A 53,823-nucleotide genomic window follows, 5' to 3' on the forward strand; every position below is an offset into this window, starting at 1 on the left:
CGACAACTTCAAGCTCGACGGCTGGCGCGTGGGCGCCGGTGTGGAGCAGGCAATCAGCCGCAACGCCTATGCCAAGGTCGAATATCGCTATTCGAACTACGAAAAGGCGAAGTTCCAGTTCGGTCCGGATGGCCCGACCACGCACCGCTTCGATGTCGACACCGACCGCCACCAGGTCGTTGCCGCGGTCGGCATGCGCTTCTAAGCGCGGCACAGGCCAATCAGGGACGGGCCGGGGCGTTGCTCCGGCCCGTTTCGTTTGGGGTGGCGTTTATTCCTTCCGGAACAGACAACTTTCGTCATTCCCGCGAAAGCGGGAATCCAGTTCCACCGTTGCAGATGGATTCCCGCTTTCGCGGGAACGACGAAGGGAATATTTATCTGAAGGGGCCATTTCGCGGGATCAGATAGTCGCTCGTGGGGCAAGATGGATGCTGAACCAAGTTCAGCATGACGAGGGGTTTCTCGGGCTGATCTTGGCGCACGGCCTTCGACAGGCTCAGACTGAACGGAGGTGAGGGGGCTTGCCGTCTACCTCAGCCCGGCGCAGCCCATCGTTGCCGCGTCCATCGCGGTGGCGGCGCCGGACAGGTCGTAGCGGTTGGAAAAGGCGTTGCCGCGCGTGTCGCGGGCGCTGATGACCATTCCGCCCGCCGCGCGCATCGCGGCGACGATCGCGGCATCCATGCGCCGGTCGGCGGCCCAGGCGTCGCTGCCGCCGCCGGTCAACTCGAAGCGCTTGCCGCCGATTAGCAGACTGATTCTGGCTTGCGGGGCGACGGCGCGGGACAGGCGGAAGTGAAGCTGGTTGCGCACCTGCCGCCGGGGCCAGGTGCCGACGCTGGCGTAAGGCTGGTAATCGCGGCGCAGGCTACCCGGCACGGCCATGGCAATGGCGTAGCAGCGCGGCTGAGCCGGGTCGCGGAACGCGCCCCAGCTATCGAACATGCCCAGGCTGTCCTTCGCGGCCAGCGGCGCGGCCATGGCCAACAGCGCCCCGGCGCAGGCAGCACCGCACCACCGGACAGGGCGGGGCGGGGCAGAGCGGCGCGGGACAGGGCGGGATGGTGAGCGCATGGCCGCTCTCATGGCAGAATTGCATGGCCCGGAAAAGGCGCACGGCCTCCGGGGCAGAAGGGCGGCGGATCAATCGAGCGAGGAAATCCGCTCGGCAAAGACCCATCGGCCCGCCATGCGGCGGAACGTGTCGGTGTAGAGGCCGTTCATCAGGATGCGCGGATCGTCGCCGGTGCTGATATAGATCCAGTAGGACCAGGCGCGGGCGCTGTCCCGGTCCACTTCGACCAGCGTGGTGGTGATCGTGTGCCGGGTGCCGGAACCGGGCCCGGCGGAACCGGCGGCGCGGCGTGAGCGCACCCCGTCCATGATCGCTTCGGGCCCCACGGCGGGGTCGCCCATCGGCATGACCCAGCGGGCATCGGGCGCCAGCAACGGGGCGTAGTCTTCCACCGCGCCCCGGTCGACCGTGTGGGCCATACGGGCGATCAGATTGCGGATGGCCAGTTCGTCGGCCACGGGATCGGCGCCGGACATCGTCATTCTCCCACCAGATCGCACCAGGCGATCACATCGTTGTCGGTGGCGAGGAACAGGCTGTCCTGCACCGTTTCGGGTTGCTGTGCGGCGATCCGCATCGCTTCGTCCAGCGGGCCGTAGAACAGCGTTTGCGCCGCGCCGCCTTCGGCCGCGCTGTCGAGATGATACAGCCGCACGGTGGCGTTGCCATAAGTGGTGCGCATCAGGTTTCGCCCTCTTCCGGGGTGACGCGCAATTTGCCGTCCAGTTCGCGCGCCGCCCGTTTTTCTTCCTGTTCGCGGTACTGCCGTTCGATCCGGCTCAGCCGGTTGCGGGCCCGGCTGGCGTCGGCTTCGCGTTCCTTGTCCGCGCGCTTCTTCGCTTTGCGGGCCATGCGCAGATTGATGATCTCGGCCATGTCGCGTCTGCCCCCTTGCGCCCCCGATCAGCCGTGCCCGGCATAGGCAATGGCGATCACTTCCCATTCCTTTTCGCCGCCCGGCAGGCGGACCTGGCGCAGATCGCCCACCGCCGCGCCGCGCAGCGCCCGCGCCATCGGGGAACTCCACCCGATGCGGCCCGCGCCGGCATCTTGCTCGTCATCGCCGACCAGCGTGATCGTGCGGTGATCGTCATCCTCGTCGGCGATGGTCACCGTGGCGCCGAACCACGCGCGCGACATGTCCGGCTGTTCGGCGGGATCGATCACCCGGGCGGCTTTCATCCGCCGCGACAGATGGGCCAGTTCCCGATCGATCTCGCGCATCCGCTTGCGGCCATAGAGATAGTCGCCGTTTTCGCTGCGGTCGCCGTTGCCGGCGGCCCAACTGACGATCTCGACGATTTCGGGCCGTTCCGTCCCCAGCAGGTGATCGTACCGCGCTTTCATCGCGGCAAGCCCCGCCGGGGTGATGGGATTGCTGGCGGGCTTCATCGCACGATCAACCCGGGGTGTTCCTGCCGAGGAACCAACTCACCGATTTGGGCCCGCCGTAACCGGCCTTGTCGGGGTTCATCCGCTGATAGACCACCGCGTTTTCGATCACCCGCTGGACATAGTTGCGGGTTTCGAAAATCGGAATCTGCTCGATCCATTCGATCCAGTTGCGGCTGCCGTTGCGTGGATCGCCATTGCGGGCGATCCATTTGTTCACATTGCCCGGCCCGGCATTGTAAGCGGCCACGGCCAGCGGATAGCTGCCGCCGTAGTAATTGAGCATCCGCGCGAAATAGCCGTCGCCCAGCCGGATATTGTACGACGGATCGCTGATGAGCGACGCGCTCATATATTGCATGCCCAGCTTGCCCGCCTGTTCCTGCGCGGTGCCGGGCATCAGCTGCATCAGTCCGCGCGCGCCGGCATGGCTGATCGCGTTCTGGGCGAACTGGCTTTCCTGCCGGGTGATCGCGTGGACCATCGTCCAGTTGGTGCCGGGAGGGGCGGTGAGCGTGGGGAACGCCGCGGCGTGGAACCCGTCGAACCCGTGTTCCGCCGCCTTTTCGCCGTTGATCACGGCGAGGTCGCGGCGGCCGAGGTTCTGCGCCAGTTCGTGCACCAGCACATGTTCGTTTTCGTTGCGCGCCTGATCGGCGATTTCGCGGAAGAAGCGGATCGAGACGGCCCACGGCGCGCTGCGCGCCACTTCGCGCACGGCGGCGGTCAGCGGGCGGGCATAGAACTGGGCCCGTTCTTCCCGCGAGGGGGTGGCCGAAGTGGTGCGGCGCAATTCGGGAATGCCCCGGCCAAGCCGTTCGAGCGCGAGCATGCCATAGTATTGGTCGGGATAGTTCGCGGCCATTTCGAAATAGCGTTGCGCCCCCGAACGGTCGCCCCCGCGATCGGAGGCGAGCCCGGCCCAGTAGAAGCCCTTGGAACGGGTCTGCGGCGTGCGCGCCGCCGCGCCATAGCGGTAGAACAGCGGCACGGCGGAACGGGGATCGCCCAGTTCCCACAGCGACTTGGTGCCGCCCAGCCACATCAGCGAGGTGTAATCGTCCCGCAGTTTGAAATCGAGCGCGCTGATATCCGTGCCGGGGGGAAGGCATCGTCGACCGAGGCGGCGATGCGCTGCGCATTGCGCGAACTGCCCGCGCGCGCGGCGGCGAGCAGTTCCTCGATCCAGTCGGTCTGCGAAAGCGGCAGGTTGGACAGTCGCGGGCGATTGGCGAGCAGATTGGAGGCTTCTGCCCCGCGTCCGGTACGGCGCAACTGGCGCGAGGAATTGAACAGATAGCCCGGATTGCTGCGCGCTTCGCCGGGGATAGCGATGCCCAGCGAAGCCGGATCGCTGCCTTGCGCGTTGGACATGCGCGCCATGTAGAGCTGGCGGTTGCCGGGCGAGACATAGGCGAACTGGCGCGTCGCGGCGGTGGAATCGCGGTTCCACAACAAGGCGTCCATGCGCGCGTCATGATCGGCCGGCGTGAACTGGCGGCCGTACATCGACAGCAGCGATGCCTCTGCCGTCGCGCTCATCGATCCGCCGCGCCAGGCCTGGCGCGCCCATTCCACCGCCTGCGGGCGGCCCATGGAGGCCAGCGCCAGCGCGTATTGCGCCCGGGCCGGATTGCTCTGCGGCGGGAAGCGGTCGAAGAAGGCGACCACGCGCTGCGACGGGATCGCGGCCTGTTCCAGCCTGGTTTCGGCATAGCCGCGCAGCCGCGTTTCGAACGGGAAACCGGGGTAGGACAGCAGGAAACTGGCGTAATCGTCGAAGGTGAACTGGCTGGACGCCGTCAACCTTTGCCATTGGCTGATGGCCGAGGCGATCTGCCCCGGCTGGCTGGCGACAAGCGATGCACGGGCTTGATCCCAGGCTTCCGCATCGCGTGCCTGGGCGGGCACGGAAGCGGTCAGAACCGGCATCAGCATGAGGGAAGCGAGCTTTTGAATGCGGACCATGCTGGACATTCTGGCTATAGGCTCCTTATCAGGCGCTGAACAACGTATCCCCAAGGGCGCTTCCGGCAAGGGAGATTCGCCCATCATATTGGGGCAATTGCAGGGGCGAAGTCCATGTTTTCCGGTTCCATTCCGGCTTTGGTTACACCTTTTCGCGACGGTGCGTTCGATGAGGCGGCTTTTCGCCGCCTGGTCGACTGGCAGATCGCAAGCGGATCGACCGCGCTGGTCCCCTGCGGGACCACGGGCGAAGCATCGACGCTGAGCAACGAGGAACACCACCGGGTCATCGAAGTGTGCGTCGATCAGGTGGCGGGCCGCGTGCCGGTGATCGCGGGCTGTGGCTCCAACGACACCCGCACCGCGCTGATGCACATGGAATTTTCGCGCAAGTGCGGGGCCAGCGCGGCGCTGGTCGTGGCGCCTTATTACAACCGCCCCAACCAGCAGGGGCTGATCGCCCATTTCTCCTATCTGGCGGAAAACGGCGATCTGCCGATCGTGGTGTACAACGTGCCCGGCCGCACGGTGACGGATATCGCCCCGGAAACCGTGATCGAACTGGCCAACCGCTATCCGGACACCATCATCGGGATCAAGGATGCCAGCGGCGACCTGTCGCGCGTGACCGATCACCGCATGGGTATCTCCGGGCAGTTCTGCCAGCTTTCGGGTGACGATGAACTGTGGCTGCCGCACAGCGCGGCGGGCGGCGTGGGCTGCATTTCGGTGTCGGCCAATGTCGCGCCGCGCCTCTGCGCCGATTTTCAGGCGGCGATCGCGGCCAACGATCTGGCCCGCGCGCGGGAACTGAACGACAAGCTCTACCCGCTGCATTACGCGATGTTCGAGGATGCCTCGCCCGGCCCGGTGAAGTATGCGCTGACCCGCGTGCACGACTGGATGAGCGAGGACATGCGCCTGCCGATGACCCCGTGCAGCGCCGCCGCGCGCGAAGCGGTGGACGCCGCGCTGGCGCACGCCGGGCTGGTATAAGGGCTGCCTCCCCGCGACTTCCCGCGTCATTCCCCTTCCGGAGGGGGAATGACGAGGCGGGGAGAGCGATCGATCGCGCGCCGGGCTTTGCAATCGCCGCGCGAGGCCCTACATGCCGCCGACCATGGCACGCCCCAAACCCTCGACATTCGACAAAAAGAAAACCGTCGCCGAAAATCGCCGCGCGCGGTTCGATTATCATATCGAGGAAACTTTCGAGGCCGGCATCGCCCTGACCGGCACCGAAGTGAAATCGCTGCGTTTCGGCGAAGGGTCGATCAGCGAAGCCTATGCCGAGATCAAAGGCAACGAATGCTGGCTGATCAATTCCAACGTGCCCGAATTCAGCCACGGCAACCGCTTCAACCATGAGCCGAAGCGGCCGCGCAAGCTGCTGCTGCACGAACGGGAAATCGCCCGCCTGCACGGCGCGGTGGAGCGCAAGGGCATGACCCTTGTGCCGCTGTCGGTCTATTTCAATTCGCGCGGGCGGGCCAAAGTCGAACTGGCGCTGGCCAAGGGCAAGCAGACGCACGACAAGCGCGCCAGCATCAAGGAACGCGACTGGAAACGCGATCAGGCGCGCATCATGCGCGAGCGCGGTTGATCGCGCTTTTCCGCGCCGATCGCCGCCGGTGTTCCGGGTGGCTACCCGTTTCCGCCGCACGCCGGGCGGGGTTTGGCGCACCTCTGCTTGGCAGTTGCCTTGCTTCCGGCAAAGAGGCATCCATTCACCGCGTGTTCGGCGGGGGCAAGGTACGGCTGGAACGTACCGCCACCTCTGCCGGAAGCGATTGTCCCTGCCCATGAATATGAGTACCGTGAGAACCCGATTCGTCAACTGGACCCGCCGTAACATGCCCACGCGGGAGCAAATGGAGCGCAATCGATGGATTCGCCCGTTTGCGCACCGCGTCCTGCGGTCGGAATTGTGGCGGTTCACCCGGCGCTCCGTTCCGCGCGGGGTGGCGCTGGGCATGGTCGTGGGGATCATCGTGCCGTTCGCACAGATCCTGTTTGCCTCGCTGCTCAGCCTCACGGTGCGGGCCAATGTGCCGGTGGCGGCGCTGACCACGTTCATCACCAATCCGTTCACCACCCCCCTGCTGTGGGTGCTAGCCTACAAGGTCGGCAGTTGGGTCCTGCATGTCGACGCGATGACGATGGTCGCACCCGTGAGCACGGCGATCGAGCACACTGATCTGCAGAACGCCTTGCAATGGCTGACCGGGGCCACGCTGGTGACAGCGTTCGGCCTCGTGCTGATCGCGATCGTCTCGTCCGTGCTCAGCTATTTCGTCACCAGCTTCGCGTGGCGGGCGTGGATCGCGCGCAAGCGCAAGGCGCGGGTGATGCGGGCACGGAACAGGACGCTGGCGGAATGATGGCGGAAGCGATTGCCGAGCGGCGGCTGGATGCGATGCTGGTGGGCGCGGCGCTGCTGGCCAGCGTCGCTCTTATCTGGTTTGTGACAGGCAGCGGCACCGCTGCGCTCGCCTACGGCGGTGGGCTGCTGGTCCTCGGGGGGCTGGCCTATATGTTCAGCCGCCCCCGCGCCGCGCCCGCGCCGGTGGATTTCGCCCTGCCGGATTGGTCGGTCACCATGACCGCGATAGAGCGGGGCGATTGCGGCGTGGCGATCACTGACAAGGCCAATCGCCTCGTCTGCGCCAACCGCACCTATATCGACTGGTTCGGTGTCGATAACGCGCCGCCGGGGTTGGCGCTGGAGACCCCCTCGCTCGAACAGATTACCCGCGCCGCACGCGCCGCCTGGCGCGACGGCACGGCTCATGCCGATCAACTGGCCGGGACAGGGGCGCTGGTCCACCGTAGCTGGCGCGCCGAAGTGGTGCGGGCCGGACGGGGGGAGGATTTCCTCGTCTGGCGTTTCACCGTGTTGACGGAGGCCGATCCGTTGGCCGATCTGGGCGAGCGGCTGGCCGGGGCTTTCGGCGCCACGCTGTCTCGTGCCGGGGTGGAAGCGGTGCTGGCGGGCCCGGAAGGGGCGATTCGCGCCACCACGCCTGGCTTCGCGCTGCGCGCCGCCGGGGATGAACGCGCCACCATGGCCGGGCAGGATTTCGTCGCCTTGCTGCGCACGGACGAGCGTGACCGGATCTATTTCGCCCGCGAAGGCCGCAAGGGTACGCCGCAGACGCTGGTCCATGTGCCGCTGGGCGATCCGGCCCGGGATAGCCAGGCGACCGCGCTGACCATGATGCTGTTGCTTGATGCCGGGGTCGGCATGGGCGGGGGCGTCGTGGCCGAAGGATCGAGCAACGTGCCCCAGCTGGAAGCGTTGCTCTCCCAATTGCCGCTCGGTCTGGCGATGACGGATCGCGACGGGCGCTTCCTGTTCGCCAACGCCGCATTCCTCCGTGCGGCCGGGGTCGAAGGGCGGGTGCTGCCGCCCTATCCTTCCGATCTGGTGGTCAAGGACGACAAGGGGCCGCTGGTCGATGCCGTGCGCCGCTATGCGCAAGGGCCCGCCAGCTCGGGCGACATGGCGGTGCGGCTCCAGCGCAGTTCGGACGAGCCGGTTTCCATCGGCCTTGCCGGGGTGCGCGGCATGGGCGAAGCGGCGGTGCTGCTCAGCCTCACCGACACGACGGAGGAAGCGCGCCTCAAGCGGCAGGTGGCCCAGGCGACCAAGATGCAGGCGGTTGGCCAGCTCGCGGGCGGGGTGGCGCACGATTTCAACAACGTGTTGACCGCGATTATCGGCTATTGCGATCTCATGCTGCTGCGGCACACGCCGGGCGACAGCGATTATGACGATATCCAGCAGATCCGCGCCAATTCCAACCGCGCCGCATCGCTGACCCGGCAATTGCTGGCGTTCTCGCGCCAGCAGACCCTGCGCCCCGAAGTGCTGCAATTGCCCGATGTGGTCGCCGAAGTCTCGCAACTGCTGAAGCGGCTGCTGGGCGAAAAGATCGTCTTCAATGTTCATCACGATCGCGAACTGGGGCCGGTGCGCGCCGATCCGCAGCAACTGGAACAGGTCATCGTCAATCTCGCGGTCAACGCGCGCGATGCGATGCAGGCCCGCGCGCAGCGCACCGGTGGCGACGGTTCGGGCACGCTGACGATGATCACTCGCCGGATCGCGGCGGGGGATGTGCGGCGGATGAAAGGCAATGTGATCCCGATCGGCGATTACACCGCGCTGATCGTGGAAGACACCGGCGGCGGGATTCCGCACGAACATCTCGGCAAGATTTTCGAACCGTTCTTCACCACCAAGGAGAAGGGCAAGGGCACCGGGCTGGGCCTCTCGACCGTCTATGGCATCGTCAAGCAGTCGGGCGGCTTCCTGTTTGCGGAGAACGTGCCGGGTCCGGCGGGCGGCACGGCGGGCGCGCGCTTCACCATCTACCTTCCGGTGCACCACCGGGCTGACGGTATCCGCCAGCCCGCGCCCAAAGTGGAGGAAGAAACCGCCAGATGGTCGGGCGGCGGGCGCATCCTGCTGGTGGAAGACGAGGATATGGTGCGCGCCGTGGCCGAACGTGCGCTGACCCGGCAGGGCTACGAAGTGATCGCGGCCGCCGATGGCGAGGAAGGGCTGGAACACGTCCGCAAGGGCGAAGCGTTCGATCTCGTCGTTTCCGACGTGGTCATGCCGACGATGGATGGCCCGGCGATGGCGCGCGCGATCCGCGATCTGGTGCCGGCGATGCCGGTGCTGTTCATGTCCGGCTATGCCGAAGCGCAACTGCGCGAGGAAATCGACGTGGCCAACATGCACTTCATTCCCAAGCCCTTCTCGGTGCAGGAAATCGGCGACAAAGTGGCCGAAGTGCTGGGCGCGCAGGGGTAGAGGGCCCACTCGCAAAAAATTTTGTTCCACTCTTGTTCTTTTGGAACAAATGCGATACATCGCTGTCCACGGCAGATGTGCAAAGCTGTGTGATAACCCGTCGCGCCGCTTGCCCTGCGCAGCGAAGGAGGCCATCTCGTGTCGGCAAGTCTGAAGCTCGTTGAAAAGGAAAATAACGTGGATCGTCAGAAGGCCCTCGAAGCTGCGCTGGCGCAGATCGACCGTGCGTTCGGCAAGGGTTCGGCCATGAAGCTGGGCAGCCGGGAAGCGCTGCAGATCGAAGCGATCTCCACCGGTTCGCTCGGGCTCGATATTGCGCTCGGCATCGGCGGATTGCCGCGCGGGCGCGTCGTGGAAATTTACGGCCCGGAAAGCTCGGGCAAGACCACGCTGGCGCTGCACGCGATTGCCGAAGCGCAGAAGGGCGGGGGCACGGCGGCGTTCGTCGATGCCGAACACGCGCTGGACCCGGTCTATGCCAAGAAGCTTGGTGTGGATATCGATGAACTGATCGTCTCGCAGCCCGATACGGGGGAACAGGCGCTCGAAATCGTCGACACGCTGGTGCGCTCCAACGCGATTGACGTGCTGGTGGTCGACTCGGTCGCCGCACTGGTGCCCCGGGCCGAAATCGAAGGCGAAATGGGCGACAGCCACGTGGGTCTTCAGGCCCGCCTGATGAGCCAGGCCCTGCGCAAGCTGACCGGCTCGATCAACCGTTCGCGCTGTCTGGTAATTTTCATCAACCAGGTCCGCATGAAGATCGGGGTGATGTACGGCAACCCGGAAACCACCACCGGCGGCAACGCGCTCAAATTTTACGCTTCCGTCCGCCTCGATATCCGCCGCACCGGCCAGATCAAGGACCGGGACGAGATCGTGGGCAACGCGACGCGGGTGAAAGTGGTCAAGAACAAGGTCGCGCCGCCGTTCAAGCAGGTCGAATTCGACATCATGTATGGCGAAGGCGTGTCCAAGATCGGCGAAATCCTCGATCTCGGGGTGAAGGCCGGCCTGGTGGAAAAGTCGGGCTCGTGGTTCAGCTACGATTCGATCCGGATCGGGCAGGGGCGCGAAAACGCCAAGCAGTTCCTCAAGGAAAATCCTGAAGTTTGCGAACGGTTGGAAACCGCGATTCGCGGTCGCACCGATCAGGTCGCCGAGGAGATGATGTCGGGCCCGGACGCGGACAGCGATATCTGATTCTCAAGAAGCGCCGCACCTGCGGCGCTTGCGGAAATGGGCCGGTGGCACGAACCTGCGGGTTCGCCACCGGCTTTTCCCGTTTTGCGGCCATGGGGGAGGTGGCCGCTCCCCATCCGTTCGGCCTGAGCCTGCCGAAGGCCGCGCGCAACCGCCGCTCGGTGTTCCGGATGTGGCGCATGGCCCCTACGGCTGGCTGCTTGCAACCGCCGCTCAGGACAGGCTGCGACAGGCTCAGGCCAACGGCAGTGACGCCAGCGGCATTGCATGTCCCGCGCACTTCTGGCTCGCTCCATACCCTGCACATTGCCTCAACCGATCCTCTCGCTACAGTCCGCGTCATGACGAATGCAGACGAATGGCAGAACCGCGTCGGGCAGGTCTGGGCCGACCTGTTCCCACGGACGGACCGCGCCTTTGCCGGGCTGACTCAGATGCTGCTCGAAAAGCTGGCGTCCGTTCCCGGCGGCGCGATTGCCGATGTGGGCTGCGGGGCAGGGGAACTGTCGCTCGCTCTGGCCGCGGCGCGACCTTACGCCGATGTGTGCGGCATCGATATTTCGGAAGCTTTACTGGCCAGGGCCCGCGAACGGGCGGCGGGCGCGGGGAACGTGCGGTTCGTCAGCGGCGATGCGGCGCAGTGGCAACCCGGCGACCGCTTCCGGCCCGATCTGCTGGTCTCCCGGCATGGGGTGATGTTCTTCGACGATCCGGTTGCGGCTTTCGCGCATCTGCGCGCGGTGGCGGCGGCGGACGCGCGCATGGTCTTCACCTGCTTCCGCGCCGCTTCCGGCAATGTCTGGGCCAGCGGCATGGCGCATGCGCTGGACCTGCCGCCGCCCGGCGATCCCGATGCGCCGGGGCCGTTCGCGTTTGCGGAGGAAGACCGGGTGCGCTCGATTCTCACCCGCGCCGGGTGGCGCGATATCGTTCTCGAACCGGCCGATTTTTCCTTCGTCACTGGCGGCGGCCCCGATCCGATCGCCGATTCCCTGTTCTATTTCCAGCATATCGGCCCGGCCGCGCGGTTTCTGCATGAACTGGACGATGCCGATCACCGGGCTGCGCTTCTGCGCAAGCTCGAACAATGGCTGCGGCCCTATCGCAGCGGCGATGTCGTGGCTTTCCCGGCACAGGCCTGGATCGTTTCGGCACGGCGGCGCGATTGATCGCATGCTTCGTTCAGTCTGACGTGGTTTATCCGCTTGTCCCGGGCGCGGGCGTCGCCTAACTGCCTGCGCATGAACTCGACCAATGAAATTCGCCGTTCCTTTCTCGATTACTTCGGATCGACTGGCCATGCGGTAGTTCCTTCGGCGCCGCTTGTTCCGTACAACGACCCGACACTGATGTTCGTGAATGCGGGCATGGTTCCGTTCAAGAACGTCTTCACCGGGTTGGAAACGCCGCCCGCGCCGCGCGCCACCAGTTCGCAGAAATGCGTCCGCGCCGGGGGCAAGCACAACGATTTGGACAATGTCGGCTACACCGCCCGGCACCATACTTTCTTCGAAATGCTGGGGAATTTCTCCTTCGGCGATTATTTCAAGGAACAGGCGATTCTGCATGCCTGGACTTTGCTGACGAAGGAGTGGGGGCTGCCGGCGGACAAGCTGCTCGCCACCGTCTATCACACCGATGACGAAGCGTTCGAATTGTGGAAGACGATCGCCGGGCTTCCCGAAGACCGCATCATCCGTATCGCCACGAAGGACAACTTCTGGGCGATGGGCGACGATGGTCCGTGCGGCCCGTGCTCGGAAATCTTCTACGATCACGGCGAATCGATCCCCGGCGGCCCTCCCGGTTCGCCGGACGAGGATGGCGACCGCTTCATCGAGATCTGGAATCTCGTGTTCATGCAGCACGAGCAGACCGGGGGCGAAATCACCGGCGATCTGCCCAAGCCCAGCATCGACACCGGCATGGGGCTCGAACGCCTCGCCGCGGTGATGCAGGGTGTGCATGACAATTACGATACGGATACCTTCAAGGCGCTGATCGCGGCGTCCGAAGGGCTGACCGGGGTGCGCGCCGAAGGCGACCGCATGGCCAGCCACCGGGTGATCGCCGATCACTTGCGCTCCACCAGTTTCCTGATCGCCGATGGCGTGCTGCCGTCGAACGAAGGGCGCGGCTATGTGCTGCGCCGGATCATGCGCCGCGCCATGCGCCACGCGCACCTGCTGGGCGCGAAGGAACCGCTGATGCACCGCCTGGTGCCGTCGCTGGTGGCCGAAATGGGCCAGGCGTTTCCCGAACTGGGCCGCGCGCAGGCGCTCGTTTCCGAAGTTCTCGAACGGGAGGAAACCCGTTTCCGCCAGACGCTCGACAAGGGGCTCAGGCTGCTGGACGAGGCGACGCTCGATCTCGGCACGGGCGACAGCCTGCCGGGCGACACCGCGTTCAAGCTCTACGACACGTTCGGCTTCCCTTACGATCTGACCGAGGATGCCCTGCGCGCGCGCGGGATTGGCGTCGATCGCGAAGGGTTCGATGCCGCGATGGCGCAGCAGAAGGCGGCGGCGCGCGCCGCGTGGAAAGGCTCGGGCGCGGCGGCCGATGGCGAACTGTGGTTCGATATCGCCGAACGCGAAGGGGCGACGGAGTTCACCGGCTACACGGCCACCAGCGGCGAAGGGCAGGTCGTGGCGATCGTGGTCGATGGCGCGGAAACCGATCATGCCGTGGCCGGGGCGGACGTTATCGTGCTGACCAACCAGACGCCGTTCTACGGCGAAAGCGGCGGGCAGGCGGGCGATACCGGAATCATCACCGGGGCGAACGGCCTCGAAATCGTGATCGCGGACACGACCAAGCCGCTCGGCCGGCTGCATGCGCATCAGGGGCAGATCGTCAGCGGCCGTGTCGATGTGGGCGATCCGGTGCATATGGTGGTGGACGTGGTGCGGCGCGATGCGATCCGCGCCAACCACTCGGCCACGCACCTGCTGCATGCCGCGCTGCGCAATCGCCTGGGCGAACATGTGACGCAGAAGGGCTCGCTGGTCGCGGATGACCGGCTGCGGTTCGACTTCGCGCATCCCAAGCCGCTGAGCCCGGAAGACATCGCCGCCATCGAAGCGGATGTGAACGCCGAAATCCGGCATAACGAGCCGGTCACCACCCGCCTGATGAGCCCGGAAGACGCCATCGAAGCGGGCGCCATGGCGCTGTTCGGGGAAAAGTACGGCGAGGAAGTCCGTGTCCTTTCGATGGGGCAGGGCAACTGGAACGGCAGCGGGCGCAACTATTCGGTCGAACTGTGCGGCGGCACCCATGTCCGCGCCACGGGCGATATCGGCGTGTTCCGCATCGTGTCGGAAAGCGCGGTTTCCTCGGGCGTGCGCCGCATCGAAGCCTTGACGGGCGAAGCCGCGCGGCAATGGCTGGTCGGACGGGAAGACACGCTCAAGGCCGTGGCCGGGGCGATCAAGGCCGCGCCCGACGAAGTGCTGGGCCGCGTGCAGACTCTGGTGGACGAACGCAAACGCCTCGAACGCGAACTGGCCGACGCCCGCAAGCAGCTTGCCCTGTCCGGCGGGGGCAGCGGCGGCACGGCCGCGCCGCAGGCGGATGAGCAGATCAACGGCGTGACGTTCACCGGCCAGGTGATCGATGGGCTGGACGCCAAGGAACTGCGCGGCCTGCTCGACGAAGCGAAGAAGCGGATCGGTTCGGGCGTGGCCGCCATCGCGGCGGTGAACGATGGCCGCGCGGCTTTCGCCGTGGCGGTGACGGACGATCTGACCGGGCGGTTCAGCGCGGTCGATCTGGTGCGCGCGGGCGTGGAAGCGCTGGGCGGCAAGGGCGGCGGCGGCCGTCCCGACATGGCCCAGGGCGGCGGCCCGGATGCGGCGAAGGCGGCCGAAGCGGTCGCCGCGGTCAAGGCCGCGCTGGCGGGCTGATCGCGGATGGCGTTCACCACGATCATTTCGGCAAGGGATTTGCACGATCTGATCGTGGCGGGCGAACCGCTGCTCCTGCTCGATTGCGAATTCGATCTGGGCGATCCCGCGAAGGGGCGGGATACCTATACGCAGGGGCATATCCCGGGCGCGCGCTATATCCATCTGGATGACGATCTTTCCGGCCAGCCGGACGGCGCGAACGGGCGCCATCCGCTGCCGGATCCCGGCGTGTTCGCCGGGCGCTTGCGCGCGCTGGGTTTGAAACGCGGCCAGCAGGTGATCGCTTATGACGGGAACGGCGGGCATTTTGCCGCGCGCCTGTGGTGGATGCTGCGCTGGCTGGGGCACGATGCGGTGGCGGTGCTCGATGGCGGGCGGCAGGCATGGCTGGCCGCAGGGTTCGCGCTGGAAAGCGGCACGCCCGCACCCGCCGAACCGGGCGATTTCGAGCCCGCACCCTCGCTTGCCGGGGGCGTGGTGAGCGCGGACGAGGTGCTGGCCAATATCGATGGCGGCGATCTGGTGGTGATCGATGCCCGCGATCCGGCGCGCTTTCGCGGCGAACCGCACTCGCTGGACAGCGCATCGGGCCATATTCCCGGCGCGCGCAACCGCTTCCTGCGCGACAATTTCAAGCCCGACGGCACGTTCAAAAGCGCGGCGGAACTGGCGGAGGCGTTCGGCGCCGTTCTGGCGGGCACGCCGGCGGAGAAGGCGGTGATGCAATGCGGTTCGGGCGTGACGGCCTGTTCCAACGCCCTGGCGATGGAGATCGCCGGGCTCAAAGGCGCAAAGCTCTATCCCGGATCGTGGAGCGAGTGGACCGCTGACCCCTCCCGCCCGATCACCACGGGCGGCTGAACCTCATTCGCCATTGTCTTTTGTTTGCCGTGATTTCCGAGCCAGCAGGTGATTCCACCTGCTTCGAAATCACTCCAGCGAACTGGTGCGCAGCTTGGGCTTATGGTCCAGTGCGCCTTCTTCCATGATCCGTGCGCGGAATTCATCGCGCTTTTCATGGATGGAGGCAATCACCGGGCCGACCCCGACCCCCAGATCGACCAGCACCGATTCCGAAAGCTGGAGCGAGCTTTCCAGCGTTTCGGGCACGGCATGCGTCGCCCCGCTGCGATAGAGGCGGGCGGCATGGCTCCAGTCGCGGGCGCGGGCGATGATCGGCAGATCGGGGCGTAGCGCGCGCAGTTTGCGGGTGAGGCTCTGCGTCAGCACGGGCTGGTCCATGGTGATGACCACGGCGGGCGCGGTCGCCAGCCCGAGCCGGTCCAGCGCATCGCGCCGCCCGGCATTGCCGAACCGGGCATTGTAGCCATCGCGCCGGGCGGACATGATCAGATCGGCATCGGCATCGATCCCGACATAGGCCTTGCCATGCACGGTCAGCATATCGGCGACGATGCGGCCCACCCGGCCGAAGCCGATGATAATGACGCGCGGTTCGGCGCCGTCGCCCCCCGTGTCCGCTTGCGGCGGGAAAGGTTCGACCCGCCGTGCGACAGCCCGGCCCACCGCCGCCAGCAGCGGTGTGACCGTCAGCCCGATCGCGGTGACGATCTGCCAGAACAGCGCCGTGCCGGGCTGGATCAGCAGCGCCTGCGTGGCGGCGGTGAGCACGATCAGCGTGGTTTCCGAAGGGCTGGCCATCAGAATGCCGGTTTCGGTGGCGGTGCTGCGCCGCGCGCCCATCATGCGCAGCAGCAGGCCGGTGACCACGGCCTTGAGCACCAGCACACCGACCACCCCGGCGAGAATCGACCAGAGGTTGTTCCAGATCGTCGCCAGATCGAGCCCCATGCCCACGGTGATGAGAAACACCCCGAGCGCCAGGCCCTTGAACGGTTCGGTGATCGCTTCGACTTCGGCGTTGTATTCGGTTTCCGCGATCAGCAGCCCGGCCACCAGCGCGCCGACGATGGGCGACAGGCCCGCCGCCGCCGTGGCCAGACTGGCGCCGATCACCACCAGCAGGCTGGCGGAGAGGAACAGTTCGGGGCTCTTGGTGCGCGCGGCCTGAGTGAACAGCCGGGGCAGGGCGAAGCGGCCGATCACCAGCATGGCGATCACCACCAGCCCGCCGATCCAGATGGTCTGGAACATGTCGCCCATGCCTTCGCTCTGCGCGTAGGGGGCCATGGCGCCGAGGAGGAAGATGATCGGCACGATGGCGATATCTTCGAACAGCAGCATCGACAGCGCCGCCCGGCCGACCGCCGTCCGCGTACCGGAAATGGGCAGGACCAGCGCGGTGGACGACAGGGCAAGAGCAAGGCCCAGCGCAAGCGCGCCGGTCCAGTATTGCCCGAGCATCGTCAGGCCCAGGGCGAGCAATCCGGCGGCCACTGTCAGTTCCAGCGCGCCGAGCCCGAACACCAGCCTGCGCATCGCCCATAGCCGGTTGAACGACAGTTCGAGGCCGATAGTGAACAGCAGCAGGATGATGCCGAATTCGGCGAAGGGTTCCAGCCCTTCGGGATCGGTGATCGTGAAATGGGTCAGCCATGGATAGTCTGCGACCATCCGCCCGAGCCCGTAGGGCCCCACCGCCAGACCGACCATGAGAAAACCGATGATCGGGGTGATGCGAAAGCGCGCGAAAATCGGGATGACCAGCCCCGCCGCCCCCAGAATGACCAACGCATCGGAGAGCATGGTGGAGGGGGACATTTCGGCGGACATGCTGCCGGAGTAACCGGCACGGCCCCGCTTGTCACGCGGGCGTTATGCGACGGGCCAGCGGTGTTTCAGCCCCCGCCGGCGGTGTGGGGGCCAATGGCCGGATGACCGTGGGTTTCCTCGTCGCCGCTGCGCGCGGGCGTGTCGTTCCATTCGATCCGGTAGAGATCGAACCGCCGGTCGTTGAGATTCTGCACCGTGCCTTCGGCGCGCGCCCATGACAGGTCGGCGAGATTCACGTCGCTGATCGTCAGCGTCTCGACATTCTCGCTCGCTTCGGCGGCCACCCCGTCACGCGCGAAGGGGAAATCGCAAGGGGTGAGAATGCAGCTCTGCGCATACTGGATATCCATGTTGCCGACATTGGGCAGATTGCCGACGTTGCCCGACAGCACGACGAAGCACTGGTTTTCGATGGCGCGGGCCTGCGCGCAATAGCGCACGCGCATGTAGCCCTGGCGGCTGTCGGTGCAGAAGGGCACGAAAATGATCCGTGCGCCTTCGTCCACCAGACGGCGGGCCAGTTCGGGGAATTCGGAATCGTAGCAGATGAGCACCCCGATCGGGCCGCAATCGGTGGGAATCGAATCGATCGAATCACCGCCCTTGATGTTCCACCAATAGGCTTCGTTGGGCGTGGGGTGGATCTTTTCCTGCTCGTGCACCGATCCGTCGCGCAGGCAGATATAGGCGACGTTGTGGATGTCGCCGTCTTCCTTCTGCGTCGGATGCGATCCGCCGATGATGTTGATGTTGTACTGCAGCGCCATTTCCGACAGCGCCTTGCGGATGCGCGGGGTGTAGCGGGAAAGCGCCTCGATCGCTTCAAGCGGGGTGAGCTCCTTTTCCTCGAACGACAGCAGCATCAGGGTGAACATCTCGGGAAAAACGATGAAGTCTGCCTCATAATCGGCTGCAACATCGATGAAATATTCGATCTGCCCGATGAACTCCTCGAAATCTTTCACCGCGCGGGCCTGAAGCTGGCAGGTGGCGATGCGCACGCTTTCGACATCGCGCGGCAGGCGGAATTTGGTCGGCTGGTCGCGGTCGACGAACGGATTGCGCCACACCATATGCGCGGCATAGGCGCGCGATTTCTTGTCTTCCGGCAGGTAGTTCTTGAGGATGCCGATCGGTTCGAAGCCGTTGGCGAGTTGGAAACGCAGCACGGGATCGTGGATTTTCCCGTCCTGCACTTTGGCCAGATAATCCTCTGGCCCGTCGATCTTGCGCCACAGCCGCTGGAGATTGGGCATGCGCCCGCCGAACACGATGCCCGACAGGTCGAGCCGTTCGGCCAGCGCCCGGCGTTCTTCATAAAGCCGCCGCCCGATGCGCGTGCCGCGCACTTTGGGATCGACGCACATTTCGTAGCCATAAAGCCAGTCGCCGGTGGGATCGTGGCGGCTGCCGTATCCGTTGCCGGTGATCGCATCCCACGTGTGCGGTTTCAGTGCGACATCGCCATCGATCCGCATTGAAGCGCAATAGCCGACCAGCTTGCCATCCATCTTGGCGACGAAGCAGCCTTCGGGGAAATTGTTCAACTGCCCGCGGATTTCGCTCATCCGGTAGGCGGGCAATTCGTCATAGACGCGGCGAACCAGTGCCGAAATCGCCCTGGCATCTTCGGGGCGGGCCTGGCGGACTTCCAGGCGGGCCTTGGCGCGGGCTTCCGTGGCGGCGCGGGCTTCTGTCATTTTGGGGCTGTGCTCCGGATACGAAAAACCCTCCCGTCGGGGGAGGGTTAGCGAGAACGGGGCATGCTGGGCAAGCCCCGTTCGCGATGCGGGCATGAACCAGTCATGCCCGCATGCCGTATGTCCGAAGGAATCAGGCCCAGCCGGCCATTTCCGTTTCGAGGTTCTGCACGATCGCCTCGAAGAACTGTTCGGTCGTCATCCATGCCTGATCGGGGCCGATCAGCAGCGCCAGATCCTTGGTCATCTTGCCGCTTTCGACGGTTTCGATGCAGATGCGTTCGAGCGTTTCGGCGAAGCGCACCACGTCGGGCGTATTGTCGAACTTGCCGCGATACATCAGGCCGCGCGTCCACGCGAAGATCGATGCGATCGGATTGGTCGAGGTCGCCTTGCCCTGCTGGTGCTGGCGATAGTGGCGGGTGACGGTGCCGTGCGCCGCTTCCGCTTCCACGGTCTTGCCGTCCGGCGTCATCAGGACCGAAGTCATCAGGCCCAGCGAACCGAAGCCCTGCGCAACCGTATCGGACTGCACGTCGCCGTCGTAGTTCTTGCAGGCCCAGACGAACTTGCCGCTCCACTTGAGAGCCGAAGCCACCATGTCGTCGATCAGGCGATGTTCGTAAACGATGCCCTTTTCGGCGAACTTTTCCTTGAAGCCTTCGGTGTCGAACACTTCCTGGAACAGATCCTTGAAGCGGCCGTCATAGGCCTTCATGATCGTGTTCTTGGTCGAGAGGTACACCGGCCAGCCGAGGTTGTAGCCGTAGTTGAAGCTGGCGCGGGCGAAATCGCGGATCGAATCGTCGAGGTTGTACATCGCCATGGCGACGCCGCTGGACGGGAAGTTGAACACTTCCAGATCGAGGTTTTCGCCGTTGTCGCCTTCGAACACCAGGCGCAGCTTGCCGGGGCCGGGGATCAGCGTGTCGGTGGCGCGGTACTGGTCACCGAAAGCGTGACGGCCGACGACGATCGGATCGGTCCAGCCGGGCACCAGCCGCGGCACGTTCTGGATCACGATCGGTTCGCGGAACACCACGCCGCCCAGGATGTTGCGGATCGTGCCGTTGGGCGACTTCCACATCTTCTTGAGGCTGAATTCTTCGACGCGCGCTTCATCGGGGGTGATGGTGGCGCATTTGACGCCCACGCCGTACTGCTTGATCGCGTTGGCGGCGTCGACGGTGATCTGGTCGTCGGTTTCGTCGCGCTTCTCGACCGAGAGATCGTAGTACTTCAGATCGATGTCCAGATAAGGCAGGATCAGCCGTTCGCGGATCCACTGCCAGATAATCCGGGTCATTTCGTCGCCGTCGAGTTCGACGACGGGGTTAGCAACCTTGATCTTTGCCATGTTTGTCCTGTCGCTCCTGGGGAAGTGTGCGCGCCTCTTAGCAGCTAGCGGCGCTGGCGCAAGGCGCGGTTTTCCGCGTTCGCTTCTCGGGCGGCGCGCGGCGGCAGGGTGGCTTCAAGCCGGATGCGGGCCGGGCTTGCGGCAGCGCGCGGGCGAGCCCCGATGCAGGGGCGGCGTGCGGTGCTTCACCCGAAAACGCAGGCGGGGTGAGACGAACGCAGCCTTATCGCGGGCATGAAAAACCCGCCGTATCCGTTTGGAAAGGCGGGCTTTTCGAATGGTGGGCGTAGCAAGGATTGAACTTGCGACCCCTACGATGTCAACGCAGGGCATTGTGGCGACAATGGCTCAAATCCACGAGTCGCGCGCAAGTCGGTTTCGGAACAATAACGGAACAAACCCACTTTTTGCGCTAACTTCACGCAAAACTCACGCAAGAAGCTGGGGGCCCATATGAACCTCCGACCCCTCATTAAAGAACTGCGCGATCAGAGTGCGCACATGGCGGCCGGCGCCATTGCCGTAGTACCCCTGGCTGTGCTCGGCGTCGGGCCGTTCACATTGGCCTGGATTACGTTCTGCATGGGAATGGTCCGGGAGGTAGGAGAGGAAGGCAAGCCTGTTACCCTGGCCAAGATTTGGAAGGCGCTGGGGTCGAAACGCGACCTCACGTTCTGGACGATCGTCGGGTTTGCTGTGGGGGCATTCTCATTGACGTAGGCAGTGTTCAGAATAACGGTGAACAGTAACTTCAAACTGAATGCGTAAGTGAATTAAATGTGCGGAAGTAAAAAAGCGGTTTCACAGCGCTTATACTTTTGCATTTGCACAGGTAGGACCCGCGTTTTTCTACGAATTACTTGCATTTTTTATTTGCACTTCGCTCGGCATTATGTATTTTCATCATATCGCAAACGCGATGACGGATTGCCCGCACGTCACATCGAACAGGGCGTTTGAATGATGAAAGGCTGACCGGGGCTAGGTGAACAGTGGCCCGGCCCCGGTCAGAAAACCAAATGGCACAATTCCTTGTCCCGATATTCTTCGCATTCGCAGGCAGTGTTGCCGTGGCCAGCTTGGCCCATGATCTCTGCCAAGCGGTGCGCGCATATCCGCTAATCTCGCATCAACTCGCCGCATGGGAGGCTTGAGCAATGACTGCACTCGAATTTTGGATCGGTACGGCCACAGACGCCAACGGCGATATGCAGTGGTCGGATATCATCTGGTGCGATGGCCTCCATGCGGCAGGCGCGCTTGAAACGGCCCGAAGCTATGCCGATGCCGATGATGCGCCGAGCGGCTGCACTATAGCGGTGCACGGCCCTTATGTGACCAATCGTGCTGCGGAGGGCGTAATATGAACGCCTATAACCCCATTGCCACCTTGCAGCGCCTAGAGGCTTCCGGCTTCAAGCGAGCGCAGGCTGAGACATTGGCCGACGAACTGCACAGTGCTACAACGCAGCTTGTGACGAAGGACGAGCTAACCAAGGCGCTAGACGCACAGGCAAACCGCCTGACGCTGCGCATTTGCTCGGTCATGGGCCTGATGCTGGCCGCAGCCGTCACGATCTCCAAAGTCTTCGCATAAGCCGAAACTAGGCGCCGAGCGCGCCTAGTCGCCATGCACTGCCCGCGCATGGCCTGATGATGGCAGGGCATACAAGGATTCTTACCATGGCCACGTTCAACAAAGACGAACGCAATGCAATCAACGCTGCCTTTGACGCAATCGAATATCTGTGCGGCTCGACCAATTGGAGTGATCCCGCAACGCTTCGCGAGGCGCTGAAGCTGGAGCGCCGGGAAACGCAGGATACGACGATAGCAAAAGCCATGATTTGCAAGGCATGGCTTGAAGGCGCAGACCATCCGCACAAGCCTGCCAGCGCATTCCATTGGGTGCGCCCCGGCTATCTAAAAGCTCAACTGCTTGGTGTTGGCCATGCCGTGCAACGTGCTGATAGCGCCTACACTGGCCCGATGGTCTCAAAGGCGCGCGATCTTTGCCCGGCAGCGATCGAGGCAATCGACGCGCAAACCGCGCGGAACATCTGCGCTTCATAACCCTACCATAGCAAACAGGCGAAACGCGGCCCTTTCCCTGTTTAGGGTCGCGTCCGGCGGAACTGCCCAGGCCGCCGCTGATGAGCCGGGCACAGGAAAGGCGCACAGCCATGTCATACAACTGGACTGAAACCGATGGCGAGATCGCCACGCTAGCGCTCACAGCAGACGCGCTTGAAATTGCGGGATGCAGGGACCTTGGCGACTTTACCGAGCGCTGCGACGGCGAACGTGCCGATATGTTCAGCGTGTACTTTCACTTCACGCCCATAAGCCCGAACGACCTGCAAGGCGCGGTATGCATTGCGGATCGGGACACGCTGGACGAGGCGCGGGCCTTAGCGCGTGAATTGGCCGAGCGCCACGAATTGCCGGTGCATGATTTTGCAAGGGCAGGGGCATGACCGCCGCCCGCAAGAGCTTACCGCAATGGCGAATCACGCAAGACGGGGCGCGGGCGCTGCTTCGCGCCGCCGACTATGCCGGGGCGATAGCGCGCGGCGCAGCCATCGGCTTTCTCAAGCCGGATAGCATTTGTCTGATCGAAGATGCGCAAGCCGCACGGCGCAAAGCGATAGCGGCGCACCGTACCCTATCCCTGTCTACGGGCGGCACCCCTACCAGTGGAGAGGCCGCATGAACGCCCAGCTATGTCAACTGGCGCAGGATTGGCGGGGTGACTTACCTGCCGGCGGCGCCATGATCGAGCCCAAGATAGACGGCTGGCGCGCGCTCTACTTCCGCGGGATCGATGGCCAGCCCCGGCTGTGGACGCGTGGCGGCCACCCTATCGAGGGTGTGGGGCATATCCTCCACCGCTGCCGCCTGATGGAAAGCATGGCAGGGCATCCGCTCTTTATCGACGGGGAGTTTCAAGTCGACGGCTCACTAGCCGCCACAAAGGCATGGTGCGAGCGTGGATGGCGATTCGGCGGAGAGGCAGGGCTGTTTCACATGTTCGACGTGATGCCGCACAGCGAATGGATCGCGGGCGGCACGGATCGCCCCTTGCATGAGCGTAAGGCTATGCTGGCCGATCTGGCGCGTCAGGTGGAGGAAGACCCTAGCCTATCGTGGGAATGGCGGCCCGGTAGCCACGGCAGGGATGGAGAGGCCTCGCCGCTTATCATCATGCCCGATAGCTGGGCATTTGATGCTGGCGACGTGCTGGACGCTGCAAATCGCATCTGGGCGGCCGGGGGTGAAGGATGCATGATCAAGGACGCCGATTCGCCCTACCAGCGGAATCGGTGCGGCTCGTGGAGGAAGGTGAAGGCCGAGAATCAGCACAAGTGGCAAACGTTGCGGAATAATCAAACTGTGGAAGGTCGATATTATGGCTGATCGCATTGCTCAAATATTGGAGCAGCACATCAAGGTCCTCATGAAAAAATTGGATTTGATCGCTCACGGTGTTGAATTTGAGGATACCGCCGAAGAGATCGCACTTCAGCTAGCGAACATCCAAGGGCAGTTGGCCCGGCATGTCGAACGCAACCCTCGGAAGGCTTGACCCTACCACCGCTTAAGGGCCTGCCCACCCCCTACCAGTGGAAAGCACGGGCACAGGAAGGAACACGAATGACCGAAGAAATCTCCCGCCGCGCCTATTACCTTGAGGAAGGGCCTGAGGCGCTTGGCGATATTATCGATCTTGTTCGGCAGGGCGGTGACTATCGAGCCGAAGCGATGAAGATCCTGCACGACACGAAGGCGAAGCTGACGCGCGCGGCCCAGAAGGCTGGGGCACTTTCGGAGGACGAGAAGGCCAAGCGCGCCGAGGGACGGGCTGACGATAAGATCGCCGCGGCGCTGGCCAAACTGGAATCCACGCTGGAGAAGTCGGCGCCGGTGGCCCGTGAAGAATGCATTTCCGCGCTGGCAGACTGCGAACGCGCGCTCTTTCGGGCCGCGAAACGGGCAGAGGACATGCAAGACCGATACGAGCGCGTGGAAATCTCGCAGACGCACGGGCCGAAGCTGGAATTCACCGGGGTGCTGCTGTGCGAGACCGAATATGAGACGCGCGGTCGCGATAGGCTGAGCGTGCGGCTGGAAATCTGGCAAACGCAGGGCGGCGCGTTGATTGCCGCGCGCTATGCCGAACCGGCGGCGCGGGATGGCTTTGAAACCATCGATACCGCTGTTGTCGCGCCGCAAGAAGATGCCCAAGCGATGCGCTTTGCCGTGATGGATCATTTCCGCTGGGACATGAACGCCCGGACTATGGTCGGCAAGAAGCTTAAATGGACGCTGCGGCAGGAGGTGGCGTGATGGGTCTTAACGCCTGCAATTTCGGCTGGGCGGAATGGACGTTGCTGGCTGTGCTTTTCACATCAGTGCAAATGTTGTTGCTGAGCGCTGTGCTTGTCGCCTGGCGCTTTTTCAGTCCGCTGACGGAGCAGGGGGAGGGGCGATGAGCGCTGACACCCCCATCGATCGCGCCGTGCGCGCTTTCCTCAGGCACATGGGCATTCCGCCCGATGAGCTTGTCCCGATGGTCGGCGGTCGCCCTATACCGGCTGAGCAGGCCTACCAGTTGCCTATTCGCGCCGCATTGGAGGCGCTTCGAGGGCCGAGCGATGCGATGGTTGAAGCCGCAAAGCCCGAGGTCCTGATCGACGAGGACGATGGATTTCGCGATATGGAAAAGAGGGCAGCGGCGGTCGGCGTGTGGGAAGCCATGATCGACGCCGCGCTGGAGGAAGATCCAGCCAGCGATTGAAACTGTCGGAACTGAAAGCGAGAGCGTTCCGGATCAAGAACCAATCAAATACCGTGAATGGCAGATTTCAGACGTTTCTTGCATCTGCGACTAGCCGTCCCCGCGTTCGGATCAAGAATTTTCGGACCCCTACCAGCGTAAACGCCCACCAGCAAAACGGGGACGACGCCATGCCCTGCCGCCGCCCCCGTTCTCTCCGGCGCATGGAGAGGCATTCCACGCCGGGAAGGTTAACGCCACAATAGGCTTCGCTCGATTTCGGCTACTAGGGCGGGCGTTCCCCATTCCGCTGTCGGATGCGAATTGTCGGCTCGCACCATCGGAACAGCCGAACCGTCCGCATACTCAACTGGAGTAACCCCAAAAACTGCTTGCAAATCGACAAAGGCTGCTTGCTTGCCCATTGCGATTGTCCGAACGGCAGAAGCGTAATCAGCGCCAGCGCGAGTAGGCATCCGCGGTGGTGTGAGCAGCATCAATCCCACTCCATCAATCGCCCCCAGAATATTGTCAGCTATCGTCCCCATCTGTGTGGCGAAGATCGCCGGCGGCACTGTCGCGGCGTCATCATTGACGCCCAAAAGGTGTGTGTGCAAATCGACAGGGCCCAGCTGCGCATAGCCATCCTGCCAGACCCCGCTGCTCATCGAAGCCTGCCAGTCACTTGCTTTCGATCCCGATGATCCGAGCTTGTGAACCACGATGCCATCCCCCGCGCTCTGGAAATCTACCCCGCATAAGATGACCGAACCAGACACCACTTCAATTTCAAGATTGTCCGTGTTTGCCGCTGCGGAAACGAGCGTTCCCGTGGGAAACGCGGTCAGGCTTAGAAATTGTTGTGTCCCGGCAGTGCCTTGCACATTGGTATTGCTCGACCAGGCCCCGCCGTTCCAGCGCCAGCGGATCACACCGTCAGCGGTCCCCGTGAAATGCAGCTTCACGTCGCTCAGTGGTGGCCGCGATGCCCCGGCGTTATTCCGGATCTGATAGATCGATCCGGCTGCGGAACTGCGCGCATCGCTAATATTTGGGCTGGTGGAACCGGCGTGATAATTGCTTGTCCAGGTCCCGGCGCGCGTCGCGTAGTAAAGCCCTTCGGCATCGCCCGCCACGGTGTTCGCCGCCGCCCCGGTGAAGCCCATCCCGAACCAGCCTACGCCGCCATCGCCCAGCAGCGCTTTCAGCCGTTTGGTCAGCGGGCCGATCATGTATTCGCTAAGCGTCGACCAGCTATCCCCGCCCATTGCCATTACAATACGCGCGGATTGAGCGGGCACCATCATTCGCAGTGATGCCTTGGCACGAAACTTCCGCAAACGGCCAAGATTGGCATAATCAATGTGCGGCGCGGCTTCGGTTCCAAGGTCTACCGTTAACGCTTCGCTCGGAGCATAGACAGGAATCTCTCGCGGATTGTTCAACAGCAGATGTGTGAACCCAATCCCGATATGCGCAACGGATTTCGACCAGGAACCGCTCACAGGGTTGGTGCTTGAATGGTAGTACGATTCGCCCAGGCTATTTGAGAGCGTCGCGAGAGGCGGGCCAAATGCGGCGGGGGCGCCGCTAGCAGTCAGTGCGTAGGCGGCGAGCAGATATTTCCCACCCGAGAACGCGGCGTTGGTCAGAGTCACGACTGCGCCGCTAACAGGATCTCGCAAGATGATCTCAACACCAGTCTGCATGTCCAATGTGTCGTTGATCTCGATTGAGCCTACAGCGACCACAGGTGCACTTGCCAGATGGGGGCTCGATCCTGTTCGAACTACGGCGTGAATAGTCTTCCATCTGCCGCTTTCCCCGAGGCGATCTGTCATTTCCACGCGGATGGCATTGAAGGCGATTCCTGCGGGCGCACAAAGCTCTGCCCAGCCCATAAAGGGGAGTTGCTTGAGCGAGGTAGTCGAAGAAAGGCTTGGATTCGCTCCTTCCAGCGTGATTGTCTCGGAATCTGCTGCAACTGATTGAAACGTGTCGAATCCATAAGCCACTGGCCCCGCAATCTCTTCCACTGCGGATAGCTTGAGGTTTTGATACTCATCGTCGCTGAATGTGGGCCAGGCGGGTCCCGTCGCCGCATTGCCCTTGTACCCCCAGAATGCTTCGACATTGATCTGAGGCGCTGCCGAATTGCTGTAGGGGTAAAGGGCAATGTTTGTCGTCCCAGCGGGTATTACGAATGTAGCGGTCATTCGCAAAGGTTCAGCAGACGTTACAGAGGATGCGCTGCCACCATCAGTGAGGAACTGCTTTTGGGTGTCGATCAGCGTATTTCCGTTGCGCGGTCGGCATGCGCAACTCGCGGCCGCACCGTTTCCAGTCACCAGCACGCGCAATGTAATCAGATCGCCAGGCGCCGCCCCCAGTTCATCCAGATAGATAACAGGTCCACCAATTCCACTGATGCCCTGGACATTTCGGAGAAGGGCGTTTCCGTCGAAGATTGTTCCCGGAACAAGGCTGACTGCCGCTGCGCTACCCCAATATCGATCACGGCCCGCAGCGAGAGCACCAGGCGGAAGAAAGCGAAAGAACGGGTCTGGCCACGCGTTTATCTTTCCCGCGACCATCGAGTGGTCGTAAAGCTCTGTGAAATTGCTATTGGTTTTGACGAACGCATCGCGCAGCGGATCACCGGTCCCATCATCCGGAACCGTGCCCACGTTGATAATCTGCCTTGCCATTTAATCTACCTTCTGTCCGAAGTTTGCTGAGTGCTGTCGGTGGTGCGCTCTGCGCTGTCAGCGGTTGGGCCTCTTGGAGGGACAACACCGGGGGCCCAGCGTCGGAAATACGGGCTGCGCGCGAAATAGTCGGCCATGCCGATCTCCAATCAGATGAATGAGATGATCTTGAATTCCTGCTCCAGCGTGCGGGGCTTGCGCACGCCGGCAGCGGCGACCGGTTTTTCCAGCACGCCCATGAACGTGCGCGCCTGCCGGTAGGGGGAAGGCTCCGGATCGAAGCAGCAATAGATCACGCCGCGCTTGCCAAGGGCTTCGGTCAGCGGCCGGAACTTGGTCTCGTACTCGGCTTCGGTCTGCCAGCTCAGTGTGAACGAAACGGTGCGCCAAATGAGGCCTGGCGTTTCATCGCCCACGCCCCACGGGGTGAATTCGATATCGCCCAGGTCGTTCGGGGCATACTCGTAATCGAGATTGTAATAGCGGCTCGGTTCGATCTTTTCGCCGAGCACCAGCCCCGCAGCTTCGAAGTCGCCGGTGTGCCCGGTGATGTCGATCCGCCACCAAACTGCGTTCACCACATTTGGCAATTCAAGATGCGAGCAATAGAGGCCGTTTGCGGTTGCGCTGGCAGGAACGATGAATGGTTGATCTGCGCTGTCATAGACCGCCGGGCCGCCATCAACGGCTCCTTCAGACATGCCCAGCCGCAGGCGGATATGGGTTCCCTCCACCGCATTGGCCGCGATCATGGCGCAGAAGTCCACGGGCTGGACGTAGCCGAAGTTGCCCTTTGCCCAGACGTTGCCGTTGCCGTCCGTGCGCCAGGTCAGGCCCGGGTCGCGGTTGCGGTTGAGATGCTGGACGCCGTGCCCGCCGCGCGCGTTGCCGCAGATGACTGTGCCGAGATCCAGCGGGCGGACGAAGATTGGCTTGCGAATGGCTGCCATCGTTACCCCCACACCGTGCAACCGGCTTTGTTGCCGGCAAGGTCGATGGAGAAGTCGCAAACGAGGCCGGGCCGGTTCACACCGCGCAACGGATCGATGTAGCGGGCGATCGGGATGGTCCCGGATGCACTCAGCTCCAGCAATTCCTTGACGCCGGCCACCTGCACCGTGAAGCGTCGGCGCTCTTTCGACAGCAGCGCCTGACGGGCGTCGGCAACCTTCTGGGCGTCAGCGGTATTTTCGAAGAACGTCTCAATCGGATCTTCGCTTTCGCGGGCGAGATCGCCGTAGCGATCCTTCACCGTTCCGCTCGATGCGACGACGCGGCGCCACTCTTCCATCACGAACCCGATCTGGGCGGGGGTAGCAACCATGGGCATGGTCTCCTTGCGTTTGTTCCATTTTCGTTCTCATGCTGATGGCATGAGTCGCTATGTCGATGATCTTCGAGTCCCGACCTGCGTTTTCGAGGCGGCCGCCTGGCAGGAGACGGTCAAAATCACCTGTCCTCACGGGCATTCGGTGGTGCACGATGCGCATGGCCTGTGGTGGTGGTGCTACCGCCGCCGGGTCAGCGACAATTTCCTTGATCTGTGCCGCACGCTTGCATGCAGCCAGTGCAAGGATGCGGGGAAGGGCGTCGTGCGCCCGGCCTCCGTTGCCAGGTCGCGGGAAAAGCCAACTGCCGAATTGCCGCTGCCGCCCGAGCGGGAGTGGAAACGTGCCCTGCGCCGTATCCGGTCCTGATTGACAGGCCGCCGCGATCGCGACAGCCTCGCACGATGTGCAATCTCTACCGTCTCGATCCGAGCCAGAAGATTTTCGATTTCACCCCGGCGGACATCCAGCAATTCAATGTGCCGGTCGATGTCTATCCGACCTATCCCGGGCTGGTGGTGGAAGGCCGCAAATTGAAGCGCATGACGTGGGGCATTCCCATGCACTTCAAAGGCAAGGCCAAGCCCGCACCGGTCAACAACGCGCGCGGCGATCGCCTGCGCACCCTATGGCGCGTCCCGTTCGAACGCCGCCGGCTGCTCATCCCTGTGAGCCAATGGGCCGAAGCACAGGGCGAGAAGGGGCGGATGACCAAAACATGGTGCAGCGTGCCCGGGCAGGCGCCGTTCATGGTCGCCGGGATCTGGAATCCCAGCGTGGAATGGGGCGACAGCTATTCGATGGTCATGACCGACAGCAGCCCGCAGATTGCGCATATCCATGATCGGATGCCGGTGATCCTTGCCCCTGAGCATTACGCGCAGTGGACCGAGGGCACGCCCGAGGAAGCTTTCGCACTGGTGCGGCCATGGGACGGGCCGATTGCCGTCGATGCTACCGCCGAACTCTGGTCAGCGCGGCGCAAACCGGCAGTCTGACGCCAGGCCAACCTGTTCGGGCGTCAAGCCGAACTCGAACACCGGATCGATCGGATCGGTCGCGATGTGCTTATAGTCGGCCTCCATCCGCTTCATCGCCGCCCGGTCCTTCGCCTGCCGGTAGAAGTCCATGTATCCCCAATAGGTGTTCAGGCGCACCCGCACCGCATGCAGGGCGATATCCGGCCGCTCGAATCCTTCCTCGGCCAGGATGCGCATTTGCTCATCCTCGTCCCCGGTCGCCGCGACACGCTCAACCTGCGCCAAGGTCAGCTTGACGGCATTCAGCGTGTGGTACGCGCGTACCCGGTCGGCCATCGGGGCATGGTCTTCCGGCATTGTGAAGGGGGCAGGGGTGTCAGGCATATCCGCTCTCGCGACTCGATTTCGCGCTAAGCCTACACTAGAACATTTGCGGAACAAAGTGCTTGACCCGACTCGGTGGCGGGGAGCATCCGCGTCCCATGGTTCGCCGACAAGTACCCCGCAAGAAGCTCGATGAACGCGCCTTCCCGATCCGGGTGAAGGTGCTGCAGCAGGCCATCGGTCAGGACTGGCTGCGCCAGGATCGTGTACGCACATGGTTGCGGGAGAATATTGGCCCGGGCGAGTATGCCGATTATTGTGTGGTCGATAACCAGCCGGACGTGGAAGCGTTCTACTTCCGCTCGCTGGATGCAGCGCAGCGCTTTCTCGCTGCATTCCCGGACTGTGAGCTTGCCGACACCACGCACCGGCTTCAACACCTGCAAGAGGCGAAGCGGTGGGCGGCGGCAGAGCTCAAGCCCGAGATGCCCCACGATTTCCGCAGAGCGGAGCGTGAGGCCAGAGAAGCGCGCGCCGCCGCCGAAGCGGGTAGCGATGGCCCGGCCGATTAACGGTTCGGATCAACCGCCCGCTGCTTTTCCACCCAGGTAATCAGACCATCCAACTGGATCGCCTGTTCTGTCGCGATCAGTCGCCGGTCGAGAGAAAGTCCAGCACCGCCGGACGCTTCATCAGTTCTGCCGGTGGTTGCGGCAAGCCCGGGCACTGGCTCGCCTGCGGGCGCACCGGCAGAACTGCCTCCCCCCGAAAGTCCTGCTTGCCCGCGCAGGCGCCGGGCAGCAGTGCGAGCATCGGCAAGGCGGCGCGCATAATCGCGGCGTATTTCATCGGTGATTTCCTCTTGCTGGGCCGTCACGCGGGCGAGCCGTTCGGATTCCATCCGTTCGGCGTCCGCCTGCGCATCGGCATAGGCTTCCTTCGTTGCGGCATGTTTGGCGGCCTCGGCATCGCGCTGAGCGCGGACTTGATCCAGATCGATGCGCAGCACAGCCAGTTCCTGCTTGAACCCCCGCATGATGCAGGCGGGCTTCTCGCCGGGCGCGGTGTTCGCGCACCATATCCCCTCGATCCGCACAGTCTGGATCGACAGGCCGACAAGGAACAGGACAGCCAGGCCGCCGAATATCTTGCTGGTGAGGGCGGTGAAGGGGTTCATTTCAGCACCCTCAAGCCGCCGATACATACACGGCGTTCGCGCTCGCGGCGCGCCACCAGACCTTTGACGACACGCCCACCGGCCTTGTTCCACCAGGTCAGCGCTTCGCAGCCGCTGTCATAGGCTCCCGCGTTGAAGCGGCTCGCGCCCGTCGATCCGCAGTAGCGCCGCACGCCCACGTTGTAGGCAAGCGACACAGCGGCAAAGCGCGGCCCTTCGCGGCGGCGCTCGATCGTGGGATTACTGGAAAGCGCCAGTCCCGGGGTGCATTTCATCACGCCTTGCGCATGTGCGATCAGCTCTTCTTCGAGCATAGCCGCGCATTGGGCTTCGGTGAATTGCTGGCCCGCCTTGATGGGCTTGCCGCGATAGGTGGTGATGCCGTCGCAGGCCGTCGCAACGCCGACGATATCGAGATACGCGCGCAGATACTGCTTGCCGCTGATATGGCGAACCTGCAGCGTGCCGTCTCGGCCAACGCTCGCTTCCACCTTCCGGCCGGATTCCTCCGTTGGGATGAACTGGCCCAGCGCCGCAGCAACGCCAGCGCCGACGATCACCGCCAGCGTAACCTTGCCCGGCTTACGTTCGGCTGTGGGGGCGAGGGGTTCGATCGGCGGCGGGCTGACCGGTTCGGCGCGGCCGTCCGGGCGGCGGGTGAAATAATCAAGCAGTCCCATTGCGGCTATCCTCCCGTTTCGCATCCAGTTTGGGCTGGCGGACAAGGCGGCTGAGCATCGCCAGCGCGAAGAACAGCGCGCCCACGGCCAGTTCGATATGGTCGGGCAGGGCGGCGCGCACGGCGGGCGGCATCATGTTGACCACGGCCAGAACCAGCGTGGGGTCGAACCACAGCAGGCCGATGACAAACAGGCCCACGCCGTTCACGCGCACGCTCCACATCCGCCACCAGTGGCGGACATCATCAATCCAGATTTTCATGAAGTTACCCCTTGGGGTTGAAGAAGAACTGCGCGAACTCGCGCCAGAAAACGAAGAAAGCGGCGAGCGCGGCGGCGAGCGCGCCACCCCATTTGATCAGGCTGACGATCCGGTTGAACAGCCAGCCGAACACGCGGCCCATGAACTTGGCCACGCGCCCCGCGCGCTTGGCCACGGCCATCAGTTCGACCAATTCGCGCGTGGCCGCGACGTTTTCGGCAAGCGTGGACAGGGTGCCCGCGCGCTGGGCTGCATCGGCCCTTATCGCCTCCAATTCGGCCTTGATCTCCGCGAACTCGCCCGAGCCATCGCGCAGCCGATCCTCCACCTTGTCGAGCCGGTCGGCGATTTCCTCATGCGTGACGGGGCGCCGTGCCGCCGGGCCGGTCATACGATGGCCGCCGCTTCGATAAACAGGGCATCGATCGTATCGTCATTCAGTTCGAGCACGGCCCCAATAGCTGCGATCAAAGGATGGTCGCGGCGAAACTCCGCCGCGTATTCCCATTCGATCCGCGCTTCTTCGCCTTGCTGTCCCGGCATCGCGGCGAGCGCCGTTTCGACGGCAGGCAGATAACCATGGCGCGAAAGCACGATCCGCGCCTGCCGCGCAGTTATCGCGGCAGGAACGAGCGCTTTTTTCTCTGCGGAGGTCATCGGGCGAATGGTCCATTTGTACTGCCAGCCCCCCCCGACATTCTCCACGCCATCACGCTCTGCAACTTCGTCCGGGCCGAGAGCGGGTGGTGCGGTTGGCTCGACCAACATCACGCCGTGATCTGAAGGGTTGAATGGCAGTGGGAAACCCACGTGGTTGTCGATTTCCACCTCGACCACTTCATCGCGATAAACCGTCTCCTTGATCAGGTTTCCTTCTTCGTCCTCACGCTCGACGATGTGAGGACGGGAAACGGTCTGGGGCACCATGACGGTGGCAGGCTGGGCCGCGATCCATTCGGCTTCGATCTGTTCGCGCGTGATAGGCTCGCCCGTGGCGATTTTCACAAGTTCCATCGTCATTTACCCTTGATCGAAAAGAGGGCGCCACCTTTCACCCCCGACACACTGTTGGCGAGGCTTCGCGTGCCGGTGGAGCCCGCGCCGATGTCCTGCTGGAACAGCGCCATGCCGCATTGCGTGGCGGCCGGTTCCTGACGCTGCGTTACCGTCATCCCTGCGGGCTGGCTGAACGCACCATTTTCCTCAGACGTGACACCGAGTGCAAACAGGATACCGCCCGCCGCAGTGATCGCGGGTGCTGTCGCGGGCGTAGTGCCGCTAGCCGTGGCAAACGCGCCAATGGTATCGAACGCGGCGTTGGCCCAGAACATACGGATGTAGGAGCGAACGCTTGAGCTACCGCCAAATGTGAATGTCTGCGCTCCCGCATCGTCGGCCACGATCTCACGCCAGTATACATGCGCACTCACCCCGGACGTGTTATCCAGAGCTTCGTTCCAGCCTGCTGGTGGGGTCATCAGGCCCCCTTCCCTGCCATTTGACAGCATCATCACTTGCAATTGGCCGATCCGGTCGGTGACCGGAGTAAACGACATCGAATTGCCCGAACCGGCGAACACGCCGGAGTTCACCAGCATCAGTTCTGGCAGCTGGCTTCCGCCCATCATCACTTTTCGCGCGGCGAGCATCAGTAATTCTTCGCCACACGACGCATAATCCACCCTTCGGCCGCGTCGTCGCATTCGTACATGTATTCGTCGCTTTTCCCGCTCACGCTGGTGGGGGTTGGGGCACTGCCTTCAACCCAGACGCGCGCGCCGCCTGCCCAGGCAATGGAGTGAGCCCCGCCAAACTTTGTGCGAATGGTCCCAGACTTCCCGACAACGGGCGACGGCATCGTGATTATAGCGGGACCTGTGGTGTTGATCTGGTGCCTGGAGCCAGCGGCCAAATTGATGGTTAGCGCTGTCCCGCTCACCACTCCGCTGCTGGTTTCGGTGTAGTCGGTGATCGTTGGGTTGATGAGCGTCTTCGCGCTCACTGATTGCACATCCGTGGTGCCGACAATTGCCCCCGCAGGCCCGGCCATCGTGGCGGCAGTGCCGAGGCCAAGATTGGTCCGCGCGGTCGCAGCGGAGGGCAGGTCCGCAAGGTTCTGCGATTTCATCAGGACACCGGCACCGTCGACGTAGGCCGCAACCCACGCGCTGCCGGTGTAAACTTTCATGATTCCGGACGTGGAATTGAAATACAGGGCACCGGCCACAAGCGCATTGCCATCGTTGTCCAGCGTCGGGTCGCTAGTCTTCGCGCCCAGATACCGGTCGTCGAACTGGTCGAAGGCGGTCAATGTCTGGTCACGCGCAGCCTCAGCAGCCACGCGGGCGGCCGTTGCCGTACTGGCCTGTGCTGTTGCAGTGCTTGCCTGACCAGACGCGACCGTGGCGCTGGAGCCTGCGGCCGTCGCCCGCGTGCCCGCCAGCGTTGCGCTGGATGTGGCCGCCGTCGCCTGCACCGTCGCCGTGCTGGCCTGGCCGCTGGCCACGGTTGCGCTGGACGTGGCCGCCGATGCCTGGCCCGTGGCGATCGTGGCGTTCGATGTCGCGGCAGACGCCTGCCCGGCCGCGACGGTTGCGCTCGATCCGGCGGCGGTGGCTTGCTGCCCGGCCAGAGTAGCACTGGAAATCGCTGATGTTGCCTCTTGCCCCGCGACCGTGGCGCTGGACGCTGCCGCACCGGCGGCACTTGTCGCGATTCCGGCCTGGGAAACGGCGATTGTCGCGCTGGAAATGGCCGAGGCCGCCTGTTCGCCCGCGATCACCGCCTGCCGGGCGGCTTCCGCCGTCGCGCTGCTCGCATTGACGATGAATTCGACGCCTTCCCGCTCGTCGATAATCGTTTCCTGCGCTTCCTCGATAACGGTGTAGCCTTCCATCACTGCGTCACTCCCGGGTCCACGGTGAAGGTGCCGAAGCTCACCACACGCTTGATGTCGCCGGCGGGCGTGGCGTGCAGGTCGTAGAGGTAGACCTTGTTGTCATTTGCAGGCGACGCGGGCGTGAGCCCTTCAAGCGTGGCTTCAGCGATGAACACGGTGATAGTCGTTGCGCCAACAACTGCGTTGGTTTCCGGATGGATATAGTTCGGATCATAGACTGCCGAGATGCCTTGGACGCCCGCCGCTGCATTGCTGAGGTCCACATCGGCCGACGCCGAATCCTTGGCCGTGCGCGCCTGCATCTTGAAGACCGCGGTGGACCAGTCGACGCCGAGGCGCCGGAAAACGTGCATGAAGGGCGTGCGCTTGTAAGCGTACAGGTCCTTTTCGACAGCCATCAGGCTTCCCCCTCTGCAAGGCTGGTCCAATCGACGTTCATGGCCATCTTGATCACCGCCAGATTCTGGCCCGCGCCGCGAATGCGCTGCTTCGTGGCGATCCGGCGCGCTTCGATGCGGGCGATCCGTTCATCATCCACGATGCTCGCGGCGATCACCCGGGCGGCCAGTTGCGTGATCGTGATCGCGGTCGCGCCTGCCTCTTCGCGCAGGAATGGGAAATCGGCCGGATCGCTTTCGTCGGTCCAACGTTCTGCCTCGTCCAGCTTCTTGCGGTAGCGCAGAGCCTGTGTGTCGCCCGGCGTAAGATAGGGCGCGCAGGCCGCATCGGCCGCTCGGTCCACCTGCGCACAGCAATACTGACGAATCATGGCGATATCCGTCTCGGGCTGCAGCGTTGCTTCGCCCGGCGCGACGAGAACGTCAGTGCCCGCGGGCAGCCCGTTCATGATCGTGTTGAGATAGCCTTCAGGGCACATGCCCTTCGTAAGCTGATCACCGGTATGGGTATCGAAAACCACATAGTGCAACGTCACCGCTTATACTCCCGAATGCGAAGGTGATATTGATCGCCATTGGTGGTCGATGGCGAGGCACTGTCCGTTGCCTGGAATTCGATGCGCACCGTGTATGTGCCGGCGGCAATCCCGCTCCAGAACTGCTCGAAGGCGAGGGGGAGGCGGGTGGTCCCGTTCCCGTCCAGGTTGACGGTGAAACTGCGCGCGGCGACCTGCGTGGCGCCGCTGAAGATACGATACCAGACAATCCCCGTGATTGCGTCATCTGCTGCTGTCGCATGGAATGGTATCTGCGCCAGAATTTCCAGCAGTGAGGACGCCTGTTCCTTGACTAGCGTCGTGGAGAGGATGGTCGTGGTGTTGGGATACGTGAAGTTCAGTGTTACGCTGCTGGTGACGAGCCATGGGATAGTCGCCGCATTTCCAACCAGCGCACCTGTTCCGACTTGACCCGGCTTCACCGCGCCGCCCGCGTCCAGCCCATCGAACAACCGCGCATCAGCAGACACATTGTAGGGCGTCTGCCATTCATAAGTTGCGCTGCCCGGCAGTTTGCGACCGTAGCTGGCCCAGGTGGGCTGATTGGCCGCGCCGACATCGCCGATGTCATCCACCCATGTGCTCGGCACGTCCGCGCTGGGCGAGGGCGTCGCGGGTTTCGTGGTCGCCTTCTTGTAGATGATGTTGCTGGCTTCGCCGAGCGCGCCGGAAAGCTGGCCCCAATAGGTGGCGTTGGGAGGGGCGTTGCCCTTGGTCGGCGTGGTGTTGATGTAGAGGAACCGCGAGCCGTCCTCCATGCTCACGATATTGCCTTCGCGATAGTACGTGTCCGGATTGTACAGCCCGGCCTCGACCAGTTCCGCCCAGAACGCGATTTCGTCCTTGGTCTGCACGCGCCAGTTTCGCGCGGCCCCGAAGGTATGCTTCCAGTAAGGCACGCTCACCGGCATTTCGGTGGAATCCAGCACCTGCGGCGAGGCCCGGCCCGTGGCATCCAGCGTCAGCGCCTCGGTGCGGCTGAAATCCGGCGTGACAACGAAAAGGGTGCCAGTCAAAGAAACCGCTGCCTGATGATTGCAAGCCAAGGCCAGGCGGCGGGCGATTTCCATGAACGACACCTGCTGCGTCAGAACCAAACCGATGGGGTAGGGCAGGGCTATGTCCATAGTGTCGAGCGAGGCGCGATCGAGCCGGTCAGGATCGACGCCCGCGATATCGGCAAGCGCCCGGATGACATCGCCGGTCAGCCGGGGCGTGACGCCGTTGATCGCGTGCCCACGCACGTTGCCGGTGATGACGCCAGCCGCTGGCGCGCCGAGGCGAATTAACCCTTCGGCGAGGCAAGTTGCCCAGCGGCCGGGCGGGATCGCCTGCGCAACGAGTGTGCTGTAGCTGCTGAAATCGCCCACCGAGGAGCCAAAGTCGGATGCGCGCTCGAACAGTGAGGTCACTTCCTCGATCGGGCCGTAGCCGCTGAACTGATAGACCGAGTTGTTTACGTCGATCAGCACCGGCTCGACGTTCTTGGCTCGGCCGATCACCAGCGGTTTGACCCGGTTCTTGAGATCCATGCCGCCTTCGTCGCCCGCTGTGCCCTTGTATTCGAGCGTCAGGACGTTCTTATCGAATGCTTCGGTATCGACTTCGGCGCTGATGCCGATCGCCGGGCCATCGCGGCGCATCTCCCGCACGCTGCCTTTGAACAGCAGGGGCCAGGGCCACATCGTCCCCGGTTCGGCGGCGTAGATGGCGATCGGCGCTCCGTTCCAGGCTATCGCGTTGAGGTCGATCTTGCCGCGACGCAGTGTTTCCTCGGCGATCTTGAACTGCGCGCCCCCAACGCTCGCCGGCACCGTGAAGTCCCCGTTGAACAGCGAGAGCGTCAGTTCGGGCGCACCGAGCATCGCCGGTTCCCACACTTTGCCGCCGAGGCCGGTGATCCGCCTGTCCTGCGCGGACGATACCCGCACGGGCTTACGCAAGCCGGTAATCAAATCGAGCGGTTCGATCACCGCCAGACACGCCAATGCCATTACCAGGAACCCGTGTTAGCGTTCTGCGCGAACATGGTGCGGAGGGCTTGCAACAGAGAGCCGTTCTGCTGGGTCAGCGTGGCGAGATAGCCGTTGGTGGCGTCCATCTTGGGAGCCAGAACCGTTGCAAGCGCCGGGCCGACCCCGTTGACCGCTTCAACGACATTCGTGTTATCGTTGACTGGCACGGTTGAGGCCGAGAACGGATTGTCCGAATTCGCCGCGGCATTGGCGAGGGCCTTCTGGCGATCCAGCGCGGCCTGCGTCGTCGCCCGCATTTCCTCGTGCAGCTCGAAATACGCCTGCGTCGAACCGTAAAGTTGCCGCTCCACGTCGAGCAGTTCGCGGCCGACCTTGGAATACTCGTCGAACGCGGTGGTATCGCCCGCCTCGACCCGGCTCTTGAGCCCCGCATAGCGGGTGCGCAGTTCCTTGTCCCGGTCGCGCAGGGAAAGCCCGCTGTCGCCGAAGCTGAGGAAATCGTAGAGATCCTGCAGCGACGATACCATGGCTTCGGTCGCCGCCTTGATCGCCTCGGCCCGCTTGATGCCGTAGAGTTCTTCGAGCTGGGCCCATTCCTGCGCCGTCGCGCCCGCCTCGCCGAATATCTTGATGAGGCGCTCAAACTCCTTGTTGATCTCGTCGATGGCCGCGCCGACAGGGTTCTTGATCCGCTTCAACTCGGTGAACACGTTCTCGAAGTCGAGCGCCTTCTGGATCTGGGCTTCGATGTCGTCGCCCATCTGCAACAGCGCCTGCGTTGTGGCGCGCAGGCCCATCAGGGCGCCGTCCTTGATCGCGTCGGCGATGGCATATTTCACGGCCGCCTCGGCATCGTCGCCGAAGTCCACCGCGCCGTTGCCCGTTTTCAGCGAGGTGCCATTGGCATTGACGCGGTACTTCTTGTCCCGCACGCCGATAGTCGTGTTGAACGAACCGATTTCGGCATCCAGCGTGTCGGCGATGGACTTGAGGCCCGAAATGACGGAATCGGCCAGGCTGTTGGCCGCCTCGTAATTCTTCTTGTCCTTGCCGCCGAGGTCGATCGCATCGATGCCGGTGATGTTGGCGCGCGCGGTGCGGGCCGTCTTGAACAAGCCGCCCACCAAGCCACCGAGAACCGAGCCGATGATTTGGCCGCCGGGAATCGGAATGAAGGAGCCGATGGCTCCGCCGATCTGGGCGCCCGTGGTGCTGGTCTTGATGCCGAGAGCCTTCATCAGACCGGCAGCCTGCGTGCCCATCTGAATGCCCTGCATGGCACCATCGAGACCTTGCATGATCGCTTCGGCGGCACCTTCACCAAAGATGTCTTTGCCGAAATCGCCCATGAAGCCCCGAAGGCCACCAACGATCGCGCCGGGAATGCCGCCAACGGTGTTGCCTGCGAGCGCTCCGGAGAGCGTGCCAGAGATGTTGATACCGAGATCGGCAAGTGCGCTGGCAAGCGGGGCCGTGATGACCTTCGCCATCATCTGCGCGTATTCTTCCGGCGTGATCGCGTTCACGCCCATTGCCATCTTCCCGGTCGCGTCCGCCGTTTTCTTGTTGGCGGTGACGACGATTGCGTCGGAGTTTGCGTTGTCGTTGGCCGGGCTGGCGTAATCGCCGAGCGCGTCAATGATCGCGCGCATCTGCACGCTATCCGAGGTTGCCAGACCAAAGGCGTTGGCAGGGCTGGCGTTGCTGCTTCCGGGACCACTGACCAGATCTACGCGCTGTGCGGCGCGTTCAAACGCGGTCGCGAGAACATTCGATTTGTCTCCGGCGTTCTCCATCCCGCTCTTCATCACGTCGAGGCTCGACTGAATGCCGGTGCTCTTGCGGATCTGGTCCTCAAGGGCGCGAAGCATCGGGCCGAACAGTTGTTCGGTCATCAGCCGGCCCTGCAACTGCTGGAAGTTCTTCTTCAGGTTCTTGAGGAAGTCCTTGCCGCTCATCCCACCGCCCAGCAGGCTTTCCAGATCGCTGCGGACGCTGGAAATCGAGCTGGCATAGGCGTTGATGATCGTGCTGCGCTGTTCCAGCACCTCGTTGAGCTGCTTTTCAGCTTCGATGTTATCGCGGATCTGTTCTTGCTGTTCCGCCGTGACGACGCCGACGCGCTCGTAGAGGCGCAGAATGACCTGCATGGCTGCGGCTTCATCCTCGCGCCCCGAAGCAATCATCCCCTGGATCGCGAGCGATTGCTCCTGATCCCGCATGTAGTCCTTGAAGGGCTGATTTATCGCTTCGGCGACAACCGCCTTCGCTTCCTTTGCCTGTTCGATCAGCTTTTCGAAGCCCGGGGGCTGTCGCGTGCCGAGATCCTGTATGATGGCGTCGAGATCGGCGGTCGCCAGGGCGACTTGTTTGATCAGCTTGGGCTGATCGGAAAACCGCGTCGAAATGCTTTCGATCGATGCCGTCGCGCGCTGACCGAATTCTTCCAGCTTTGCCGCAGATGCCTCTGCCGTTTCCGAAACCTTGATCGGATCGAAGGGGAATTTTCCTTTCATCGGGTCAACGCGCTTGCCGTTGACCATGACCTCGTAATGCAGGTGGTTGCCGGTGGATGTGCCGGTTGAACCGACTTTTCCGATCACGGCACCTTTTTCGACCGACTGCCCTTCGGCAACGATCGAATTGTCAGACAGGTGGCCGTAGCGCGTCTTGGTTCCGCCACCGTGGTTGACGACGACATATTTGCCGAGCCCGGAGTTGTAACCGACTGCTTCAACGACGCCGACCTGCGTGACCTTGACCGGCGTGCCGAAAGGCTGCGCGAAATCGACCCCTCCGTGGTTGCTGCTGGCCCCGGCGGTCGGGCGCTGGCGCGGGCCAAAGCGGGAAGTGATCGACGACGCGGCGAACGGCAGATCGAACTGCGCTGAATTCGCGGCGCGTTCGGTCTCTTTGTTCAAGCTTTTTTGCGCTCGTTCCTTCTCGCGCAGAGCTTTGAGGGCCGCGTCCTTTTCCGCGTTGATGGCGTCCAGCTTGGCAGGCAGCAAATCAAGAAGGGCTCGATCGGCCTGAGCCGCCTTTGTGGCTTCACGGATGCGGTTTTTGTAGAGTTCTTCGATCCGGCCTTCGGCGGTGGCTCGCTGTTCCGCGTCCGTCTTGATGACGTTGATCTGAGCGATACGAAGATTCTGCTCCGCTGCGTTCGCCGCTGTCAGAGCTGCATTAAGGTCATTCTGGAGGCTTTCAATTTTTCGGCGCGTACTTTCGATGGCGCGGTTCATGCCGGAAATGGTGGCTTCATTCGCGCCGGCAGAGAACGCTTCGTCACGCTGCCGAATTTGCTCTTGGAGATGGTTGCGGGCGAGGATCAGGTCACGCGCAGCCACCGCCTGGTCGCGGCGCAAGTTGGCAACGTTCGTGCCAGCTTCAGCCACTTTTTCCTGGTTCAGTTCACGCTGAGTTTTCAGGGTGTCCTTAAGGGCTTCCGTGAGCTTGCGTTGAATCTCGATTTGGCCCTGAAGCGTCTTGCTGAAGGCCTCATGCGCCAAGCGGCTGTTTTCTGCTTCGAGCGCGTCTTCTTTCAGCTTCTCTGTGAGTTCGGCAACGCTGTGATTGGCCTTATCGGCAGTGTCACCCGTCTTGAACAGCTCGAAAGCTAGGGGGCCTAGGACGGCTACGGCAATCGTAACCGCTGCGCCCCACGGACCGGCGAGGAAGGTCGCTATCGACCCGATCCGCGCTTGCGTCTTGTTCGCACTGTCCTCCAGCCCAGAGAGTGCGAACGCGGCTTGAGGAACCTGCTGGGCAAAAATCACAAAGGCGGACGTGCCAGCCTGTGCCTGCACGACCATATCCTGGAACTGCTGGCCAACCTGAACATAGGCGGTGCGAACCGCGCGGCTCGAATTAATGACGTTCTGGTTCGCGGTGGTCCCCTGACGCGTGGACCCAATCAATGCTTCCGTGCCGGACTTCGTTTTGTTGAGCTGGATTTGGATTTGCTCAAGAGCATCCGCATGATTGCGCGCGGCAATTGCGGCCTGTTCTTCCTCGCGTGCCAGCGCTTCGGTCGCAGCGATCGAAAGGCGCGCCTTTTGGCTATAGTCGCCTTCCTCGCGCGCTGCGGCGGCTGTCGCTGCTGCAACTTCGCGGGCGGCCGTTGCGCGTGCCTGCTGCGCTGCGGCAGCTGCCTTCATTTCGTCAACGCCGAGATCGAGCGAACCGAACGTGTTCCGCTTTACCGAGAGCGCACCGTCGAGCTGACGCTTGGCCTCGCTCGAAAAGCGATTGAACCGCCGTTCGGCATCGCCCAGCATCGAATCGACTTCGGCCATGAACGACGACCGGGCGCTGCCGTCGCGCTGGTGCTCGATTTTCAGGAATGCCGGAAAGACCGGACCTGCAGCCATGTGTCAGTTCCTTCCCATTGCCTGGGCGTAAAGGGTGGGCAGGTCGCGCTGGACGGCCTGAACGAGCGCGATCACGTCGACGCGCGCCGCGCGCGCCGTGCGCGGGATGCCGACGAACGCGACGATGAATTCTTTTTCGACCTGCCCCTTGCGGGCCCGGCCGGACTTGGTGAGCGCGCGGGCGCTGCGCTTCTTCCCGGCGAGCGAAACGCTGGCGTTTTTCACGACCAGCAGCGGATAACCGTTGACGCTCCGCACCCGGACAAGGGGCCCGATTTTCTGCTCGAAGCCGTTCTTCGTGTAGAGATCGGGCGTCATCTTGCGCCGGCCTGCGAGCCGGGGGATTTCATCGGTCGGAATCCACAACCATCGGCCGCGTACCGGCTGTATTTCAGCACCCAGCGTATAGGCATCGATTGTGCCACGCGTGCGGGGGGAGCCGGAGCGGACAAACACGACACCGGAGGCGGAGAAGCCGCCCCCGGCATAGCGATGGACCTGCCCGGTTTCGGAAAGGTCGGACTGCGCGCCCAGGCCGTTGCCCAAGCGGCCAAGACCGGCACCCTGCATGGCGGTGCGAATGTTGCGAAGTGCGATCTTGCCACCCTGATCGGTCGCAATCAGCGCCCCGCGTTCCATCCGCTGTTCCGCATGCCGATAGTATTGGTCGAAGGGACCATTGAGGCGGGGGCGCTCAAGACGCGCGCTAATCCTCGGCATCTTTGCGCGTCTTGGCTAGCGCATCGCCGATGACCGCGAACGCATCGAGCAGCAGGAGAGGCTGATCGAGAACGCTGCCGCCATCGGGATAGACATAGCCCGCCATGCCCCGGTCACATTGCGAATGAAGCCGGAGCAATTGCCAGTGCGCATCGGTCAGGCGGTGGCTTGGGTTTTGCTGGAACTCGCCGGCGCCGGGGATTGCCCATCCTCGTCCAAGATGCTGCTCGCGTTCGAAGGCGTCTGGGGCGTGTCGGACAGCGACGGCGATACGAAGTTTTTTGCCAGTTCCTCGTTGAGGTACATGCGCGCGAAGACCGCAAGCTGCAATTCGTTCCAGGCGATGCCGGGTTCGATGCCGTTGTCCTTCTCGATCGTTTCCAGCGCTTCCTTCACGGCATAGACGCTATCGAGCGTGAGATAGCCGCGATCGCGGACGAGTTTCGCATCCAGACCGGACCAACCCTTTAGGATGACGGCGACCGTAAGCGGGCCGCTCATGTCCAGCGCTTCGTGGTTATCGGCGCGCATCATGCCGATCGGCCGGTGGGCCTTGGCCACTTTCTCGATCAGGGCCTCGCAGCTTGCGGCAAGTTCGGGATCGGGGAATTCCAGTTCCTCGGGCGGTTCTTCACCATCCGCGACTGCCTTTTCGATTTCCTTTCGACGCTCGGCAGCCTGCGGCGCGAAGTCGTCAAGCATTTCCCAATATTGCGTCAGGAACACGTTGAACGTCTCGAAATCCTCCGCGGTCCACAGCAGTTTCAAGCCGGTCAGCACTTCCAGCCGAATGGCTTCCTCGCTGTGACGCACTAGGCCTTCTTCGCGCATCAGGCGCTGCATGAAGCGCTTTTCGCGGTGGGTCGAAGTGCCGAGGGTGAACGAAGGCGGCGCTGCCAAATTGAGCAGCGAATGCGGCGTGAAGGCGAGCGTTTCGCTCGCCTCCAGAGGTACGTCCTGGGGCATGGTCAGGATCTTTCGGTTTGAGGGTCAGTAAGGGAAAGCGATCATGATCGCGCGATCGAACGCGTCGATCATCAGGTCCGTGGACTGCATGACGAGCTGGCCGCCGAGATCGGGGTTCGAGTAGTTCAGGCGGGCGTCGGGCACATTGATCTGGACGATGGACCCCGGGCCATTGCCCCACTGCGCGAAGAACGGGTGCTGCGCCTGCGCATCGGCCAGGGCGAGGGGGTCGATGACCGAGGGCAGATACTTCTGCCACGTAAGCGAAACCGTGGCCGTGCCTCCGACCATTTCCGCTGCATCGACGCCTTCGGGCTGGTTCGGGTTCGGCGGGTCCTCGGTCTGGACGCCGTTGTCGATGGTGAAGGTGGACGCACCGATTCGCACCCGGTTCAGCATCAGGTCGCCGTTGCGGAACAGCGGCACGGCGCCGAGCGGCGTGATCGCCGGGGTCGCTTCCGCGCTGTTTGCATGGATGCGGCAGTCGAAGGTGAATTGCATCTCCGGATAGGCGGCCTGATCGCGCGTGGTGGTCGGCACCACGAACTGCGCGCCGGTGCAGCGAAGGTCGATCAGATCGAAGCGGTGGCCGTCGATCCAGATTTTCGCCGACAGCAGCGGCGGATCGGTCTCGTCGATCGATCGCGCATAGCCGAGGAAGGACGGGATTTGGTAGTTCGCCGCGGGGATGGCGCCCAATTCCTCCATGAGCACCGCAACCTTGGCGGCGCTGTACGACCGGATCGCGGTCAGGCGTTCCTTGTAGGTTGCGCCGTTGTCCGTGATGAGCAGGGGGAACGCCTTGTAGAGGTTCGCCGTTGCCGCCGCGGTTGCGCCGAGCGTGACCGCAGTCGTCGTCGAGCCTGCGCCGACCGCCTCCGGGGCAGCCGGAATGGCCGTGGTGTTGACGATCTCGGTGTACTTCGCAGCTTGCAGCAGGCGGCCCGGAATGAACGCGTTCGCGGTAGGGATCGTGCCGCCCGGTGGGCGCAATTTGACATTGAAGCCGAGCGTGACCCGCTTGCCCGCGATATCGGGCGCATTGCGGAAAATCTGGCCAAGGTATTCGTCGTTATCCAGCGTCTGGCCCTGGATATCGAGACGAGCCTGGGAGATCGGGTAGATGTCGGCGCTGGTCGGATTGGCGAACACGCCGGCACCGCCGACCTGCAATGCAATCGCGAGCGCCGTTTTGGCGGTCTTAAGGGCCATATCGGCCTCCTTTCGTCAGGGGAGTTACTTGGCGGGGTCGCCGTCCTGCCCGGTGGCAGGCGAGGTTTTGCTGTCGGGAGCGGGGGCCTTTTCGGCCGGGCCAGCAGGCACGCGCGAGGCGGCAATGGCCTTGTCGATATCGACTTTGCCTTTCCCCTTGGTCAGGGCGTCGTGGAACGCGTTGAAATCGACGCTGCCAGCAGGAAGCGCCGGGCATGTCTGCTCGGACATCGTTTCGATCCTTCGTTGTTGGAATTGGTCAGACGACGAGCGTGAACCAGTCGTCGTGGGGCGTGTAGAATTGGGCGCGCATTTGCAGCGAAGCGCCGCCAACATCCTTGCCGCGAGGTTCTGCGGGCGCGACATCGACCTCTTCGATCCACTGGATACGGCCGTCGAGCGTGCGCCCCGTGGCGGAGATGGCGGCCGCGACATGGGCGATGGCGGCGTGGTTATGGCGGCTGATCGTGCCGATCGTCGGCGTGCGTGAGACGGCCTCGAATTCGATCAGCGCTGTGTGTTCTGTCCGCCCGGATTCCAGCGCGCAAAGCGTCTGGTACTGGACGGTGAAGATCAGGATGGTATCGCCTTCTTCCTCGGCAAGGGCTTCATCCAGCGGCCGGTCGGTTTCGATGGTCCACGCGTCAAGCGCGGGCCAGGCGGCCAGCGTATCGCGCAGCATGTCCTCGACCTGTGCGATGGCCGGTAGGGGATCAGGCATCGGCTTCGACCACTTCGAATTCCCAATGCGTGCCGCTCTCGTCGCGGCGGACATTGATCGGGCGGAAGGTTGTGCCCGGGTGTTTGGCCAGTTGCAGGCGCGCGGCCTTGGCGGGCTTTACAGGGACATCGGCGATCATCAGCGCAACCGTGATATCCTGCGCGATGGCTTCGGCGCCTTCGAGCGGCTTCACCATGTCGCGATAATCGACGTGCCCGCGCACGCCCACATACGCGCCGGCAGCGGACGCCTTATACTGGATCGGCTCGCCGAGATAATCTCGGCAAGTGCTGTCCAGCCAATCGGTCATGTCATCGAGATTGGGAGTGGGCATGAGCGTGTTCCATCGGAGCCGGAGCACTAGGCCCCGGCTCTCGCGTGACGAACTGTTGCGGGCTCAGTCGGCCGGAGCGCTGTCCGCGCCGCCGTTCTCGTCTGCGATTTCTGCGGGCGGATCGTTGGGATCGCCGGCAGGCGGATCGATTGGCTCGCCATTTTCATCGAGCACATGCGCGGTGATGCCGTCGCCCTGATCGCCGTCGGGCTTCTCAGTTGCTGCCGCCTCGGCAATCTTCGCCTTCAGCGTGTCAGCATCCCAACTGTGGTGCGGCTTCTTGCCCAGCGCAGCCTGGTAGGCGGCGCGCATTTCGGCGAGGTCATCGGCCGGGGCTGCGTCGTCGTCCACTTCGACAGCCATTTCCGCATCGACGTAGGGCTGCGCCAGCTTGTCAGCCAAGCGATCGGTTTCGCCGGGGTTGATAACGACAGCGCGCCCTTGTTCGGCATCCCATTCGATGATGGTGCACTTGGTGGCCTTGATCAGCATGATCGGTATCCTTCTGGTTCGTGGATCAGGCGCGGCGGGCGCATGGCCCGCCCCGCGGATCGATCATTGCGATCAGGTGTTGCGGCCGCGCAGCAAAGCGCCCGGCTTGGTCGGCAGGTGGAGCGGGTAGGAGAAGATCTCCGGCTGCACCCACTGGTTGCGCTTCGGATCGCGAACCAGTTGCGAGTAAATCGGGCGACCGATCGTATTCACCAATTCCAGCTCTTCACCCGGTCCGTTGTAGCGGCGATAGAAGCCCGGCGCGTTGCGGATGACGAGCTGGCACTTGGTCGTGCCGATCGCCACGGTGCTGTTGTCGTCCGTCCCCTGGTAATTGTGCCATTCGCATTCGCCGAAGCGGAAGGACGAGAAAACCTTGCCATCGCGCAGGTTCGAGGCCGCCTCCCAATTCAGGTAGGTTTTCCAGACATCCGCGTGCGTGGTGAATTGGTCGAAGAAGGTATCGCCGCAGAGCCAGAGGAACTGCGTCACGCCGGGGACATAGGCCGCACCCATGGCGCGGATGGCCGTCCGCTTGGCCGCTGCAATCTTCTTCAGCAGATCGCCCTCAACCGGGCTGGCGGCATCGAGATCGAAATCAATCTCGGTCGGCTGCGCGATGTTGAACTCGGTGAAGTAGTTGTAGATCGGCGTATTGTCCGCATCGAGCAGGATGCCCTGAATGGCCCCGAGACGGTGGAATTCCATCGTCAGCGCGTGCTCGGTGAGCAGCTTCTTCTGCTTCTCCAACACCTTCTGAGCGACCGTTTCCAGATCGCTTTCCGTGCCGAACGCACGCACGTTGGCGATTTCGCGCGCGAACAGCTGGTCAGACTTGGCGACGCGCGGGATGTTGAAATTGACCATCTTGCGCTTGTCGGTCTTGGCCATCGGCGGCTCAGTGCCGCGGGGGCTGGTCTTGATCAGTTCGAGCGTCATGCCCTTGCGTTCGATCGAGACGATATCGGTATCGACGCCTTCGCCGTCACCGAAGAGGTTGAGATTGCCAAGGAAGGTCGGGACGTTCGGAATATCCTCGATCGCTTCGGTCATCGTAACGAGGCTGAATGCGTCGTCGTTGAAAATATCCATGTGAGCCATGGGTGATCCTTTCAGGATGCGCGAAACCGTTTCCGGTCAGCCATGCTGCCGGATCAAAGCTTCAGCGATGGGGTAGGGTGTCAGGCGGCCTTGATGCCGAGGCCGAGCAGGGCGGTGTATGCCGCGGTCTTGTGCGGGTCGGTCTGATCGCCAGCGAATTGGAGATCGTTCTTGTTCACCACGGCGGGGCCGCGCTTGAACACGGTGCAGGCCTTATCGCCAACAGCGGCGTTCACATTGCCCATCAGAATGCCGGTCACGGTCTGCGAACCATCGGACGCGGCGCCGTCATATTCGACATACTTGCCGCCGACCGAGGCAACGATTGCCCCGGCCTTGAGATTGTTGCCAGTCGCGAGCGTGCCTGCATCGACGTGGTAGCCGATGCCCATCGCCATTTCGCCGATGAACTCGCCTTCGTGCTGGCCTTCGGTGAGGGTGGTCATAGTCGTGTCCTTTCGCGTTCAGGCGCTCACTGCGCCTTACTGTTCGGGAAAACCTTGGCCTTGGCCTTGGCCCAGACCGCGCGGGAATCGGTCTTCGTCTTGCCGCCGCCGCCATTGGCTTCGATGTTGCTGTTCTGGGTCTCGGACATCGCGTCCTTCATTTCCTTGCGCCCGGCTTCTTCCGCGGCTTTGCGCTGCTCATCCGACAGCGCGGCGTTGGCTTCTGCCTTCGGCATGTCAGCCAGGACATCGACGATATCTTCCGCGCTCATATTCTTGCTGAGCAGCTTCGTCGCGGCAGCCTCGCGGCCCGCGTAATGCTCGGATGCGAACACGGCATTCATGCGGTCATTCGCTTCCTTGAAGCCAGCGGTGTGGCCTTCCTTGCGCGCAGCCTCAACGGCTGCGTTTACTTCAACGTTGTCAGCCATTTCGGCCTCCTTGGGTTTGGTTTCAGGGAGTTCATCGTCATCCAGATCGTCGTCATCGTCCGGATTCCGAATTTCGGGTTCGCTGGCGTTCTTGCCGAGCGTCTGCTTGAGTTGTGCCAGGCGGCTCATTGCTGCTGCCTCCTTTCGCGCTTGATCTGATCGATTTCTTCTTCGAGGCGATCCCAGGCCTCTTGCTCGGACAGGATTTCATCCATCAGCCCGAGTTGAACGGCCTCGCGGCCTTCGAACCAGTCGGCCTCGGTCGCCATTACGCCCTCGAAGGTGATCGGCCGCATGATCGAAACCATTTCGGCGAAGCGCCGGCGGGTGTCGTCGACCGCACTCTGCAACTTGGCCATGGTCGCCTTATCGAGCTTTTCGTATGCGCTGCCGCGATACTTGCGTTCGCCCGCGCGGATGATCGTCACTTCAGCGCCCGCCTTGTCCAGGGCGGCGGTCAGATCGCTATGGACGATGACGCAGCCGATAGAGCCGACACAGGCATCTTCCGGCCCGAAGACCTTGTCGCACACGCTGGCGATCGCGTAAGCCGCCGAGCACGCCTGCTCGTTGACATAGGCGTAGTGCGGCTTGCCGCCTTCGGCTTTGGTCGCTGCCGCAATTTGCAGGCACAGCGCGAACAGGCCCGCCGTCGATCCGCCCGGGCTGTCGATGTCGAACCAGATGGCCTCGATGTCCTGGTCCCGCATCGCCTCCCGGTGCTTCTTCGCGATGCCGTCATAGCCCGTCATGCCCGATACAGGATCGAGCCAGCCATATTTGTGGACCAGCGTGCCATCGATATGGATGACAGCGATCCCATCCTTTTCGTGGAACGATTTGCCCGAGCGATAATCCCGGGCAGCGTCCGCGGCGGTGGCGGCGCGATCCATCATCGCGCGCGCATCGAGCGTTACACCGTCGATGCCGTCGATCTTGGCGATACCGAGGCGCTGCTGCAGCGCGCAGGCGATGACTTCGGCCTTGTGCGGCAGGATGCACAACGGCTCGTTGAAGAACTGCTGTGCGAGGCGCGAGAAGGGGCGCGGCCCAGCGCCAAGGGTCCTCATCATGCGTCCTCCGGTTCCTCAGGCGGCTTCTTCCGTCTGCCCTCAAGCGGCACCCCGTCACCGTCGCGGTCCTCCTGCGTGCCGCCGGCGGCGCCACCCTCTTCGCCGGCGGCATCCGGCTTCACGTTGTGATTGAGCGGGGGAAGCTTGCGCCGTTCGCGCTCTTCCATCATCCAGACCTCTTCCGACATGACATCGGTCGGGTCGCGCCCGTTTTCGAGGATGCATTCGACCGTGGATTTGCGGCCCGCCGCCGTATCCAGATTGTTGGCGTTCGCTTCCTTGAGCGGATCCACCGAGCCACGGCCCGGGCCGATCCATTCCGCCATGCAGATCGCGGTCTTGTTGCGGTAGAAGTTCGCCGGACCTCCGGGCACTTTCACATCGCCGTTGGCCACTTCGACTTCGAGCCACGCGGCATAGATTGGCGTCAAAAATGCCTGCGTGAAATAGTAGCGATCCTCAAGGAACGAGCGCCACAGTTCGTTGAGCAGCGCGCGTGCCGAGGAATAGTTGATGCCTGCCCAATCCTGCGAAAGTTGCGGATAGCTGATGCCGAGCGAACCGGCGATCTTCTGCAGGACGAACCGAGCGAAATCCGGATAATTCGCGTTCGGGCTTTGCCGGGCAGGTGCTTCGACTTCCTCACCAGGAAATAGATGATGGACTTGAGCGCCATCCACGATGACCGGGTTTCTTTCGCGCAGGTCGAGATAGTTTCCAATCCACGGATCAACGCTGGCATCGTCGAGCGGGGCACCGAAGATGCCCGAAACATCCTCTGTCGTTCCCGGTGACTTGATGAAGAAGGACAGAATTGCCGATTTCAGTGCTGCGGCGACCTCGGCCCGGTCCACGCGGTCGAGCATCTTGGCCGGGACCATCGATTCCGCGAGGCGGCTGATGCCGCGGATCTGCTCTGTACGGCGCGGCGAATAGACGTGCAGGAACTTCGCGCGGCCGGTCTTGCCACGCGCGGGAATATAATCCCACCGCTGGGCGGCAAACGATTGGTTCGGATCGTTCGGATGGCCCGAACGCAGCCAATACCCGATCGCCGCGCCGTTCCCGTCCATGGCCACGCCGTCGCGCAGCTCGGGGCCTTCCAGATGCGTTCGCTCCGGCGGTGTCGAAATCCGCTCTGCTTCGATCAGCAGGACATTGGTGGTGTTGGTCAGGCCGCGCTTGTTGTCGCGGATCTCGGCGGCCGCTTCGCCGTCGCGCACATAAGTCAGGTAGGCAAGCTTGGCGATCGCACCGAAACTCAGCTTCTGCCGCGCGTCACAGCGGCGCTCGATGTCATTGCCCCAGACCTTGAACCGGTCCTGCACATAGCCGGTCCAGGTCATCCGCCAATCGTAGTCACGGTTCAGCAACGTATGCACAGGCTGGGCGGACAGCCGAATATTGACGCCGATGACCGATTCGACGCGGCGATCCAACCCGCCGTTGATCCAGCCATTGTTCTCATCGAGGTCGCGCGCGCGGCCCGTGATGGTTGACCAGTCCGCGCCGTAGGATGTGCCAGCAAAACGCAGGGAAGGGGACCAGCCCGAGAATTCCGTCAAATCGCGGCGGGCGGCGTCGCGCTTCTGCGGGCCGAAGCCGAGCGCCAGCACGGCCATCTGCGATTCAGCCGACATTGTACCGTCCGCGCGAACGCGGATGCGGGGTTTTTCCAAGTCAGTTTCTCCAGCCGAGATAGATAGGGCGGCGGCGCGGACGGCCATTCTCGGCCGCCTCGGCTTGTTCGTATTCGCGTTCCAGCGCATCGATCGCGCTGTTGATTTCGTCGAGCGAGGCTTCCGCCAGGCGCATCCGGCGCCCGTCGCGCCACACGTCCACGACGCGTTCCCCATTGATCAGCTTGGTCCGCGCTTGCCGGTAGATGGCAAGTTCGGCGGCGATCTCGGCCGAAGTGCGTTGCGTCATCTCAGGTCATGTCCTGCGGTTGGCGAGCGCCTGAAAGCGGTCGCGTGCGGTTCGTTGCGGCGCGGGCTTGGGCGCTGGTTCCTCGCCCCCGGTGGTCTTTTGATCACCTCCCTCCGGTTGAAGGGGGACAGGACGCGCCCAGACAGGCCGCCGATGTTCTTCATCCCAATGGATGTCCTTGCGGTCGGGCTTCAGCATCAGCCGTGCCGCTTCTTCGTAGGCGAACAGATCGAGGCTTTCGTTGTCACCCTGCCGCTCGAACTTCCCCTCGATCAGAGGTTCGTTGAAGTATTCCTCGAAATACCGGCTATCGATCCCGTCCGCGAAATAGCACTGGCCCGGCCCGCCATCGGTGATGGCCAGACGTTCCAATGCCAGTTCCTTCAACTTGTGTACGCCGAGCGTCCATTCCTGCACGCCCTTGGGGAACACACGCCCCTTGTCATCGCTGATGCGAGGTTTGGGCGGCAGTTCCTGAGCCTTGGCACTGGGTGAGCCCTGAATGAGCTGTACTCGCGCCCAAGGCTTCGCCCGGGTGCCCCAGATCATCCCCTGCCTGATCGTGCGGGCCGCAAACTCCCGACCAATCCATGTCACGTTGCCGTCCGAAACGTCGATCACGGTCTGGGCCACTGGCATCAGGGCATTGGCGCGCCCTGCGATCGGGAACAGGCGCAAGATCACCTCGTCGATCAGTACGTTCCAGTCATCGATCCGCTCGCGCGTCGCAATGTCGCGCATCCTGCCGTTTGCGCCCGGCAATTGGCGGTAGGTAAGCCGATCGAGCCACCACGACCGACCTTCGCAGTCCCAGCCGCGAAAACTCACGTCAAACTTGCGTTTGCCGACATCGACCGCTGCCGTGATGAACATCGCGTCAGCCGGGAAGGTCCCGATATCGGGTTTCGGCACATCGCTATCGCGCGACCGCAAGGTGGACGCCGTGACGCCATCGATCCCGCTCTTGCCCTCGAAAACCTCGCCCAATTGCTTGGACAGATATTCCTTGAGGACCTTCACGTTGCGGCCACCGGATCGCTCGTACTTCGTCAGCGCTTCTTCGAGCCCGCGCGCCAGTTCCTTGATACGGGATACCTTGAGCATCAGCCCATGGTCCCAGAAGCCGAACTCGGTGGTCGGCAGCATTTCGCCCTGAATGCCCATGTCGGGATCGAGAGTCTGGCCGCGGTGGAGCCACCAATCCTTGTCGCCCGCTTCCTCGATCATCGCGAAACGGTCTTCGTCGTCGATCATCGCTCCGCAGTGGGGGCAGAGCATCCCGGCTGTGCGTTCGGCCAATTCCAGCCTCTCGTCCAGACTGAGGTCTTCGTGCTTCTTCACCAGGCGCTGGCGGCCCGGATTCGCCGGGTCGGGTTCGAACAGGTCCCGGTCGTAGGTCAACTTGAACTCCGGCACGTCCGGCCAGTATTTCGTGGCATGGGCCGCCGCGAAGCGCTCGCAATGGATGCAGCGCATGATGTAGATTCCGCGCGAAGTGCGCTCCCACGCCGCTGCGGTGCCTGCCTTCCACCCCTTGTCAGGATGGGACATGACCATCCGCTTGGCCCGCTTGCCGACATTCTTCTGACGGCCTTCAAGCTGGGTGACGGGCGTCTCGGAATACTTCGTCCACCCATCCGGTTCGTCCGCCACACCGAACACGAACTCGCGGTTACGGAATCCGCTGTCGTTGGCCGGCAACCATTCAATCAGGTGTCCGGACACACGCTTGCTGGTGTCGTTGTTGTCCGAGCGCCCGGCGCCGACCTTGGCCATCAGCAGCGGGTGATCGTCGAACATCGGCTTGATCACGCGGTCACAGTATTTCTTCACCGCG

62 protein-coding genes (2 of these 62 cut by a window edge) are annotated in these 53,823 nt (G+C 63.2%); 23 read left to right on the forward strand and 39 right to left on the reverse strand.

Going from position 1 to position 53,823, the window contains the following annotated elements; all coding sequences use genetic code 11:
- Positions 1–205, forward strand: partial view of an outer membrane protein gene (locus K5X80_RS08420; RefSeq protein ID WP_222557303.1) — the final stretch only. Its footprint begins 458 nt before the window's first position; only the last 205 of its 663 coding nucleotides appear in the window; its start codon lies off the left edge, out of view; the stop codon is at positions 203–205.
- A gap of 326 nt (positions 206–531) precedes the next feature.
- Here K5X80_RS08420 and K5X80_RS08425 read toward each other — a convergent pair whose 3' ends face one another.
- From K5X80_RS08425 to K5X80_RS17260, 7 genes are all read right to left on the reverse strand, one after another.
- On the reverse strand, positions 532–984 hold the full coding sequence (locus tag K5X80_RS08425) for a hypothetical protein (RefSeq protein WP_283249296.1): 453 nt from the start codon (positions 982–984) through the stop codon (positions 532–534).
- A 162-nt stretch (positions 985–1,146) separates the two neighbouring features.
- Positions 1,147–1,554 carry a nuclear transport factor 2 family protein gene (locus K5X80_RS08430; RefSeq protein WP_222557305.1) on the reverse strand — a complete coding sequence of 136 codons (408 nt, stop codon included), beginning with the start codon at positions 1,552–1,554 and terminating at the stop codon, positions 1,147–1,149.
- Positions 1,555–1,556: 2 nt separating this feature from the next.
- The gene (locus tag K5X80_RS08435) at positions 1,557–1,760 is read right to left on the reverse strand and encodes a hypothetical protein (protein ID WP_222557306.1); all 204 of its coding nucleotides are present in this window, start codon (positions 1,758–1,760) and stop codon (positions 1,557–1,559) included.
- Positions 1,760–1,954 carry a DUF4169 family protein gene (locus K5X80_RS08440; RefSeq protein ID WP_222557307.1) on the reverse strand — a complete coding sequence of 65 codons (195 nt, stop codon included), beginning with the start codon at positions 1,952–1,954 and terminating at the stop codon, positions 1,760–1,762. Before K5X80_RS08440 ends, K5X80_RS08435 begins: the two co-directional genes overlap by 1 nt.
- A gap of 27 nt (positions 1,955–1,981) precedes the next feature.
- Positions 1,982–2,470: a GreA/GreB family elongation factor gene (locus tag K5X80_RS08445; RefSeq protein WP_222557308.1), complete on the reverse strand. Its 489-nt coding sequence runs from the start codon at positions 2,468–2,470 to the stop codon at positions 1,982–1,984.
- A gap of 7 nt (positions 2,471–2,477) precedes the next feature.
- Positions 2,478–3,515: a transglycosylase SLT domain-containing protein gene (locus K5X80_RS17255; RefSeq protein ID WP_222557309.1), complete on the reverse strand. Its 1,038-nt coding sequence runs from the start codon at positions 3,513–3,515 to the stop codon at positions 2,478–2,480.
- A complete protein-coding gene (locus K5X80_RS17260; protein ID WP_222557310.1) occupies positions 3,515–4,447 on the reverse strand; it encodes a hypothetical protein in 933 nt (310 codons plus the stop codon). The genes K5X80_RS17255 and K5X80_RS17260 overlap by 1 nt, the downstream gene beginning before the upstream one ends.
- A 105-nt stretch (positions 4,448–4,552) precedes the next feature.
- On the opposite strand from K5X80_RS17260, the gene dapA reads away from it, so the two are divergent.
- From dapA to K5X80_RS08495, 8 genes are all read left to right on the forward strand, one after another.
- Positions 4,553–5,434, forward strand: a complete 882-nt coding sequence (gene dapA, locus K5X80_RS08460; protein WP_222557311.1) for a 4-hydroxy-tetrahydrodipicolinate synthase — start codon at positions 4,553–4,555, stop codon at positions 5,432–5,434.
- Positions 5,435–5,558: 124 nt separating this feature from the next.
- A complete protein-coding gene (gene smpB / locus K5X80_RS08465; RefSeq protein ID WP_222557312.1) occupies positions 5,559–6,041 on the forward strand; it encodes an SsrA-binding protein SmpB in 483 nt (160 codons plus the stop codon).
- A gap of 205 nt (positions 6,042–6,246) precedes the next feature.
- Positions 6,247–6,819 (forward strand): DUF2062 domain-containing protein, encoded by a 573-nt coding sequence (locus K5X80_RS08470; RefSeq protein WP_222557313.1) that lies wholly within the window; start codon positions 6,247–6,249, stop codon positions 6,817–6,819.
- Positions 6,816–9,260: a hybrid sensor histidine kinase/response regulator gene (locus K5X80_RS08475; protein ID WP_283249298.1), complete on the forward strand. Its 2,445-nt coding sequence runs from the start codon at positions 6,816–6,818 to the stop codon at positions 9,258–9,260. The genes K5X80_RS08470 and K5X80_RS08475 overlap by 4 nt, the downstream gene beginning before the upstream one ends.
- A gap of 138 nt (positions 9,261–9,398) precedes the next feature.
- Positions 9,399–10,463 (forward strand): recombinase RecA, encoded by a 1,065-nt coding sequence (gene recA / locus K5X80_RS08480; RefSeq protein WP_283249136.1) that lies wholly within the window; start codon positions 9,399–9,401, stop codon positions 10,461–10,463.
- 341 nt (positions 10,464–10,804) lie between these two features.
- Complete coding sequence (locus K5X80_RS08485; RefSeq protein ID WP_222557315.1) at positions 10,805–11,632, forward strand: class I SAM-dependent methyltransferase; 828 nt, start codon at positions 10,805–10,807, stop codon at positions 11,630–11,632.
- A gap of 72 nt (positions 11,633–11,704) precedes the next feature.
- On the forward strand, positions 11,705–14,371 hold the full coding sequence (gene alaS, locus K5X80_RS08490; protein ID WP_222557316.1) for an alanine--tRNA ligase: 2,667 nt from the start codon (positions 11,705–11,707) through the stop codon (positions 14,369–14,371).
- 6 nt (positions 14,372–14,377) lie between these two features.
- On the forward strand, positions 14,378–15,235 hold the full coding sequence (locus K5X80_RS08495; RefSeq protein ID WP_222557317.1) for a sulfurtransferase: 858 nt from the start codon (positions 14,378–14,380) through the stop codon (positions 15,233–15,235).
- Between the two features lie 69 nt (positions 15,236–15,304).
- Here K5X80_RS08495 and K5X80_RS08500 read toward each other — a convergent pair whose 3' ends face one another.
- The 3 genes from K5X80_RS08500 to K5X80_RS08510 form a co-directional block, all read right to left on the reverse strand.
- Positions 15,305–17,068, reverse strand: a complete 1,764-nt coding sequence (locus K5X80_RS08500; RefSeq protein ID WP_222557318.1) for a cation:proton antiporter domain-containing protein — start codon at positions 17,066–17,068, stop codon at positions 15,305–15,307.
- Between the two features lie 65 nt (positions 17,069–17,133).
- Positions 17,134–18,768, reverse strand: coding sequence for a bifunctional GNAT family N-acetyltransferase/carbon-nitrogen hydrolase family protein (locus tag K5X80_RS08505; protein ID WP_222557319.1), 1,635 nt, complete (start codon positions 18,766–18,768; stop codon positions 17,134–17,136).
- Positions 18,769–18,901: 133 nt separating this feature from the next.
- Positions 18,902–20,125 carry an NADP-dependent isocitrate dehydrogenase gene (locus K5X80_RS08510; protein WP_222557320.1) on the reverse strand — a complete coding sequence of 408 codons (1,224 nt, stop codon included), beginning with the start codon at positions 20,123–20,125 and terminating at the stop codon, positions 18,902–18,904.
- Positions 20,126–20,578: 453 nt separating this feature from the next.
- Here K5X80_RS08510 and K5X80_RS08515 point away from each other — a divergent pair, with 453 nt between their 5' ends.
- The 11 genes from K5X80_RS08515 (at position 20,579) to K5X80_RS08565 (ending at position 24,923) form a co-directional block, all read left to right on the forward strand.
- The gene (locus K5X80_RS08515; protein WP_222557321.1) at positions 20,579–20,845 is read left to right on the forward strand and encodes a hypothetical protein; all 267 of its coding nucleotides are present in this window, start codon (positions 20,579–20,581) and stop codon (positions 20,843–20,845) included.
- 437 nt (positions 20,846–21,282) lie between these two features.
- Positions 21,283–21,492 carry a hypothetical protein gene (locus K5X80_RS08520; RefSeq protein WP_222557322.1) on the forward strand — a complete coding sequence of 70 codons (210 nt, stop codon included), beginning with the start codon at positions 21,283–21,285 and terminating at the stop codon, positions 21,490–21,492.
- The gene (locus tag K5X80_RS08525) at positions 21,489–21,722 is read left to right on the forward strand and encodes a CCDC90 family protein (RefSeq protein ID WP_222557323.1); all 234 of its coding nucleotides are present in this window, start codon (positions 21,489–21,491) and stop codon (positions 21,720–21,722) included. Before K5X80_RS08520 ends, K5X80_RS08525 begins: the two co-directional genes overlap by 4 nt.
- Positions 21,723–21,808: 86 nt before the next feature.
- A complete protein-coding gene (locus K5X80_RS08530; protein ID WP_222557324.1) occupies positions 21,809–22,198 on the forward strand; it encodes a hypothetical protein in 390 nt (129 codons plus the stop codon).
- 110 nt (positions 22,199–22,308) lie between these two features.
- Positions 22,309–22,602 (forward strand): hypothetical protein, encoded by a 294-nt coding sequence (locus tag K5X80_RS08535; protein ID WP_222557325.1) that lies wholly within the window; start codon positions 22,309–22,311, stop codon positions 22,600–22,602.
- Positions 22,599–22,838, forward strand: coding sequence for a hypothetical protein (locus K5X80_RS08540; RefSeq protein ID WP_222557326.1), 240 nt, complete (start codon positions 22,599–22,601; stop codon positions 22,836–22,838). The genes K5X80_RS08535 and K5X80_RS08540 overlap by 4 nt, the downstream gene beginning before the upstream one ends.
- Complete coding sequence (locus K5X80_RS08545) at positions 22,835–23,542, forward strand: ATP-dependent DNA ligase (protein WP_222557327.1); 708 nt, start codon at positions 22,835–22,837, stop codon at positions 23,540–23,542. Before K5X80_RS08540 ends, K5X80_RS08545 begins: the two co-directional genes overlap by 4 nt.
- Positions 23,535–23,711 (forward strand): hypothetical protein, encoded by a 177-nt coding sequence (locus K5X80_RS08550; RefSeq protein WP_222557328.1) that lies wholly within the window; start codon positions 23,535–23,537, stop codon positions 23,709–23,711. The genes K5X80_RS08545 and K5X80_RS08550 overlap by 8 nt, the downstream gene beginning before the upstream one ends.
- Positions 23,712–23,887: 176 nt before the next feature.
- The gene (locus tag K5X80_RS08555; protein WP_222557329.1) at positions 23,888–24,472 is read left to right on the forward strand and encodes a hypothetical protein; all 585 of its coding nucleotides are present in this window, start codon (positions 23,888–23,890) and stop codon (positions 24,470–24,472) included.
- Entirely contained in the window at positions 24,472–24,618 is a 147-nt protein-coding gene (locus K5X80_RS08560; RefSeq protein ID WP_222557330.1) for a hypothetical protein, read from the forward strand. Before K5X80_RS08555 ends, K5X80_RS08560 begins: the two co-directional genes overlap by 1 nt.
- The gene (locus K5X80_RS08565) at positions 24,615–24,923 is read left to right on the forward strand and encodes a hypothetical protein (protein WP_222557331.1); all 309 of its coding nucleotides are present in this window, start codon (positions 24,615–24,617) and stop codon (positions 24,921–24,923) included. Before K5X80_RS08560 ends, K5X80_RS08565 begins: the two co-directional genes overlap by 4 nt.
- Positions 24,924–25,153: 230 nt before the next feature.
- Here K5X80_RS08565 and K5X80_RS08570 read toward each other — a convergent pair whose 3' ends face one another.
- The 3 genes from K5X80_RS08570 to K5X80_RS08580 all read right to left on the reverse strand — a co-directional run bounded on the left by K5X80_RS08570 (position 25,154) and on the right by K5X80_RS08580 (position 28,934).
- Positions 25,154–27,610, reverse strand: a complete 2,457-nt coding sequence (locus K5X80_RS08570; RefSeq protein WP_222557332.1) for an SGNH/GDSL hydrolase family protein — start codon at positions 27,608–27,610, stop codon at positions 25,154–25,156.
- A 149-nt stretch (positions 27,611–27,759) separates the two neighbouring features.
- The gene (locus tag K5X80_RS08575) at positions 27,760–28,560 is read right to left on the reverse strand and encodes a hypothetical protein (protein WP_222557333.1); all 801 of its coding nucleotides are present in this window, start codon (positions 28,558–28,560) and stop codon (positions 27,760–27,762) included.
- Between the two features lie 2 nt (positions 28,561–28,562).
- On the reverse strand, positions 28,563–28,934 hold the full coding sequence (locus K5X80_RS08580; RefSeq protein WP_222557334.1) for a hypothetical protein: 372 nt from the start codon (positions 28,932–28,934) through the stop codon (positions 28,563–28,565).
- Between K5X80_RS08580 and K5X80_RS08585 the strand changes: the two genes are divergently transcribed.
- Complete coding sequence (locus K5X80_RS08585; RefSeq protein WP_222557335.1) at positions 28,933–29,307, forward strand: hypothetical protein; 375 nt, start codon at positions 28,933–28,935, stop codon at positions 29,305–29,307. The two genes, K5X80_RS08580 and K5X80_RS08585, sit on opposite strands and share 2 nt — an antisense overlap.
- Positions 29,308–29,342: 35 nt before the next feature.
- The gene (locus tag K5X80_RS08590) at positions 29,343–29,936 is read left to right on the forward strand and encodes an SOS response-associated peptidase (RefSeq protein ID WP_222557336.1); all 594 of its coding nucleotides are present in this window, start codon (positions 29,343–29,345) and stop codon (positions 29,934–29,936) included.
- Here the strand turns inward: K5X80_RS08590 and K5X80_RS08595 are convergent.
- The gene (locus K5X80_RS08595) at positions 29,910–30,275 is read right to left on the reverse strand and encodes a hypothetical protein (RefSeq protein ID WP_222557337.1); all 366 of its coding nucleotides are present in this window, start codon (positions 30,273–30,275) and stop codon (positions 29,910–29,912) included. The two genes, K5X80_RS08590 and K5X80_RS08595, sit on opposite strands and share 27 nt — an antisense overlap.
- 125 nt (positions 30,276–30,400) lie before the next feature.
- Here K5X80_RS08595 and K5X80_RS08600 point away from each other — a divergent pair, with 125 nt between their 5' ends.
- The gene (locus K5X80_RS08600) at positions 30,401–30,814 is read left to right on the forward strand and encodes a hypothetical protein (protein ID WP_222557338.1); all 414 of its coding nucleotides are present in this window, start codon (positions 30,401–30,403) and stop codon (positions 30,812–30,814) included.
- Here K5X80_RS08600 and K5X80_RS08605 read toward each other — a convergent pair.
- From K5X80_RS08605 to K5X80_RS08725, 25 genes are all read right to left on the reverse strand, one after another.
- A complete protein-coding gene (locus K5X80_RS08605; protein WP_222557339.1) occupies positions 30,811–31,419 on the reverse strand; it encodes a hypothetical protein in 609 nt (202 codons plus the stop codon). The genes K5X80_RS08600 and K5X80_RS08605 overlap by 4 nt on opposite strands.
- Complete coding sequence (locus K5X80_RS08610) at positions 31,416–32,099, reverse strand: lysozyme (RefSeq protein WP_222557340.1); 684 nt, start codon at positions 32,097–32,099, stop codon at positions 31,416–31,418. The genes K5X80_RS08605 and K5X80_RS08610 overlap by 4 nt, the downstream gene beginning before the upstream one ends.
- Positions 32,086–32,361, reverse strand: a complete 276-nt coding sequence (locus tag K5X80_RS08615) for a DUF7940 domain-containing protein (RefSeq protein WP_222557341.1) — start codon at positions 32,359–32,361, stop codon at positions 32,086–32,088. The genes K5X80_RS08610 and K5X80_RS08615 overlap by 14 nt, the downstream gene beginning before the upstream one ends.
- 4 nt (positions 32,362–32,365) lie before the next feature.
- Positions 32,366–32,752 (reverse strand): hypothetical protein, encoded by a 387-nt coding sequence (locus K5X80_RS08620; protein WP_222557342.1) that lies wholly within the window; start codon positions 32,750–32,752, stop codon positions 32,366–32,368.
- Positions 32,749–33,375 carry a hypothetical protein gene (locus K5X80_RS08625; protein ID WP_222557343.1) on the reverse strand — a complete coding sequence of 209 codons (627 nt, stop codon included), beginning with the start codon at positions 33,373–33,375 and terminating at the stop codon, positions 32,749–32,751. Before K5X80_RS08625 ends, K5X80_RS08620 begins: the two co-directional genes overlap by 4 nt.
- Before the next feature lie 2 nt (positions 33,376–33,377).
- On the reverse strand, positions 33,378–34,010 hold the full coding sequence (locus K5X80_RS08630; RefSeq protein WP_222557344.1) for a hypothetical protein: 633 nt from the start codon (positions 34,008–34,010) through the stop codon (positions 33,378–33,380).
- Entirely contained in the window at positions 34,010–35,257 is a 1,248-nt protein-coding gene (locus K5X80_RS08635; RefSeq protein ID WP_222557345.1) for a hypothetical protein, read from the reverse strand. Before K5X80_RS08635 ends, K5X80_RS08630 begins: the two co-directional genes overlap by 1 nt.
- Positions 35,257–35,658 (reverse strand): hypothetical protein, encoded by a 402-nt coding sequence (locus K5X80_RS08640; RefSeq protein ID WP_222557346.1) that lies wholly within the window; start codon positions 35,656–35,658, stop codon positions 35,257–35,259. The genes K5X80_RS08635 and K5X80_RS08640 overlap by 1 nt, the downstream gene beginning before the upstream one ends.
- A complete protein-coding gene (locus tag K5X80_RS08645) occupies positions 35,658–36,194 on the reverse strand; it encodes a hypothetical protein (protein WP_222557347.1) in 537 nt (178 codons plus the stop codon). Before K5X80_RS08645 ends, K5X80_RS08640 begins: the two co-directional genes overlap by 1 nt.
- Positions 36,191–38,209, reverse strand: a complete 2,019-nt coding sequence (locus K5X80_RS08650) for a hypothetical protein (protein ID WP_222557348.1) — start codon at positions 38,207–38,209, stop codon at positions 36,191–36,193. The genes K5X80_RS08645 and K5X80_RS08650 overlap by 4 nt, the downstream gene beginning before the upstream one ends.
- Positions 38,209–42,561 (reverse strand): peptidoglycan DD-metalloendopeptidase family protein, encoded by a 4,353-nt coding sequence (locus K5X80_RS08655; RefSeq protein ID WP_222557349.1) that lies wholly within the window; start codon positions 42,559–42,561, stop codon positions 38,209–38,211. The genes K5X80_RS08650 and K5X80_RS08655 overlap by 1 nt, the downstream gene beginning before the upstream one ends.
- A 3-nt stretch (positions 42,562–42,564) precedes the next feature.
- Positions 42,565–43,281: a hypothetical protein gene (locus K5X80_RS08660; RefSeq protein ID WP_222557350.1), complete on the reverse strand. Its 717-nt coding sequence runs from the start codon at positions 43,279–43,281 to the stop codon at positions 42,565–42,567.
- Between the two features lie 156 nt (positions 43,282–43,437).
- On the reverse strand, positions 43,438–44,247 hold the full coding sequence (locus tag K5X80_RS08665; protein WP_222557351.1) for a hypothetical protein: 810 nt from the start codon (positions 44,245–44,247) through the stop codon (positions 43,438–43,440).
- 24 nt (positions 44,248–44,271) lie between these two features.
- Entirely contained in the window at positions 44,272–45,459 is a 1,188-nt protein-coding gene (locus K5X80_RS08670; protein WP_222557352.1) for a hypothetical protein, read from the reverse strand.
- 24 nt (positions 45,460–45,483) lie between these two features.
- Positions 45,484–45,690 (reverse strand): hypothetical protein, encoded by a 207-nt coding sequence (locus K5X80_RS08675; protein WP_222557353.1) that lies wholly within the window; start codon positions 45,688–45,690, stop codon positions 45,484–45,486.
- Between the two features lie 28 nt (positions 45,691–45,718).
- Positions 45,719–46,180: a hypothetical protein gene (locus K5X80_RS08680; protein ID WP_222557354.1), complete on the reverse strand. Its 462-nt coding sequence runs from the start codon at positions 46,178–46,180 to the stop codon at positions 45,719–45,721.
- The gene (locus K5X80_RS08685; RefSeq protein ID WP_222557355.1) at positions 46,173–46,514 is read right to left on the reverse strand and encodes a hypothetical protein; all 342 of its coding nucleotides are present in this window, start codon (positions 46,512–46,514) and stop codon (positions 46,173–46,175) included. Before K5X80_RS08685 ends, K5X80_RS08680 begins: the two co-directional genes overlap by 8 nt.
- A 63-nt stretch (positions 46,515–46,577) precedes the next feature.
- Positions 46,578–47,006, reverse strand: a complete 429-nt coding sequence (locus K5X80_RS08690; RefSeq protein WP_222557356.1) for a hypothetical protein — start codon at positions 47,004–47,006, stop codon at positions 46,578–46,580.
- A gap of 72 nt (positions 47,007–47,078) precedes the next feature.
- Entirely contained in the window at positions 47,079–48,107 is a 1,029-nt protein-coding gene (locus K5X80_RS08695) for a major capsid protein (protein WP_222557357.1), read from the reverse strand.
- Positions 48,108–48,187: 80 nt separating this feature from the next.
- Complete coding sequence (locus K5X80_RS08700; RefSeq protein ID WP_222557358.1) at positions 48,188–48,553, reverse strand: head decoration protein; 366 nt, start codon at positions 48,551–48,553, stop codon at positions 48,188–48,190.
- A gap of 26 nt (positions 48,554–48,579) precedes the next feature.
- Positions 48,580–49,113 carry a hypothetical protein gene (locus K5X80_RS08705; protein WP_222557359.1) on the reverse strand — a complete coding sequence of 178 codons (534 nt, stop codon included), beginning with the start codon at positions 49,111–49,113 and terminating at the stop codon, positions 48,580–48,582.
- The gene (locus tag K5X80_RS08710; protein ID WP_222557360.1) at positions 49,110–50,057 is read right to left on the reverse strand and encodes a S49 family peptidase; all 948 of its coding nucleotides are present in this window, start codon (positions 50,055–50,057) and stop codon (positions 49,110–49,112) included. Before K5X80_RS08710 ends, K5X80_RS08705 begins: the two co-directional genes overlap by 4 nt.
- Complete coding sequence (locus tag K5X80_RS08715) at positions 50,054–51,784, reverse strand: phage portal protein (RefSeq protein WP_222557361.1); 1,731 nt, start codon at positions 51,782–51,784, stop codon at positions 50,054–50,056. Before K5X80_RS08715 ends, K5X80_RS08710 begins: the two co-directional genes overlap by 4 nt.
- Positions 51,738–51,986, reverse strand: coding sequence for a gpW family head-tail joining protein (gene gpW, locus K5X80_RS08720; RefSeq protein WP_222557362.1), 249 nt, complete (start codon positions 51,984–51,986; stop codon positions 51,738–51,740). The genes K5X80_RS08715 and gpW overlap by 47 nt, the downstream gene beginning before the upstream one ends.
- Before the next feature lie 6 nt (positions 51,987–51,992).
- On the reverse strand, positions 51,993–53,823 hold the 3' portion of the coding sequence (locus tag K5X80_RS08725; protein WP_222557363.1) for a terminase gpA endonuclease subunit. The gene runs 380 nt beyond the window's last position; only the last 1,831 of its 2,211 coding nucleotides appear in the window; the start codon falls outside the window, past its right edge; it ends in the stop codon at positions 51,993–51,995.

Origin of the sequence: Caenibius sp. WL, assembly GCF_019803445.1 — a bacterium.
Classification (GTDB): domain Bacteria; phylum Pseudomonadota; class Alphaproteobacteria; order Sphingomonadales; family Sphingomonadaceae; genus Caenibius.

Excerpts from the sequence above, each read along its gene's own strand:
- K5X80_RS08575 (WP_222557333.1), bottom strand. The coding sequence starts at position 28,560 with ATGGCAGCCATTCGCAAGCCAATCTTCGTCCGCCCGCTGGATCTCGGC.
- K5X80_RS08525 (WP_222557323.1), top strand. The coding sequence starts at position 21,489 with ATGAACGCCTATAACCCCATTGCCACCTTGCAGCGCCTAGAGGCTTCC.
- K5X80_RS08685 (WP_222557355.1), bottom strand. The coding sequence starts at position 46,514 with ATGCCCACTCCCAATCTCGATGACATGACCGATTGGCTGGACAGCACT.
- alaS (WP_222557316.1), top strand. The coding sequence starts at position 11,705 with ATGAACTCGACCAATGAAATTCGCCGTTCCTTTCTCGATTACTTCGGA.
- K5X80_RS08555 (WP_222557329.1), top strand. The coding sequence starts at position 23,888 with ATGAAGATCCTGCACGACACGAAGGCGAAGCTGACGCGCGCGGCCCAG.
- K5X80_RS08535 (WP_222557325.1), top strand. The coding sequence starts at position 22,309 with ATGTCATACAACTGGACTGAAACCGATGGCGAGATCGCCACGCTAGCG.
- K5X80_RS08670 (WP_222557352.1), bottom strand. The coding sequence starts at position 45,459 with ATGGCCCTTAAGACCGCCAAAACGGCGCTCGCGATTGCATTGCAGGTC.
- K5X80_RS08430 (WP_222557305.1), bottom strand. The coding sequence starts at position 1,554 with ATGTCCGGCGCCGATCCCGTGGCCGACGAACTGGCCATCCGCAATCTG.
- K5X80_RS08580 (WP_222557334.1), bottom strand. The coding sequence starts at position 28,934 with ATGGTTGCTACCCCCGCCCAGATCGGGTTCGTGATGGAAGAGTGGCGC.
- K5X80_RS08660 (WP_222557350.1), bottom strand. The coding sequence starts at position 43,281 with ATGCCGAGGATTAGCGCGCGTCTTGAGCGCCCCCGCCTCAATGGTCCC.
- K5X80_RS08665 (WP_222557351.1), bottom strand. The coding sequence starts at position 44,247 with ATGCCCCAGGACGTACCTCTGGAGGCGAGCGAAACGCTCGCCTTCACG.
- K5X80_RS08545 (WP_222557327.1), top strand. The coding sequence starts at position 22,835 with ATGAACGCCCAGCTATGTCAACTGGCGCAGGATTGGCGGGGTGACTTA.
- K5X80_RS08655 (WP_222557349.1), bottom strand. The coding sequence starts at position 42,561 with ATGGCTGCAGGTCCGGTCTTTCCGGCATTCCTGAAAATCGAGCACCAG.
- K5X80_RS08675 (WP_222557353.1), bottom strand. The coding sequence starts at position 45,690 with ATGTCCGAGCAGACATGCCCGGCGCTTCCTGCTGGCAGCGTCGATTTC.
- K5X80_RS08680 (WP_222557354.1), bottom strand. The coding sequence starts at position 46,180 with ATGCCTGATCCCCTACCGGCCATCGCACAGGTCGAGGACATGCTGCGC.
- K5X80_RS08650 (WP_222557348.1), bottom strand. The coding sequence starts at position 38,209 with ATGGCATTGGCGTGTCTGGCGGTGATCGAACCGCTCGATTTGATTACC.
- smpB (WP_222557312.1), top strand. The coding sequence starts at position 5,559 with ATGGCACGCCCCAAACCCTCGACATTCGACAAAAAGAAAACCGTCGCC.
- K5X80_RS08585 (WP_222557335.1), top strand. The coding sequence starts at position 28,933 with ATGGGCATGGTCTCCTTGCGTTTGTTCCATTTTCGTTCTCATGCTGAT.
- K5X80_RS08610 (WP_222557340.1), bottom strand. The coding sequence starts at position 32,099 with ATGGGACTGCTTGATTATTTCACCCGCCGCCCGGACGGCCGCGCCGAA.
- K5X80_RS08595 (WP_222557337.1), bottom strand. The coding sequence starts at position 30,275 with ATGCCGGAAGACCATGCCCCGATGGCCGACCGGGTACGCGCGTACCAC.
- K5X80_RS08435 (WP_222557306.1), bottom strand. The coding sequence starts at position 1,760 with ATGCGCACCACTTATGGCAACGCCACCGTGCGGCTGTATCATCTCGAC.
- K5X80_RS08590 (WP_222557336.1), top strand. The coding sequence starts at position 29,343 with ATGTGCAATCTCTACCGTCTCGATCCGAGCCAGAAGATTTTCGATTTC.
- K5X80_RS08690 (WP_222557356.1), bottom strand. The coding sequence starts at position 47,006 with ATGCTGATCAAGGCCACCAAGTGCACCATCATCGAATGGGATGCCGAA.
- K5X80_RS08475 (WP_283249298.1), top strand. The coding sequence starts at position 6,816 with ATGATGGCGGAAGCGATTGCCGAGCGGCGGCTGGATGCGATGCTGGTG.
- K5X80_RS08560 (WP_222557330.1), top strand. The coding sequence starts at position 24,472 with ATGGGTCTTAACGCCTGCAATTTCGGCTGGGCGGAATGGACGTTGCTG.
- K5X80_RS08485 (WP_222557315.1), top strand. The coding sequence starts at position 10,805 with ATGACGAATGCAGACGAATGGCAGAACCGCGTCGGGCAGGTCTGGGCC.
- K5X80_RS08505 (WP_222557319.1), bottom strand. The coding sequence starts at position 18,768 with ATGACAGAAGCCCGCGCCGCCACGGAAGCCCGCGCCAAGGCCCGCCTG.
- K5X80_RS17255 (WP_222557309.1), bottom strand. The coding sequence starts at position 3,515 with ATGTGGCTGGGCGGCACCAAGTCGCTGTGGGAACTGGGCGATCCCCGT.
- K5X80_RS08615 (WP_222557341.1), bottom strand. The coding sequence starts at position 32,361 with ATGAAAATCTGGATTGATGATGTCCGCCACTGGTGGCGGATGTGGAGC.
- gpW (WP_222557362.1), bottom strand. The coding sequence starts at position 51,986 with ATGACGCAACGCACTTCGGCCGAGATCGCCGCCGAACTTGCCATCTAC.
- K5X80_RS08515 (WP_222557321.1), top strand. The coding sequence starts at position 20,579 with ATGAACCTCCGACCCCTCATTAAAGAACTGCGCGATCAGAGTGCGCAC.
- K5X80_RS08425 (WP_283249296.1), bottom strand. The coding sequence starts at position 984 with ATGGCCGCGCCGCTGGCCGCGAAGGACAGCCTGGGCATGTTCGATAGC.
- K5X80_RS08600 (WP_222557338.1), top strand. The coding sequence starts at position 30,401 with ATGGTTCGCCGACAAGTACCCCGCAAGAAGCTCGATGAACGCGCCTTC.
- K5X80_RS08710 (WP_222557360.1), bottom strand. The coding sequence starts at position 50,057 with ATGATGAGGACCCTTGGCGCTGGGCCGCGCCCCTTCTCGCGCCTCGCA.
- K5X80_RS08520 (WP_222557322.1), top strand. The coding sequence starts at position 21,283 with ATGACTGCACTCGAATTTTGGATCGGTACGGCCACAGACGCCAACGGC.
- K5X80_RS08495 (WP_222557317.1), top strand. The coding sequence starts at position 14,378 with ATGGCGTTCACCACGATCATTTCGGCAAGGGATTTGCACGATCTGATC.
- K5X80_RS08540 (WP_222557326.1), top strand. The coding sequence starts at position 22,599 with ATGACCGCCGCCCGCAAGAGCTTACCGCAATGGCGAATCACGCAAGAC.
- K5X80_RS08640 (WP_222557346.1), bottom strand. The coding sequence starts at position 35,658 with ATGGCTGTCGAAAAGGACCTGTACGCTTACAAGCGCACGCCCTTCATG.
- dapA (WP_222557311.1), top strand. The coding sequence starts at position 4,553 with ATGTTTTCCGGTTCCATTCCGGCTTTGGTTACACCTTTTCGCGACGGT.
- K5X80_RS08500 (WP_222557318.1), bottom strand. The coding sequence starts at position 17,068 with ATGTCCGCCGAAATGTCCCCCTCCACCATGCTCTCCGATGCGTTGGTC.
- K5X80_RS08470 (WP_222557313.1), top strand. The coding sequence starts at position 6,247 with ATGAGTACCGTGAGAACCCGATTCGTCAACTGGACCCGCCGTAACATG.
- K5X80_RS08630 (WP_222557344.1), bottom strand. The coding sequence starts at position 34,010 with ATGCTCGCCGCGCGAAAAGTGATGATGGGCGGAAGCCAGCTGCCAGAA.
- K5X80_RS08445 (WP_222557308.1), bottom strand. The coding sequence starts at position 2,470 with ATGAAGCCCGCCAGCAATCCCATCACCCCGGCGGGGCTTGCCGCGATG.
- K5X80_RS08510 (WP_222557320.1), bottom strand. The coding sequence starts at position 20,125 with ATGGCAAAGATCAAGGTTGCTAACCCCGTCGTCGAACTCGACGGCGAC.
- K5X80_RS08715 (WP_222557361.1), bottom strand. The coding sequence starts at position 51,784 with ATGGCCGTCCGCGCCGCCGCCCTATCTATCTCGGCTGGAGAAACTGAC.
- K5X80_RS08530 (WP_222557324.1), top strand. The coding sequence starts at position 21,809 with ATGGCCACGTTCAACAAAGACGAACGCAATGCAATCAACGCTGCCTTT.
- K5X80_RS17260 (WP_222557310.1), bottom strand. The coding sequence starts at position 4,447 with ATGTCCAGCATGGTCCGCATTCAAAAGCTCGCTTCCCTCATGCTGATG.
- K5X80_RS08550 (WP_222557328.1), top strand. The coding sequence starts at position 23,535 with ATGGCTGATCGCATTGCTCAAATATTGGAGCAGCACATCAAGGTCCTC.
- K5X80_RS08695 (WP_222557357.1), bottom strand. The coding sequence starts at position 48,107 with ATGGCTCACATGGATATTTTCAACGACGACGCATTCAGCCTCGTTACG.
- K5X80_RS08625 (WP_222557343.1), bottom strand. The coding sequence starts at position 33,375 with ATGGAACTTGTGAAAATCGCCACGGGCGAGCCTATCACGCGCGAACAG.
- K5X80_RS08620 (WP_222557342.1), bottom strand. The coding sequence starts at position 32,752 with ATGACCGGCCCGGCGGCACGGCGCCCCGTCACGCATGAGGAAATCGCC.
- K5X80_RS08565 (WP_222557331.1), top strand. The coding sequence starts at position 24,615 with ATGAGCGCTGACACCCCCATCGATCGCGCCGTGCGCGCTTTCCTCAGG.
- K5X80_RS08705 (WP_222557359.1), bottom strand. The coding sequence starts at position 49,113 with ATGAGCCGCCTGGCACAACTCAAGCAGACGCTCGGCAAGAACGCCAGC.
- K5X80_RS08440 (WP_222557307.1), bottom strand. The coding sequence starts at position 1,954 with ATGGCCGAGATCATCAATCTGCGCATGGCCCGCAAAGCGAAGAAGCGC.
- K5X80_RS08570 (WP_222557332.1), bottom strand. The coding sequence starts at position 27,610 with ATGGCAAGGCAGATTATCAACGTGGGCACGGTTCCGGATGATGGGACC.
- K5X80_RS08605 (WP_222557339.1), bottom strand. The coding sequence starts at position 31,419 with ATGAACCCCTTCACCGCCCTCACCAGCAAGATATTCGGCGGCCTGGCT.
- K5X80_RS08700 (WP_222557358.1), bottom strand. The coding sequence starts at position 48,553 with ATGACCACCCTCACCGAAGGCCAGCACGAAGGCGAGTTCATCGGCGAA.
- K5X80_RS08635 (WP_222557345.1), bottom strand. The coding sequence starts at position 35,257 with ATGGAAGGCTACACCGTTATCGAGGAAGCGCAGGAAACGATTATCGAC.